This is a genomic window from Yokenella regensburgei, assembly GCF_003634235.1.
GTDB lineage: Bacteria > Pseudomonadota > Gammaproteobacteria > Enterobacterales > Enterobacteriaceae > Yokenella > Yokenella regensburgei.
Genome location: NZ_RBIZ01000005.1, coordinates 286,100 through 343,770 on the forward strand (window position 1 = coordinate 286,100; position 57,671 = coordinate 343,770).

The following is a 57,671-nucleotide window of genomic DNA, read 5'->3' on the forward strand; positions in this document are numbered from 1 at the left end:
AGCAGATAATAACGATGAAATAAAACCTCGCCGTCGTTTTTTAAAAGGGGCAGGGGCGTTAGCGGCCGCTGCGGTGCTGGTGCCACAGGCGAGGGCGGAGAGTGGAAAAGTGCTAAAAGTTAATCTGAATATGCCGAATGCCATGCTGGAAGGAAGCGCGCAGGGCTTTCCTGCGCAGGGGCTGGAACCCACTCATCAGCAATCGGTTGATTTCCTGCGCGCGGCTAACAACGTGGGCAAACGCTCGATGGCGCTGGGGCATCACCCGTTCGGCGCGGTGCTGGTAGGGCCGGATCAGCACACCATTTTACTTACCCAGGGAAATCAGGGGTCGGTGCTTCACGCTGAAGCCACGCTTGCGCGGATGGCTGCCGGAAACTATACGCCGGAGTTTCTCTGGGGCTGCACCTTATATACCTCGGTGGAGCCATGCTGTATGTGCGCCGGAACAATTTACTGGGCCAATATTGGCCGGGTAGTGTATGGCATGACGGAAGAACAGCTGCTGGAATTAACCGGTGATAATAAAGAGAACCCGACCATGAGTATTCCTTCCCGATATGTTTTTGCCCACGGGCAAAAGGCGGTAAAAGTGCTTGGTCCGGTTCCTGAAATCATGACGGAAATAGTCGATCTACAGCGTCAGTTCTGGAACAGAAACTAACTCAATAACCTGTTCTTATTCCGGGAAGGGTCTGGAGATGACCGGGGCCTTCTCGCTCACCAGGATTGAAGTGCCGGGAGACGGATCGTCTGGCGATCGACGTGCGAAGTAGATCTATTTTTTAACAAAAATGTGACAAACATTCTATACATATAACATATTATCTTTTATAAATTTCTCTGTTTCACCTGCGAAGCAACCACAACAGAGAAAGACATATGGAACAGACATCTGGCAAGAAAAACGATGTAATTCATAACGATAATAAACCGCAGTTCAATCGCTCCATCGGCCTCATCTCTAACTTTGCGTTGGGGTTCACCTACCTTTCGCCGCTCACTGCGGTGTACTCCCTGTTTGCGCTGGCGGTCACGCTGGCGGGCCCACCGGCGGTATGGTGGATCCTGATCGTCGCCTGCGGGCAGCTCCTCGTGGCGCTGGTGTTTGGCGAAGTGGCCTCGCAGTACCCGATAACCGGTGGTCTGTACCCGTGGGCGCGCCGTCTGTGGGGCAAAAAATACGCGTGGATCGCCGCGTGGATCTACCTGTGGGCGCTGGTCGTCACCGTTACTTCCATTGCCGAATACACCTCCACGTTTGTCGCCTCGCTGTTCCACTTTGCTACTTCGCCGGGCAACATGCTGATGACCTCGGTCGTGCTGCTGCTGGTGATGATGGCGGTGAACATGTCGGGCACCAAAAACCTCGCCCGGGTGGCGAAAATCGGCTTCTGGTGCGAAATCGTCAGCGTCATCGCGTTGGGTATCTATCTGCTGATCTTCCACCGCTCGCAGCCGTTCTCGGTGGTGTTTGATTCCATGGGCGTGCTGGCAAAAGACGGCAGCTACCAGACAGCGTTTATGTCCGCCGCGCTGATGGGTCTGTTCATGTTCTTCGGCTTCGAGGCCTGCGGCAACGTGGCGGAAGAGGTGAAAAATCCCGGCAAGAAGATCCCGGTGGCGATGATCCTGAGCATCGTGTTTGGCGCGATCTCGGCGATCATCTCGGTGCTGGGCTATCTGCTCTCTTCGCCGAATCTGGTGAATATCGTCAACGGCAAAACCGCCGATCCTATCCCGGTTATCCTTAACGAAGCGCTGGGGCCGACCGGGGCAACGGTGTTTATCGTCGTGGCGATCGTCGCCATGCTGTCGTGCATCCTGTCGCTGCAGGCGGCGCTGAGCCGTTTGATCTTCTCCTTCTCGCGCGACCAGATGTTACCGGGCAGCAAGTGGATGTCGACGCTGTCGAAAAACAGCGTGCCGGATAACGCGATGATCGTCAGTTGCCTGCTGCCGGTGCTTATCTGCGTGTGGGTCTACTTCCAGCCGGATAATCTGTCGCGCATCACCGCCTTCGCGGTTATCGGGATCTATATCTCCTTCCAGATGGTGGTGCTGGCGGCGTTGCGTCAGCGTCTGAAGGGCTGGAAACCGGCCGGAGAGTGGACCGTGGGTGCGTGGGGCATGCTGGTGAACGTGCTGGCGCTGGCCTATGGCGTCTGCGGGATCTGGCTGCTGGCGCAGCCGGCGGAGAGCAGCAGCTTTATCGACCGCTGGACGGTGCTGGTAGGGCTTGCGATCGTCGTGCTGACAGGGCTGCTGTATATGGCGCTGGCCCGCCCGTTTGGGCGTTCGAATGCGCCGGAAAATGATGCGATTGCCTATGCGAAGCAGCTCAACGCAGAAGTGTAGTTTTAGTTTTGCCTGATGCGCTGCGCTTATCAGTCCTACGTGAATGTAGGTCGGATAAGCGTAGCGCGCCCGACAACTCCACTTCTAGAGCTGATACAAACGAAAATAATCGCTCTGATAGCACTGCTGCAACTCGCCGGTATCCAACAAATCCCCCACCCGGTAACGGGGCCAGGTTGAGAAGAAAATCCGCTTATCGAGGTTGGTCAGCACGACCCGCTGCTGGCGGGCGTAGGGGAGCAGTTCGTCTTCAATGCGGCTCACCAGCATGTCGATGGCGGCAACGCCCATAAACTGCCCTTTGCTGTACACCGGCACCGCCGAGGTGAGGGTGTAGGAGGTGTTGCAGATATAGTCGACGTACGGCCCGTGAATATAGGCCTGGCCGTCCGGCGGCGAGTGGCGAAACCACTCGAAGGTGCGGAAATCAAGGCGCTGTTGGGTGGCCTGGTCAAGCTCCAGGTTAACCTGCTCCACGCCGTCGGCGCGTTTGTACCACCACTCCAGTACCCAGAACTCCTGGCTGGCGGGTGTGCTGGCGATATGGCTGGCGAACCCGGCGCCAGAGCAGTAGGGCGTCTGGCTGAGCGAGGTTTTGATGTGCTGCTGGAGAACGGTTTTCACCGACGGCAGCAAAAACATGTCCGTAGAGCTGCCGGGCTGTTCGGCGACGGAGTGCTGGATCTCCCGCGCCAGAGCGACGGTGGCCTCCACGGTGGAACGGGTAATGTCCTCAATCTTGTCGGTCATCGCCCTGAGGGCGTCGGGTAAGCGCATCGTCATTCCTGCCTTCGCTCATTGCTCTTCAGTTTTCGTTATATTTAATTTTGTTTTCAATAAGATGGAACGTAAAAGTGTCAATCAGCTGGGTGGCCGCCTGCACGGAACCGGCTTCGTCGTGGCGAGAGAGCGCCGCGCTCAGCGATTCATACAAACTGACCACCTGCTGGTGGATCTCGTCGGAGCGGTACAGCACCGCCACCAGAGAGGCCCACTCGGCCTGTAGCTGCAGCTCCTGGCTTGCCAGCCGCGCGGAGTGCGAGTTGGCGGCAATCGTCAGCAGGCAGCGCATGTCGGCCTGGGTTTTCAGCTCCGGCGTGTTCGCCGCTTTCAGTACCCCGACAAACTCCTGCAGCCGCGCCATGTCGGTTTCCGTCATCCGTCGCGACGCCAGGCGGGCGCTGTGGCTGATAACCGCGCAGTGCATCTCGCCAAGGTCGGAGAGATAGTCGGTGCTGATGGTGCGAAACGGGTGCAGGTCGCCGTTCGCGGCGGCGCGCTTCTCACACACAAAGCTGCCGCCGTTGCGGCCACGCACCGTGTGGATGAGGTTGTTCGCCCTCAGCGTATTCAGCGCTTCCCGGATGGTGATGTGGGAAACGCCCATCATTTTTGCCAGATCGGCCTCGTTGGGCAGCTGTTCATGCGGCTCAAGCAGGCCGGTAATAATGGCGTTAGACAGTCGCTGGACTATCTGATCGGAACGGCTGACCTGTCCGATTGGCGCAAAGATGACGGCATGAGTAATCATAATTTTTTTGTGAATATCTCCCTGAAACAGCCCCATTCTTAACATATGCCCGCTATGCAGGCGAGGGGAGAATGGCGGCGCGATCCTCGTCCCGGGAAGGTGCGTTCCCGTTAATGATATGTGAAAATTAAGTTAAAAATGCGATGTGCTTCATGTTGTCAATGTTACATGATTGAAAGCCAATTATTCTAAATATATTAACTAAGATACTTTATGATTTAACGACTGGAGACAGTGATGAGAACCCTGAAGCATTTCATTAACGGGCAGTATGTAGAAGGTCGGCAGGACAATCTGTTTGCGCTGGTAAGCCCGGTGGATGGCGAAACCTATGCGCTGTCTCCGGACGGCGGCGAGCAGGAGGTGGAGCAGGCCTATGCGGCGGCGAAGTCGGCGTTTGCGGTCTGGAAAACCTCAACCCCCTCAGAGCGGCAGAAAGCGCTGCTGAAGCTTGCCGATGAAATCGAGCGCAACGTCGAGCGTCTGGCGCTGGCCCAGAGCCAGGAAACCGGGCAGCTGCGTCATTTTATTGAAAAAGAAGAGATTGCGGCCTCCTGCGATGCCATTCGCTTTTTCGCCGGTGCCGCCCGCTGCCTGGAGGGGAAAGCCTCCGGGGAGTACGCCCACGGTTTTACCTCAACCATTCGCCGCGAGCCGCTGGGGATCGTCGGCCAGGTCACGCCGTGGAACTATCCGTTCATGATGGCGGTGTGGAAAATTGCCCCGGCGCTGGCGGCAGGGAACACCGTGGTGCTGAAGCCGAGTGACACCACGCCCATCAGCACACTGATGCTGGCTGAGCTGGCGGCGCCGCTGTTCCCGCAGGGGGCGTTCAACGTGGTGCTGGGCAAGGCCGGAACCGGCTCGCTGATAGTCTCAAGCCCGAAGGCGTCGTTGGTTTCCATCACCGGTTCGGTGCGCGCGGGTCTGCAGGTGGCGGCCTCTGCGGCAGCTAACCTGACCAAAGCGCATTTAGAGCTGGGGGGGAAAGCGCCGGTGGTGGTTTTTGCTGATGCGGATTTGGAGCGCGCGGTGGAGTTCATCACTACCGCCGGGTTCTTCAACGCCGGTCAGGACTGCACCGCGGCCACACGCCTGCTGGTGGAGGAGTCTGCATATCCGGCATTCCTCGAAAAGCTGGTGCAAAAAACCAAAACCATCACCTTCGGCACACCGGACAACCGCGATGCGCTGTACGGCGCGCTGAACAGTCGCAATCAGCTGGAGCAGGTTAAAGGCTTTATCGATCGCCTGCCGGCGCACGCCCGTATTGAAACCGGCGGTCGTCCGGGGTCAGGCCCGGGCTTCTATTTTGAGCCGACGATTATCTCCGGCCTGCAGCAGCACGACGAGGCGATTCAGCATGAGGTGTTTGGCCCGGTGATGACCATTCAGGCGTTCACCACCGAGGAGGAGGCGTTGCACAAAGCCAACGACGTGGAGTATGGCCTTGCCGCCAGCGTCTGGACCAGCAACCATGGCCGCGCCCAGCGTTTCAGCATCGGGCTCGATTTCGGCACCGTGTGGATCAACAACCATATCCCGCTGTGCGCCGAGATGCCGCACGGGGGCTTCAAGAAGTCCGGTTATGGCAAAGATCTCTCATCTTATTCACTTGATGAGTATACTCGAGTGAAACATATCATGTGTGATATCAACGAATAACAAGGACACTCATGGCGATTACCAGACGCGACTTCCTTAACGGTGTGGCCATTACCATCGCGGCGGGGTTAACCCCGCTCGATCTGGTTCGGGCGGCAGGCAAAGCGGGCGCGGTGATTCATGGCGAATATTATCCGCCCGCGTTGACCGGCCTGCGTGGCAACCACCCCGGCTCCTTTGAAATGGCGCATGCGCTGGGTCGGGAGCATGAAAACTTTGCTCTTGATGGTCTGCCCATCGAGGAAGAGTACGATCTGGTTATCGTCGGCGGCGGCATCAGCGGCCTCGCCGCCGCCTGCTTCTGGCAGCAGCTGGCAGGAAAAGAGAGCAAAATCCTGGTGCTGGATAACCACGACGATTTTGGTGGTCACGCCAAGCGCAACGAATTCACCGTTGAGGGTAAAACCCTTATCGGCTACGGAGGCAGCGAGGCGTTTCAGTCGCCAGCCAATAATTTCAGCCCGGTGGTGAACAAGCTGATGGCGGATCTCGGCATCAGCGTCAGCCGCATGAAAGCCGGTTTTGACGTCAATTTCTATCCGGACCATCAGCTCAGCCGCGGCGTGTTTTTTGATAAGAAGCACTTCGGCGAGACGAAAATTGTCAGCGGTGACCCGGGGCGCGCGGTGTCGGACGATATCCCGCACGACCGCCTGAACGGTCGCCCCATCGAGGCATTCATCAACGACTTCCCGCTGAGTGAGGAAGATCGCAAGGCGCTGATTACGCTGCACGTGAATCCCTCCGACTACCTGCCGGGGATGACGGTCGAAGAGAAAAGCGCCTGGCTCGATGGCCACAGTTATCACGAGTTCCTCAGTGAGAAAGTGGGTTTAAGCAAGATGGCGCTGCTCTATTTCCAGCAGCGTTCGAATGACTTTTTCGCTATCGGCATCGAGGGGATCTCCTGCGCTGACGCCCGCGCCTGCGCCCTGCCGGGGATGGAGGGCATGGGCCTGCCACCGCTCGACGGTGAAGCGCTGGCCGATCTCGAAGAGCCCTACGTGTACCACTTCCCGGACGGTAACGCCGGGCTGACGCGCCTGATGATCCGCCATCTGATCCCGCAGGCGCTGCCTGGAAGCACGATGGAAGACTCCATCACTTCGCGCCTCGACTACTCGACCCTCGACAAGCCGCAAAACCCGGCGCGTATTCGCCTGAATAGCGTGGTGGTTAACGCCGCCAATACCGACGACGGCGTGGTCGTCACCTACCTGAACGACGGCAAGCCGCACCGCGTGCGCGGACGTAACGCGGTGATGGCGGGCTACAACATGATGGTGCCATACCTGGTGCCGGAAACCCCGGAAGAGCAGAAAGACGATCTGCGTCTCAACGTGAAAGCGCCGCTGGTGTACACCAACGTGGTGGTGAAAAACTGGCAGCCGTTTATGAAGCTGGGGATCCACGAATTTTATTCTCCTGCGGCCCCGTACAGCCGCGTGAAGCTGGACTATCCGGTAAGCCTCGGGAGCTATCAGCATCCGCAGTCGCCGGACGAACCGATGGTGCTGCATATGGTGTACGTGCCGACCTACCCCGGCAGCAACATGAGCGCCCGCGAGCAGTTCCGCAAAGGGCGTGCGTTCCTGCTGGGAACCTCTTTTGATGCTCACGAAAAGATGATCCGCGATCAGCTGCAGGAGATGCTCGGCAGCGCCGGATTTGACCACGAGCGTGATATCGCCGCCATTACCGTCAACCGCTGGGCGCACGGCTATGCTTATTACGCCAACGCGCTGTTTGACGATATGGACAAACAGGCCGAAATCGTCGAACGGGCGCGAAAACCCGTCGGGCGTATCGCCATCGCCAACTCGGATTCCGACTGGAGCGCCTATGCCCACGCGGCAATCGATCAGGCCTGGCGCGCGGTTAACGAACTTAAGGCTATGGGGTGACATCATGCGTACTGGACTGATTCTTGCCGGCCTGCTGTTCTCGGCGGCAAGCCACGCCGCACTTCCACAAGGGGAGTACGTTGCCCGCGTTGCCGACTGTATGGCCTGCCACACCGCCGAGGGCGGGGATGCCAACGCCGGTGGCAAAAGGTTTCCCACGCCGGTAGGGGACATTTTCTCCACTAACATTACGCCGGACAAAACCCATGGTATCGGTAACTACAGCTATGAAGATTTCGAAAAAGCCGTTCGTCAGGGGATAGCGAAAGACGGGCACCCGCTGTACCCGGCGATGCCGTATCCGTCGTACGCCAGAATGTCGGATAAAGACGTGAAGGCGCTGTATGACTATTTCATGCATGACGTACCGCCTTCCGCCACCGCTAACCGTGAAAGCGAGATCCCGTGGCCGCTCTCCGCCCGCTGGCCGCTGCATATCTGGAATGCACTGTATGCCGACTCGCCCGCCGACGTGAAGGCGGCTGACGACGACGGCGATCTGGTGAAACGTGGGGCGTACCTTGTACAGGGCGCCGGGCACTGCGGGGCCTGCCATACTCCGCGCGGCGCGGCAATGAACGAAGAAGCCTACGGCGACAGCGATCCGGCGTACCTCAGCGGGGCGATGATTGACGGCTGGTATGCGCCGTCGCTGCGCACCATTAACATGCCGCCGGAAGAGCTGAAGGCGTTGCTGCTTACCGGGCGCAGTAAACATGCGGCGATTTCTGGCTCGATGGTCGAAGTGGTTGAGCAGAGTACTCAGTACCTGACCGACAACGACGCCAACGCCATCGTCCACTACCTGCTGAGCCTCAACCGCAGCAGCTCAGCACCGTCGCCGATGCCGCCGCTGGCGGATGTACCCTCGAATCTGGACGGTAAAACGCTTTATATGCGCTACTGTTCTACCTGTCACGGCCCGTCAGGGCAGGGTACCGATGATAACGTGCCGGCGCTCAGCGGTAACCCGATGCTGCAGGTGGCGGACCCTACGCCGCTCATCCGGGTGATAGCGCAGGGGGCTGAAACCCCGAACACCAAAGGCAGCGTCTCGTTCCGTATGCCTGCCTATGGCGACGTGATGAGCGACGACGATATTCGCGACGTCACCAACTACCTCAGAGAGAGCTGGGGCAACGGCGCGCCGGAGGTGAACAGCAACGACGTTAACAAGGTGATAAAACAAACGTCACCTTAGGTGCCGAAAGGTTGACCGCTGACAAGGCAAATGCGGCCTGAGCTTTTTTATAATCAGGCCCGTTTGTCCTCTCACTGGTGTGACCTATGGCGTATCAACTGAATCTGAACTGGCCGGAATTTTTAGAGAAATACTGGCAAAAAAAACCTGTTGTTCTGAAAAATGCTTTTCCGAACTTCGTTGACCCCATCACGCCAGACGAACTGGCGGGGCTGGCAATGGAGCCGGAAGTCGACAGCCGCCTGGTCAGCCATTTCAACGGTAAATGGCAGGCCAGCAACGGCCCCTTCGAAGATTTCGATGGCTTAGGCGAAACCGGCTGGTCGCTGCTGGCGCAGGCGGTGAACCACTGGCATGCGCCTGCCGCTGAGCTGGTGCGTCCGTTCCGCGTTCTGCCGGACTGGCGGTTAGACGACCTGATGATCTCCTTCTCGGTGCCGGGCGGTGGCGTTGGCCCGCACATCGATCAGTATGATGTGTTCATCATCCAGGGCATGGGAAGCCGCCGCTGGCGCGTGGGCGACAAGCTGCCGATGCGTCAGTTCTGCCCGCACCCGGCGCTGCTGCACGTCGATCCGTTTGAGCCGATCATCGATGAAGATCTCGAGCCGGGCGATATTCTTTATATTCCGCCGGGATTCCCGCATGACGGCTTCACCCATGAAACCGCGCTGAACTACTCCGTGGGTTTCCGTGGGCCGAACGGTCGCGACCTCATCAGCAGCTTTGCCGACTACGCGCTGGAAAACGATCTTGGCGGTGAACACTACAGCGATCCGGATTTCACCTGCCGCGAGCACCCGGGCCGGGTGGAAGAGTATGAGATGGCGCGTCTTCGCCAGATGATGTTCGACATGATAAGCAAGCCGGAAGACTTCACTCAGTGGTTCGGCAGCTTTGTCACTACGCCGCGCCACGAGCTGGACATTGCCCCGGCAGAGCCGCCGTACACGCCGGATGAGCTGCAGGATGCGCTGCTCGGTGGCGAAGTGCTGTCTCGCCTGAGCGGGCTGCGGGTGCTGAACGTGGGCGGTAGCTGCTTCGTGAACAGCGAGCCGTTAGACGTGAGCGATGCGACCGCCGCCGATGCGCTGTGCCGTTACACCCTGCTCGGGCAGGAAGAGCTGGGCGACGCGTTGCAGAACCCGACCTTCATTGCCGAACTGACGGCGCTGGTGAACCAGGGTTACTGGTACTTCGACGAGTAAATCCCGCAAGTCAAAAACCCCGCCATATGGCGGGGTTTTCTTTAGTGCTTGTCCAGCGGCGAACGCATGTGGTTCGGGCTGGTCGGTGTGTTACATCATCAGCATTAAATAATGAAAACGGCTTTCAATGGCAATGGCAACACAATCTGACACCACTGGGATCGAGATTAGCATGAGCAGCAGCGTCCCCAGCAGACAGCGCAGCGCAAAAGCCATTTTGTCACTCATCGTCTTGACTCTTCTTCACTTTTCGCATTAACAACCACATGCGCACGGTACGTGGTGACCGCTTCGGCGCGTTAGGATCTTCCTCTGCAAGCCCGGTATTGTGCTTGTAACCGTTGAAGAACAGATTCAGGGTTACCGCCGCAATGGTGGCAAGCATGATCCCGCTGTGCAGCAGCGGCTGCAGATCGGCAGGAAATTTAGAGAAAAAGTTCTGCGATAAGGTGGGCGTCATGCCGACCCCCAGGCTGATGGCGACGATGTACAGGTTGTAGCGATTCGTCTTGTAGTTGCAGCGCGCCAGGATGCGGATCCCGGTTGCTAGCACCATTCCGAACATCACCAGCCCCGCACCGCCCAGGACAAACTGCGGAATTGAGGCAACCAGTATTCCCATTTTCGGCACCATACCGAAAATCAGCAGAATGGCACCGGAGGCGATACACACCCAACGGCTGTATACCCCGGTAACGCTCACCAGCCCGATGTTCTGGGAGAATGAGGTGTGCGGGAAGCTGTTGAAGATGCCGCCAAACAGGGTGCCGACGCCATCAACGCGCAGGCCGCGAATGATATCCTGCGAGGTGAGCTTACGACCGACTATCTCGCCCAGGGCGAGGAACATCCCCATCGACTCGATAAAGACAATGATCATCACGGCGGTCATGGTCAGAATCGAGATTGGGTCGAACACCGGGGTGCCTAACGCCATCGGGGTGACGATGGCGAACCATTTCGCTTCCCCCAGTCCGGCGAGGTTAACTTCATTCATCATTAGCGACAGCACAAAGCCGAAGACTATCCCCAGCAGTACCGCCACGTTCGACAAAAAGCCTTTGGCAAAACGGGTAATCAACAAAATAAACAGCAGAACGGCAAACGAAATCCCCAGATAGATAGGGCTACCGTACTCCGGGTTGCCTTTGCCGCCGGCGGCCCAGTCAATGCCCACCTGAATAATGCTTAGGCCGATGGAGGTGATGACAATCCCGGTGACCAACGGCGGGAACAGCGGCATCAGGCGGCCAATCAGGGGCGCGAGCAGCGTCGTGATGATCCCGGCACCGATAGTGGCGCCGAAGATCCCCATCAGCCCAATATCAGGGTTAAGACCGATTGCCAGCATTGGTGTCACGGCCGCAAAGGTGACGGACATAATCACCGGTAGACGTATCCCCATGAATCGCCCGATCCCAATACACTGCAGCAGCGTGACGATACCGCAGCAGAAGAGATCTGAACTGATTAACAGAGCGATGGTTTCTTTACTAAGGCCCAGCCTGTCGCCCACCATAAGGGGCACGGCGACAGCGCCAGCGTACATAACCAAAACGTGTTGCAAGCCCAAAATGATAAGCTTTCCTGGGGATAGTATCCGATCCACCTCATCAATTTCGTGGGGGCTGCCAGAGACCGATGGTGGCTGAGAATCTATGGCGCTCATAACTTTTTCTCCTTGTTTACCCGTCTTTCCGGCGCTCCTGGCCCGGCTGTGGGAGAGTACAGAATGATGAAAAGTAACACCGCTGAGTACATGCTTATCGAGTGCCAGTTTTTCGTTCGAAAGGAGGAAAGTATTTGAAATGCGGCGACAATCACAGAAAGGCCGTCTGGTGCGGTCTGGAGAGGAGAAAAGTGAAAGAATAGCGCGACGTTCTTTTCTCAAATTGAGAGAAAATTAATCATTCTGAATCGCAAGATGATTCTGGCTGAGAGAGATCCGCAGCGTGATTATTTTTCGCTGGTCGCATTCGCGGCTTTTTTTGAAGTGCCTCGCAAAAACGGATTAAGACTGACCCTGCGAAGAAAATAAGCCCGGTTTTTGCATCGCGACCTTCTGTTGAAGTTAAAACAATAAAAGGGTAGCGCATGAATAAATTTATTGTCGCCGATGCGTCTGAGTGCATTGGTTGCCATGCCTGTGAAGTAGCCTGCGTCACGGCACACCATCAGGATGGCTGGCCACAGCATCGCAGCGAGTTTTTGCCCCGGATCCACGTTTTTGCCAAAGAAACCTCAAGCAGCACGACAACCTGCCGCCACTGTAACGATGCCCCCTGTGTCACCTCTTGTCCAACGGATGCCCTGCGGGTAGAAAACCGTAGCGTTCAGCTCGATCAATCCCGCTGTATCGGCTGCAAAAATTGTGTGATCGCCTGCCCGTTTGGCGCGATCGACATGGTTGCGGCTAACGAAGAGGCGCCGCTGCTGGCGCACAAATGCGATCTTTGCCAGCAGCATCCTTCGGGTAAGCCAGCCTGTGTGGCGAACTGCCCGACGCAGGCGCTGCGGCTGATGGATGAAGACGGGCTGAACCAGCTGCGCAACAGCCGCCGGGTGCGCGCCGCGCAGGGTCAGTCGGCGCAGGCGAAAACGCCTTCCCGTAAGGAAATCCTGCTCGACAAGACCGATCGTAAAGGTGCGAGCAAGGTTCCGGCGCAGGAGCGAAAAACCCATTTCAAAGAGATTTATCAAGGGCTTGATGCCCGTGAAGCGGAGTATGAAAGCACCCGTTGCCTCTACTGTGCGCAGAAGGCGTGGTGTAACTGGACCTGCCCGCTGCACAACCACATTCCTGATTTTATCCGTCTGGTCAATGAGGGCGACATCATCGGGGCCGCCGAGCTGTGCCATGACAGCAGTACCCTGCCGGAAATCTGCGGCCGCGTGTGTCCGCAGGACCGCCTGTGTGAAGGCGCCTGTACGCTGAAGAGCCGCAACGGTGCGGTGGCCATTGGTAACCTCGAGCGCTACATCACCGATACCGCGCTGGCGATGGGCTGGCGGCCAGATCTTAGCGCCGTGCAGCCACGCGCCGAACGCGTTGCCATTATCGGCGCGGGTCCGGCTGGGTTGGGCTGCGCCGATATTCTCGCGCGCGCTGGCGTGAAGGTCGACGTCTTTGACAGGCACCCGGAAATCGGCGGTCTGCTGACCTTCGGGATCCCGCCGTTCAAGCTTGATAAAACCGTGCTCAGCATGCGTCGTGAGATCTTCAGCAACATGGGGATCCAGTTCCACCTCAATCAGGAGGTGGGTCGCGACGTCGAGTTCGACAGCCTGATGAACGATTACGATGCGGTATTCCTCGGCGTTGGCACCTACGGGCTGATGGCGGCGGGGCTGGAAGGGGAAGATGCACCGGGGGTTATCCAGGCGCTGCCGTTCCTGATTGCCAGCACCCGCGAAGTGATGTCGCTTGAAGAGAGCAGCGAGTATCCGTTAACCGAAATCCAGGGGAAAAACGTGGTGGTGCTGGGCGGGGGGGATACCGCCATGGACTGCCTGCGAACCTCGATTCGTCGCGGTGCCGCCAGCGTGACCTGCGCCTACCGACGCGATGAGCTGAGCATGCCGGGCTCGAAAAAAGAAGTGGTTAATGCCCGGGAAGAGGGCGTGGAGTTTCTGTTTAACGTTCAGCCGCAGTACATCTCGCGGGGGCGTAAAGGTCAGGTGACCGCCATCGGCCTTATCCGTACCGAGATGGGCGAGCCGGGGCCGGATGGTCGTCGCCGTCCGCGCCCGATCCCCGGTTCGGAATTCGAGTTAGCCGCCGACGTGCTGATCATGGCCTTTGGATTCCAGGCCCACGAGATGCCGTGGCTGCGCGGGCAGGGCGTGGCGCTTGACCGCTGGGGGCAAATTCGCACCGGCGGGAAAGGTTGCGGTACCACGCAAACCAGTAACCGGAAGATTTTTGCGGGCGGTGACGCCGTGCACGGCGCCGATCTGGTGGTGACGGCGATGGTCGCCGGTCGACAGGCAGCCCGCGAAATGCTGACCATGTTTGACGAGGAGGCTACATGACCAGTTTTATCGTTGCCAGTCCTGAAGCATGCATTGGTTGTAGAACCTGTGAGGTGGCCTGCGCGCTGGAGCACGTTTCGCCGTCAGCGCCTTTTGCCCCACGGCTCAAGGTGCTGCGCCTTGACCATCTCAGCGTGCCGGTGATGTGCCATCAGTGTGAAAACGCTCCCTGTGTTGCCGCTTGTCCGGTGGCGGCACTGCGGATGGGTAAAGAGGCGGTAGAAGCGGATCCTTCGCGCTGTATCGGCTGCCAGAGCTGCGCTGTGGCCTGTCCGTTTGGCGCAATTACCATTGAAGTGGCAGCGAAGCAGCCGCCAGCGATTGTGAAGTGCGATCTCTGTGGTCACCGTGAGCAGGGGCCCGCCTGCGTCGAGGTTTGTCCGACGTTTGCTCTGAGCGTCATGACCGATGAAATGCTGGTGGCGTTGCAAAGACAGAGAGTGGTTGCCAGCGCGGGTCTCTACTCCTGTTAACCACATCCGTTAACCGCAGTGCGTAAAAAAGCCGGGTAGCATCATGCTAACCCGGCTTTTTAGTTTAGATAGCCCAGCCTCCCGCGTAGAACACCACCAGAATGAGGGCAATCGCCACGGTACCGACGTTCAGCTTGCGCCACTCGCCGGAAAAGACCCTGCCGACCACCAGGGTGACAAAGCCCAGCATGATGCCGGTTACGATGTTACAGGTCAGAACGATAAATACCGCGCAAACCAGCCCCGACATGGCGTCGATAAAGTCGTTGAAGTCGAGTTTGGTGACGTTACTCAGCATCAACAGGCCCACATACATCAGCGCCGGTGCCGTGGCATAGCCGGGGATAAGGTACGCCAGCGGTGACAGGAACAGCACCAGCAGGAACAGCAGGCCAACCACCACGGCGGTAAGGCCCGTTTTCCCACCTGCAGCCGTTCCGGCGGCGGACTCGATATACACCGCAGCCGGAGCCGCACCCACCAGGCCCGAGAAGATAGAGCTCACCGAGTCGCTGGTTAATGCCTTTCCGCCGTTGATTATCTGATTGTTTTCATCGAGTAAATTCCCCTGGCCGGCCACCGCGCGGATGGTGCCGGTGGCATCAAACACCGCAGTCATCACCAGCGCCAGCACGCTCGGCAGCACGTACGGCTGCAGGGCACCCATGATGTCGAGGGTGAACATCAGCGAATTTCCCGCCTCATCCTGCATCTTCGGCATCGCGACCAGGCCGTGGTACTTCACCGCCGGGTCGAATATCAGCCCGATAATAGAGATTGCGATGATAACCAGCAGGATCCCACCGGGCACTTTGCTCTTCTCCAGACCAAAGATAGCGGCAAGGCCGAGCAGCGCCATGGCGACCGGGAACGAGGTGAACGCCCCCAGCGCCACCGGCATCCCGTCGAGCGGGTTCTTAATCACCAGACCGACGCCGTTTGCGGCGATTAGCAGCAGAAACAGCCCAATGCCGATCCCGGTGCCGTGCGCTATCCCCATCGGCAGATTGCGCAGGATCCAGGTTCGCACCCCGGTTACCGAGATGGCGGTGAAGATAACCCCCATCAGGAACACCGCTCCCAGCGCGACGGGGATGGGAATATGCTGCCCCAGCACCAGGCTGAAGGCGGTAAAGGCGGTGAGTGAAATCGCACAGCCGATAGCCATCGGCAGGTTAGCCCACAGCCCCATTAACAGCGAGCCGAACCCGGCCACCAGGCAGGTGGCAACGAAAACGGCACCCGGTGAAAACCCGGCCTTGCCCAGCATGCCCGGCACCACAATGACCGAGTACACCATCGCCAGAAAGGTGGTTAAACCGGCGAGTATCTCCTGGCGGGTTGAGCTGCCGCGTTCGGTGATTTTAAAGTAGTTGTCGAGGGCGCTGCGCGGTTGCGCGGTACCCGGTGTGTTAAGCGAATCGTCTGCCATTGTCATTCCCCTGCTTGATAGTGGAAATAGCGTCAGGTACGTTCATAAACCAGACGGCCATCAACATAAGTACGATAAATGGAACGGTCATCGCCCAGAGTCATCATGACGAACAGCTTGTCGATGAGTGACACCGAGTTGTCGTAGCGCAGCTGCTGAAGCGGGGTGGCGGTAGGTTCCAGCACCACAAAGTCAGCCTCTTTGCCAATATTGAAGTTGCCAATACAGTGGTCGAGATCCAGCGAGTGCGCGCCACCAAGCGTCGCGAGGTAAAAGGCCTCGAAAGCCGAGAGTCTGGCCCCCTGCAGCTGCATCACCTTGTAGGCCTCGTTCAGGGTTTGCAGCATGTTGAAGGTGGTTCCGGCGCCAATGTCGGTCCCCATCCCGACCGCCACCTTTTTGTGCCAGGCCTTTTGCAGGTTGAATAACCCGCTGCCGAGATACAGGTTGGAGGTCGGGCAGAAGGCGATAGAGGAACGGGTGTCGCGCAGGCAATCCCACTCTTTTTCTTCCAGATGTACGCAGTGGGCGAAGACCGATTTTCTGCCGGTCAGCCCAAACTGGTGATAGACGTCGAGGTAGCCGTCGTGCTCCGGAAACAACGCCTTAACCCAGGCGATTTCATCCACGTTTTCACACAGATGCGTATGTACCCAGGTATCGGGATACTCTTCGCGCAAACGGTGGGCGACGGCCAGCTGCTCCGGCGTGGAGGTCGGCGCAAAGCGCGGCGTAATGGCATACTGCAGGCGGCCATGGTTGTGCCAGCGCTCAATGAGCGCTTTGCTTTGCTGATAACTGCTCTCCACCGTATCGAGGAGATAGTCCGGGGCGTTCCTGTCCATCATCACCTTACCGGCGATCATCCGCATATTGATGTGGCTTGCGGCCTCGAACAGCGCGTCTACGGATTCCGGATGTACGGTGCCAAACACCAGCGCGGTGGTGGTGCCGTTGCGCAGCAGCTGTTTTAAAAAGAACGACGACATCTCACGGGCATATTCGAGATCGGCGTAGCGACGTTCAGTCGGGAACGTATGTTTGTTCAGCCACTCCAGCAGCTGTTCGCCGTAGGCACCGACCATTTCGCTCTGCGGGTAGTGGATATGCGTATCGACAAAGCCGGGAACCACCAGCTTGCCGCGATAGTCGCGCACGCGAACGCAGGGCGGGACCATCTCTTTACCCGTTTCCCATTCGCCAATCCACTCGACTTTCCCTTCGCGGATAAGCATCAGACCGTCTTCGGTAAAGCGCAGCGCCGATTCAATTTCTTCCGGATGCTCAACGGTACGAGTGACGTCAAGGAAGCTGCCACGTACGGCTTTTAAGTTGTGTTCTCCTGACATACTGATTTCCTTTTTATTCCAGTTCGTTAACGGTAGCGTCGGTGGCGATAACCGGTTCTTCGCGGCGTAGAGGAATGAGCAAGTTAAGGATGATGGCGGTTAAGCCCCCGGCGCAGATAGGGTTTTCGACCAGCACGTAGATAGACGCGGGCAGCGCCTGGAACAGAGCTGGATCGTAAGAGACGCCAAGGCCGAGCCCGAGGGACGTGGCCACAATCAGCGTTTCACGGCGCTTCAGGCCGTTGGTGATGATGATGCGGATCCCGGCAATGGCGATCATCGAGAACATCAGCGTCATCGCACCGCCGAGCACCGGAGCCGGAAAAGTGGTAAAGAAGCGGCCGATAACCGGGAACAGGCCGAGGATAACCAGCAGCACGGCGATGATTTTGCCGACATAGCGCGACGCCACGCCGGTCATCTGGATAACGCCATTATTCTGCGCAAAGGTAGTGAGCGGCAGCGAACCGAGCGCCGAGGCAATCACCGACACCAGGCCGTCTGCCAGCACGCCGCCCTTCAGCCGCTGCTGGTATTCATCTCCCTCGACCGGCTGCTGAGATACAATGGCGGTGGCGGTGATGGAGCCGACTGCTTCCAGCACGCTCAGCAGGTAGATGATGCCGACGACCAGAAACTGATGAAAATCGAAGGAGAAGCCGTACTTGAACGGCTGCGGGATGGTGATGAGCGGCAGGTTACGCATCACGCTAAAATCAACCATGCCGAGGCACAGCGCGACGAGATACCCCACCATCAGCCCGACGGCTATCCCACACATGCGCATTAACGGGCTGCGCATGCAGTTGAAACCGATAACCACCAGCAGCACCAGAAGGCCGAGACCGATATTCTGATAATCCCCGAAAGTGCCGCTGTTTTTGGCGGCCAGACCGCCGCCAAAATCGATAATACCGACCTTAATCAGGCTCAGACCAATCATCAGTACCACAACGCCGCTGACGGTTGGGGTAATGACACGCCGCAGATAAGGGAGCACGAAAGAGGAGCCAACGACCAGAAAGGCGCCGACAAACGACACGCCCAGCAGGGAAGACATAATCAGCTCTTCGTGAATGCCGTCGCTGCGCATACTGGTCCCGATGGCGATCATTGCGGTCACGAACGAGAAGTTAACGGACTGAATGGAGAGCAGGCCAGAGCCGACTCGTCCGTAGCGGTTAACCTGTAACCAGGTGCCTACGCCGGAGGCGATCATCGCCATAGAGACCAGATAGGCGGTGGTTTCGGTGGAGAGCTTTAGTGAGGCACCGACGATCAGTGCGGGGGTGACCATCGGAACAAAAATGGCGAGCAGATGAGTAATGGCGCCAAGCAGGCCCTGTCTCATCGGTGGTTTATCTTCCAGCTTATAAATAAGATCGGATTCGGACTGGGTAATATCAGACATCCCTTCACTCCTTCAAAGTAAATTTGATCATCTGAAACGACTGCTTACCATCCGCTTAATCGTCAAACTGGAACGTCAGGTACAGCTATCCCTGAGAATGTCTCTCATATAGTGATGATCAGCAGATGCGGTAAAACCTGTGTGGGGCTGCGGGGCAGCCCCGTTCAATGACGATGCTTACAGTTTGCCTAGTGCGGTGAGTATTTTCTCCGGTGTGAAGTGCCATTCACGTAGCCACACACCACAGGCATCGTGAATCGCGGTGGCAATAGACGGGGCCGCGCCGTTAACGCCGATCTCAGAGATCGACTTCGCGCCAAACGGACCCACTTTGTCGTCGCTTGGCACCAGTACCGCACGGAAGTCGCGCGGTATGTCGCCAATTTTTGGTGCGCCATAGCTGCGCAGATCGCGGTTGATCGGGTGACCTTCACGATCGTAGATAATCTCTTCCATCAGGCTGTGGCCGATAGCACGCAGGGAAGCCCCGTAGATTTGCCCCAGCGCCAGGTCCGGGTTCACCGGGGTGCCGCAGTCAAGCAGGGCATAGAACTTCTCAAGCCGTATCTCACCGCTGCGCACGTTCACCGCCACTTCCGCGAAGTTAGCCCCATACGGGAAGGCGAAGTCCGGAGAGGTATAGCAGGCTGTCGCAACCAGCACGCCAAAGCCGGTGCCGGTCTCGGCCTCGTGGGCGATTTTGGCATAGCTTATCTCGCCCTTCTTACCGCGCACGACGCCCGGTGCCACCAGCTCGACGTCTTCCTCCGGTTCACCCAGAAGTGCAGCACCGTGGAAGCGGATTTTCGCCAGCAGGTTCTCCGCCGCCATACGCGCCGCGTTGCCGGAGAAGCAGGTGCCGGAAGAGGCGTAGGCGCCTTTATCAAACAGCGCGTGGTCGGTGTCGCCGGAAATCACGTGCACATCCTCAAGCGGGCAGTGCAGCACCTCGGCGGTCAGCTTGGCGACCACGGTATCAAGACCGGTCCCGATATCCGCACCGCCGGAATGCACAATGAACGTGCCGTCCGACTCCAGCTTAACCATACAGTTGGCCTGGTCGATATCCGGGATCCCGGATTTTTGCATGATGATCGCCACACCACGCCCGGTGCGCCAGTCGCCGTTCTGCGGTTTCGGAGAATCCCACTGGATCATTTCACGACCCTGGCGCAGGATCTCTTCCAGCGCGCAGCTGGCGGCGGTTGGCACCGACGTCGGCGCTTTCCCTTCGCCAATAGCGCCAAGGATCTTCAGCTCCTGGCCTTCGTGAACGCGGTTGCGTTCAATGATGTCGAGCTGATCGATCTTCAGCTGTTCTGCCAGCTCTGCCAGCGCCATGGTGAGGGCGAAGTTGCCTTTTGGCGCGCCGTAGCCCTGGTAGGCTCCGGCCGGACAGATGTTGCTGTAGTAGGTGGTGACGGTGAAATTCACGTTGTCGCACGGGTACAGCGGCAGCGAGAGCGCCGGGCCGTTAGACGGCACCGTCAGCGCGTGGTTGCCGTAAGGGCCGGTATTGGCACGGAAATCCATGTCGATAGCCGTCAGGCGACCATCTTTTTTCGCCCCGAGTTTCACGGTGACTTTCGCCACGTGGCGGCTGGTATTCGCGATAAACTCTTCTTCACGGGTGTAGCGGAAATAGACCGGACGCCCGGTCACGCAGGTCGCCCAGGCGCAAACCTCCTCCAGCAGGATGTCCTGCTTAGAACCGAAGCCGCCGCCCACGCGCTCTTTCACGACGTGAACCTTGTTTTGCTTCATGCCGACGATACGCGCAACCTGGCGGCGCACGTGCCACGGTACCTGGGTAGAGGCGTGGATCACCAGGCGATCGCCGTCCATACGGGTAAAGCAGATGTGTGTTTCCGTCGGGCACTGCTGCGCCTGAGTGGAACGGTAGGTACGCTCGATGATGACATCCGCATCGGCAAAACCGCGCGCTACGTCACCGATATGGCCGTGAACGCCAGCGGCGATGTTTTTACGCGGACGGGCGCCGATTGGGAAGTTAACGATCATATGCTCGCCGCGATCGACAGCGTGATGGTTATCTTCTTCCAGCGTATCCGGCGCGCCGACACCATACACGACCGGTTCGTCGTGGATAACCGGAGCATCTTCCGCCATCGCCTCGTCGATAGACATCACCGGTTTGAGGACCTCGTACTCCACCTCAATCAGCGCCATTGCCGCCATGGCAATCTCTTCGCTCTCTGCAACAATGGCGGCAACGCGATCGCCAACGTGACGCAGTTTTTTGCCAAACATACGGCGGTCGAGCGGCGAGGGCTCTGGGGCGCTCTGGCCACCCGGCGTGTAGTAAATATCCGGGCAGTTCAGGTGGGTGATCACGTGGACAACCCCGGGCAGCGCTTCTGCTTTGCTGACGTCGAGGTGGGTGATGAGCGCATGCGGATGCGGGCTGCGCAGCATCTTAACGACGCAGGCATCTGCGGTGATGCGGTCCTCCACGTAGCATGGTTTGGCCTGCACCATTTTCGCGGCGTCTGATTTCGGGTGGATCTTGCCGATAACCGCGAGATCGTCGCGGAAGGTGGGGGCGTATTCAGAGGCCAGCTGCGGATTGGTTTTGCGGGCAATCGCCAGCTCGATAACCTGGTAGAACTGCTGATACCCGGCATCGCGACTGAAAATGCCGGACAGGGCATCGTCAATCTCGTCGCGAGTTGGCTCGGCAATACGGTCCAGCAGATCGCTGATGATGAGTGCGGTGGCCGGATCGCTGTAACCCGACTGCACCACGCCAACGTCGACCATGGCCTGCTGCACAAGGCTCAGCTGATTCCAGCTCCCCAGAGATTCAGCGGTACGCACGATGGCTTTATCGAGCTGTGCGGCAATCAGTAACGAGGCGTTGACGATGCGACCGTTGAACAGAATGGCATCAGTACCGGCGAAGCCGAAGCCGTCGTCGCTGTTACGTACGGAGTGCATCCCTAAGTTAAACAGTAGCCGTTGAACGTTTTCGCCAGGTGCGACTTTCAGCTCGCGCACGCTGTCATTCAGATTGAAATGGATGATCATGCTAATTCCTCTCCCATTTGCTGGCAGTCAGCGAACAGGTCCGCTACCGCCACTCCTGCGATATAACGTTTATAATCGGCACTGCCGCGAATATCCGCACGCGGGAAGACGGCCTCACGCACGGCGTGCTCAAGTGCTTCACCTTCCAGCTGCTGTGCTTCGACGTCACGCAGACGAACAGGAATGTCTGCAACACCGTCAATGGCGATGCGCGTTTCTCCTTTGTTGGTGACGGCAACGGCGGCAGTCACCACCGAGAGCCCTGCATGGGAACGGCTGATGCGCCGGGTTGCGCAGGCACGGAAGGGATCATGGATAACAATTTCGGTTAACAGCTGATCGTCTCGGGAGGCGAGCCAGGCTTCGAGCGGCAGCGTGTCACCGTTGGCAAATACCAGCAGCGCATCCAGTGCCAGTAGTACCGGAATGAGCACCGACTCTTCCTGACAGGCGGCAATTTCACCACCGAGAGTCGACTGATTACGCAGGTGACGAGAATCAATGAACCCCAGCGCGTCATACAGGGCGTCGGGGATGAAGTTGAGTTCCCGGAGCGTCTGCAGTCTGGACATCAACCCGATGCGCAGGCAGCCGTTATCCCAGTCGGCCCAGTCCAGGGACAGGTCTTCCAGCGAGATGGCGATACGCTTATCGGTGCGTCCGGGCATGGCATTGAGCTTACTGCCGCCTGCAAACCAGACGGCTTGCTCCTTGTAGTGGCTTTTTAACTCCAGCGCTTGTTCGATGGAGTCTGGTCTGAAAAATTGCTCAATCATGAATTCATCCTCATCGGCACCTCCCCGCAGCGGCGGGGAGGTCACGGGTTTAGTTCAGTGCATCCATGCGCTGCCATAGTTTCGCAGCAGCTTTTCTCGCTTCGGCGAAGATAGGCTCATAGTCGAAGGCAAATTCGCGATCTTCGTAAATCATCGCGCCATTCACCATCACGCTGTTCACGTTATTCGCGCTAATGCCAAACGCTAGATGACCGGCGATGTTCTCGGCAATAAGCGGCGTCGGCGAGGCATAATCGCAAATGGTCAGATCGGCTTTGTATCCGGCTTCCAGACGCCCAAATTTGGCGTTGAAGTTGCGGCTTAACAGCGTGTTGCCGTTAGTCAGCGCGCGGGCAAAGCTGTCTGGCCACAGCGGGCCACCGGCATCGCGATGTTTGAAGAAGGCAAACTTCAGCTCCTCGAACATGTCGGAGCCGATACCGTCGGTGCCGAGTGCCAGGTTGCGGTACTCGGTCAGGCGATGGTTATAGCCCACCTGGTTGTTCATGTTTGAACGCGAGTTATGCACCAGGAAACCGTCATTTTCATTCAGCAAACGAATATCGTTGTCGGAAAGATACAGGCCATGCGCGATCAGCGTTTTGCTGTTAATCAGGTCATACTCCGCCAGTCTTTCCAGCAGGTCTTTACCGTAGTGATGATGGCTGTGAGAAACGTCGTATTTATCCTCAGCCGCGTGGATGTGCAGACCGCGACCGGTAGCGATAGTGGCTTCGCGCAGCATCGACAGCCCCTCGTCGGAGAGGGTAAACGGCGCGTGGGCGCCGATGTGCGCTTCCACCAGGTAAGGTTCCTGGCCTTTGGTACGGGCGGCGTCAATTTCGCGAGCGAAGCGGATATTCTCTTCCACGCTGTCCTGCTGCTCTTTCTGCCCGCCGTTACGGTTGGTGGTTTCGAAGCAGGTCATGCCACGCAGACCCACTTTCAGGAAGGCGTTTCGCAGCTGGCTCAGGGAGCCAGCAATGTAGTTTGGCGACGCGTGGTGGTCGATAACCGAAGTACAGCCGCTGCGGATAGCCTCCATCGAGCAGATAAGGCCGCTGTAATAGAGAGACTCTTCGTCGAGCGCGCGGTCGAGCCTCCACCACAGGTTTTTCAGCGTAGAGATGAAATCCGGGCACGGGGCGATGTTGGCCTGAACCCCACGTGACAAGCCAGAGTAGAAGTGGTTGTGCGAGCAGACGATCCCCGGCATCACAATCTTGCCGTGCATCTCTTTAACGCGCGCATCGGGGTAGCGCTGGCTCAGCGCACTCCCTACTTCGCGGATCACATCCCCTTCAATCGCGATATCGACGTTTTCCTGCACGCTCGCCGGATAAAGCTGCACGGCGGTGGCATTTTTCAGGATTAACATACTCATACTTCGACGCCTCCCAACAGGTAGTGGTGATGTTGATGTACCTGGCTGATGATGCGGCACATGTCTTCCAGCTGTGGCGGGATCTGTTCAAACTCGCCACCCTCATCGATATTCAGAACCCAGGTTTCGCTGCCCTGGCGCACGTGTACCCGGTCGTCTTCCACAAAGAAGCCAGGGTTAGTGCTGTTGGTGAAATCCTGCGGCAGGCTGAACACGGTGAGCTTGTCTTTGTACGGTTTACCCTGCCATGGGCAGAACTGGGCGCAGTTACCGCACTCGTTGCAGTAGGCATCAAGGTGCAGCGTCTGGAAGCGGTTCTGGAAGCCTGGTACGGCAATGGAGACGTTGGCGCGATTCGGGCAGACGTCGACGCATTTACTGCAGACGTAGTTACATTCGAGGCAGCGTGAGGCTTCCTGTGCCACGAAGGCGTCGCGATCGTCTTTGCCAACGTTTTCGATAACAATCGCCCCTTTACGGCGATAGATCTCCGCCGGGTCGACGTTGTTCCAGTGCTTGTCACTGTGGTGTGAACGGATGTTTTCTCGCGCAAGGATGGCGTCGGACGCGCGGCGAGCGTTACCAATCGCCGAGACAATGGAAGACGGTCCACGCTGGACGTCGCCAATCAGGAATACGCCATTTTTCCGTGTTTCGCCCTCAGCGTTAACTTCCGGCCAGCCGCTGGCATCCATCGGAATGCCCATTGCTTCCAGCGCGTCGCAGTCCTGCTGCTCGCCAATCGAGGTGATCACCGTGGTCACGTGCATGGTGCGGGTTTCGTCTGTTTCAACCGGGCGGCGACGGCCTTTTTCATCCGGCTCGCCTAAACGCATGACGCGTACGGTCAGGGTGCCGTCGGCATCGAACTGTTCCGGGTTGCTGAGGAACATGAATTCAACGCCATCATGTACCGCTTCTTCGTACTCTTCACGCCAGGCTGGCATTTCCTGCAGCGAGCGGCGGTAAACGATGGTGGCTTTCTCAACCCCTGGCATCCGCAGCGCAGTCCGCGCGCAGTCCATCGCGGTGTTACCGGCACCGATAACCACCACGTGTTTACCCAGATGCATTTCCACGCCACGATTGTATTCACGCAGGAACGGCAGTGACTTCAGCACGTTAGCGTTATCGCCGCGCAGTTTGATACCGCTGTTTTTGTCGGTGCCGACACCGACCAGCACGTATTTGAAGCCGTCTTCCTGCAGTTTTTCGACCGTCAGATCCGGCTCGCAGCCGTAGACGATGTTAACGCCGTGGGCGACGACAAAATCGATATCCTGCTGGATGAGCTCACCCGGGATACGGAACTGGGGAATGACGTTTCTGACCACGCCACCAGCGTTGGCTTCGCGCTCAAACAGTGTGACCGGGTGGCCAGCGCGGGCAAGGAAGTAACCCGCTGCCAGACCCGCCGGGCCTGCGCCGATCACCGCTACCGGGTTCAGTGAGCCAGAGCCAGCCGGCTTGTGCCAGCGTTCCTGGTAGCCTTCCCAGCCTTTTTCCAGCGCGATTTTCTTAAGCTCGCGGATGTTGAGGGAGCTGTCGTAATCCAGACGAGTACAGTTGTACTGGCACTGGTGATCGCAGATATGGCCGGTGATTGCCGGCAGGGCGTTGCGCTGATAGATGAGCTCCAGCGCTTCAACGTAGCGCTGCTCACCCATCAGGCGAATGTACTCAGGAATATCCTGTTTGATGGCGCAGGCGGTGACGCACGGTGCCACGTAGCAATCGGTGAGCGGCAGTTTTTCCGAGACTTCAATACGGTCTTCTGGCTTCCAGTGTTTCTGGGTGTACTCCATGCTGACCGCGCGCTCTGCCAGCGCATCCAGACGAGCGACGTCGATGGTGGTCATATCCCAGCCATCGGCCTGCTCCAGCTCGCGCATACACTCGCTCAGGCGCAGATAACCGCCCGGTTTCAACAGATCGGTTGCCATGGTTATCGGGCGAATACCGGTTTCAAAGATATCGCGTACGGTCAGCTGGCTGGCGCCGCCGGAGTAGGAGATAGGCAGCTTGCCGTTGAAGGCGCGGGACAGCATGGCGGCTACGTTGATAGACAACGGGAACAGCGCACGCCCGGACATGTACATCTCTTCACCCGGCAGCGCCCCTTTGTGGTTGATGGTGCCCAGGGTGTTGGTGAGCTTAACGCCGAAGCCGAGGTGCTTGTCTTTGGCAAGCGACATCAGGCGTTCCAGCATTTCGAGCGCCTGGCCGATTTTCAGGTCGTGATCGAAGGATTCTTCTTTCAGGCCAACGTAGTCGAAGCCGCAGGTATCGAGGATTTCGCGCACACGGGCGTAGCCGAGCAGCGTCGGGTTCAGCTTCACAAAGGTATTGAGTGATTTTTCTTCGAGCATGTAGCGACAGATGGCTTCAATTTCATCTGGCGGGCAGCCGTGCATGGTAGAGAGCGTTACGCCATGGACCATGGATGCCGGAATACGCTCGCAAAGGGTGCTTAACTGCGGGCGAATGTCGTTGAGCTGGTGGCGGTCAAGGAAGGCTTCATTGTTCAGCCAGCGCTGCAACGTGTCGCGGTACATGGCGAACTTCGGATGCGCCGAGGCATCCATCATGTTGTCGATGAACTGCTGCATCGGCGGTTGCTTGATGCCGTCGAGGTTGTAGCCCACGCTCATGTTGAAAATAAAGGATTTTCCGGATGATGACGGCGTCAGCGGGAACACTTCTTCCAGCAGGTGCAGCACAAACCAGGCCTTCAGATATTCGTCCCAGGCTTTCAGCAGGGTGAACTCCGTGGACCACTCGGTGTTGAAGCACTCATCTTCGGCATCAATACACGGTTTTTCCAGCTCCAGGCGGTCGAGGATCTGGACGGTTTTTAGCTCAATAAAGCGCCCACCGGTCAGCCAGGAGGTGATGATGTTCTGTGCGAGTTGGGTGTGTGGACCGGCGGCCGGGCCGATTGGCGTGGCGCAGCTTTCACCAAAAACCCGGGTATCATGTTGTTTGGCTGGTGAATAGAATTGCTGCTCAGGAATACCGAAAATTGAGCGGTGATCGTGGTACTCATCAAAAATGCGCGTCAAAAGTTCCTCAAATGGGACGGGACGCATGATATCACCCATAACCCTCTCCTTTTTTTTCATACACAGTGGTGTATCAGGTGGAATCAACATTCGGCATCACGGGAATACCGATAGATTGAGGGTTAATGGAGCAACAATCGCACCAGTTATTCTGTTGCGAAGTTGGATATGTTTAAATTTGTGAACTACTTCGAAAGTTAATCCTTTTTTGTGAAATGTCTCACGTGGGGTAAATGAGAATTAAACTCACTCATTACTGTCGTGGTTTATTATTTCTCAAAATCTATTTTACCCTATCAGAATGATAATAAAGCCTGCGAAGAGTTTATTTCCGCCCGCGCAAACGATTGACTTTTTAATTCAGTCGCGATAAATCGTTTGCAGGTTGATAAAATCGTTCGGGGTATCAATATCAAAAATGATACCGCGATCGCCGACGTCAATTCGCCGATGCGGTGACGCGAGGAGTGCTTTACGCATTGAGCTATACGACGTTTGGCTGACGGTGTGCTGGAGCCGTTCGCGGCTTAGCAAAATAGGGTGCCCTGGCGTGCCGCCGTGCTCCGGCAGCAGCGCTTCTGCGCCACGCAGCGACCACAGGGTATGGAAGACGGATTGCGGCAGACAGGGGACATCACCCAGGGTGATGAAACAGTAATCCGTATTGACGATTGTGGCCCCGGCTTTGACTGAGGAAAAAAGCCCGGTCGCATAATCGGCGTTATACACCAGACTAATATTCCCTCGCCCGGCATATTTTTCGTGAAGTTCATCACTACGATGTCCCGTCACTAATATAATTCGTGAGCAGAATTGCAGCGCATTTTTAATACTTGCATCAAGAATTGTCCCATCTCGCCAGGGTAACATCATTTTCCATTGCCCCATTCGTGACGAAAGTCCCGCGGCGGTAATAATACAATCGACCTGTTGCATAACACTCTCTGTATAAATTGGCGAATGAAAAATATACCGCAGACCGACGATCTCTTTTTTGATTTAAACGCTTCTTCGCGACCACTGGTTATCTCTGCGGTGGGCGCCGGGGGGAAAACCAGCCTGCTTTTCTGGCTGGCGACGCTTTTGCAGCAGGCGGGAAGACGGGTGCTGCTGACCACTACCACGCATATGTTTGTCCCCGATGCCTGCCCGGTACTGCTGTGCCGCGATCCTTCCACACTTCCTGCCCCGGCTTTCCAGCAGCCGCTGCTGGGCTGCTTCTCTACCTGGCTTCCTGCCGTGGGCAAGGTACGTGGGTTTTCTCCTGAGCAGATTGATGTGCTGGCGGCACGCGCCGATGTCGACGTGATTCTGGTAGAAGCTGACGGCGCTCACGGTTTTGCACTTAAGGCGCCAAATGAGCATGAACCTTGCATCCCACAGTGTAGCTGCTGTGTGATTGCCGTGACCGGGGGAAAAATGCTCGGACAAAAAGTGGGACCGTCCAACGTGCATCGTTGGCCTGGTTTTAGCCGCTTAACCGGTGTTGAAGCTGGCGAGACGCTGGATGTGGCTGCGCTGATCCGCCTAGTTCAGCACCCGCTGGGCGCGTTTAAAAACGTACCGGAGGGCTGCCGCCGCATCTGGCTGATTAATCAATATTCTCAAAATGAGAATATTGCCGGAGACATGTTAACGCCGCTACTGGAATGCAGCGATGTGGAGGCCATCTGGATCGGGGCCGTGCAGGAAATCCCGGCAATAACACGCAGATTTGTGAGATAGCAGGTCCGGGCGACCGGATCATCAGAAAGGATATCCATTGAGGTTTTTATGAATATTTTCTCAGAAGCTGCAAAACTTGAAGAACAAAACCGTCCATTTGCGCTGGCACAGATTGTTGATAGCCGGGGATCAACGCCGCGCCATTCCGCCCAAATGTTGATTCGCGAAGACGGAACGATAGTCGGCACCATCGGTGGCGGCATGGTCGAGCGCAAGGTGATTGATGAAGCGCTGGACGCACTGCGCTGCAAAGAACCACGCCTGTTTCATGGCCGGATGGCGCGCAACGGTAGCGACGCCGTCGGTTCGGACTGCGGTGGGGCAATGTCGGTTTATATCAGCGTACACGGGCTTCGGCCTCGCCTGGTGCTGATTGGTGCCGGGCACGTCAATCGGGCTATTGCCCAGGGAGCCGCGCTGCTGGGGTTCGAAATCTCGGTCGCCGACATTTATCTTGAAAGCCTCAACCCGCAGCATTTTCCCCCTTCAGCACAGCTGATCCACGCCGAGTCGTTTTCTGAGGCGGTCGACAAACTGGCGATAACGCCAGACAACTTCGTGCTGATTGCCACCAATAACAAAGATCGGGAAGCGCTGGATAAGCTTATTGCACAGCCTGCCGCGTGGCTTGGGCTGCTGGCCAGCCGTCGCAAGGTGCAGGTCTTTTTACGTCAGATGCGCGAGAGCGGCGTAGACGAGGCGTTGATTCAGCGTCTGCATGCACCGGTGGGCTACAACATTGGTGCAGAAACACCGAATGAAATCGCCATCAGCGTGCTGGCGGAAATCCTGCAGATAAAAAATCAGGCTCCAGGTGGGCTGATGATGGCGGCGACACATCCGTCACAGCACCAGCGCGTGGTTATCCGCGGCGCCGGGGATATTGCCACCGGCGTGGCGCTGCGTCTGTATCATGCGGGCTTTAAAGTCATCATGCTGGAGGTGGATAAACCCACGGTTATCCGCCGCAGCGTGGCGTTTGCACAGGCGATTTTCCAGGAAGAAATGCAGGTTGAGGGCGTCACGGCGCGCAAGGTGAATTCTGCCGAAGAGGCCATTCGGGTGGCTGAAAGTGGCGTTATTCCGATCCTTATCGATCCGCTGTGCGAATCGCTGCATCTGCTCAAACCAGGATGCGTGGTTGATGCAATTCTGGCGAAAGAGAATATGGGTACCCACTGCGGGCTGGCACCGATAACCATCGCCCTTGGCCCAGGCTTCTGCGCCGGGAAGGACTGCAATGCCGTGATCGAAACGAATCGCGGTCACTGGCTGGGACAGGTGATTTATCAGGGCAGCGCTCAGGAAAACACCGGGATCCCGGGTAATATTCAGGGGCACACCTCGCGCCGGGTGATCCGCGCACCGATGGCGGGAATTATGTGCGCCAGGGTGCAGCTGGGCGACATCGTGAATGAAGGCGATGTGATTGCCAGCATCGGGGAAACCGAAATTCTGGCGCCCCTTTCCGGTATGGTTCGCGGCTTGCTCAGCGATGGGCTGGTGGTGAACAGTGGCTTCAAAATCGGTGATATCGATCCTCGCGGCGAGGGAGCTGACTATACCAGCGTTTCTGACAAGGCCCGGGCGATTGGTGGCGGCGTTCTGGAAGCGCTGATGATGCTGATGCACAAGGGCGTAAAGTCTACCCAGCAGGTGCTGACGGTCGCCTGATTTAACGTTATAAAAAACCGGAGCACGTTGCTCCGGTTTTTTGTTGCCCCGAATATCCCCTTACTGACAGATAACGGTGCCGGTTTTCCCTTCGATCCCTTCTTTGGCTTTGCTCAGCACGGTGATCAGCGCCTCGCGGCCCGGGCGGGAGCGGGCAAACGATGCCGCAGCTTCCACTTTCGGCAGCATTGAGCCTTTAGCAAAGTGACCTTCTTCGATGAAACGTTCTGCGTCACTCAACGACAGGCGGTCGAGCCACTGTTCGTTCGGCTTGCCGAAGTTGATCGCCACTTTCTCCACGGCGGTAAGGATAATCAGCATGTCCGCGTCGATCATTGCCGCAAGCGTTGCGCTGGCCCAGTCTTTATCAATAACCGCGCTGGCGCCGCGCAGGTGGTTACCTTCACGCGTTACCGGGATACCGCCGCCACCGACGGTGATCACGACCTGGCCCGCTTCCATCATCGCTTTCACGCTTTCTTTTTCTATGATGTCGACCGGCTTCGGCGAAGCCACTACGCGGCGGTAGCCACGACCGGCGTCTTCTACCATGGTGTAGCCCTGGAGGGAGAGCTGGTCGGCTTCTTCTTTGTTGAAGAACGAGCCGATAGGCTTGGTCGGGTTTTTGAACGCTGGATCGCCCGCATCAACTTCAACCTGCGTAATCAACGTTGCTACCGGCACCTGCATGTTGCGGGAAAGCAGCTCTTCGCGCAGCGCGTTTTGCAGATCGTAACCGATGTAGCCCTGGCTCAGCGCCACGCAGACCGACATCGGCAGCATTGGTGTGTGGGCTTCGGTTTTTGCCGCTGCTTCAAAGGCCAGGTTGATCATGCCTACCTGTGGACCGTTACCGTGGGTAACCACAACCTGGTGACCCTGGGCAATCAGATCGACGATCGCCTGCGCGGTCAGTTTTACCGCCTGCATCTGCCCGGCAAGGTCATCACCTAAGGCATTCCCGCCGAGGGCGAGAACAATTTTCTTACTCATCTATTCCTCACTTCGTTGTTATTGACCCTGCGGGAGAGTCCCCGCTGCGGTAGTCATGGCTACTCGTCATTCTTCGAATTACATGTGCGTTGGCTGCGCTTACTCGCCCCAGTCACATAGCTGTCTATGCTCCTGGAATTCGCGAGCTTGCCGCCTTCCTGGAACTCGAATTATTTAGAGTAGAAAAGGGTTTACGGCGCAGGAAGCGCCCCTGCCCGGCGATGCCTGAGAAGACGCCGTCGCTAAAGATGACCCGGCCATGCGATAGCGTGTGCCGGATGGCACCCTGGCAGACAAAGCCTTCCCAGGGGGAGTAGTCGGCGTTGTCGTGCAGGTCGGCATGACGAATGGTGGTGGTGGCGCGCGGGTCGATAACGACCACGTCGCCGTCGGCGCCCGGGGCCAGCAGGCCTTTCTGCGGCCACAGGCCGAAAAGCTTCGCCGGATTAGCGCTGGTGAGCGCCACAAAACGCTCCGGGGTGATACGTCCACCGAGAACGCCTTCGGAGAACAGCAGCAGCAGACGATTTTCCACCCCGGGCAGTCCGCCCGGGCAACGGCTGAAATTACCGCCGGAAAGCTGCTGACGCTGGGCCATAGAGAAGGCGCAGTGGTCGGTGGCGACGACGTCGATGGCGCCATCGCTGATGCCGCACCACAGCGCGTCTTTGTTGTGCGCGTTACGCAGCGGTGGGCTCATGATGTACTTCAGCCCGTCCTCCTGCTCGTAGCAGCGGTCATCCAGCAGCAGATACTGCGGGCAGGTTTCTATCCATACCGGCTGCTGGCGTGATTTTGCCAGCCGCAGAAAATCCAGCCCCAGTTCGTTGGACAGGTGGACGATATACAGCGGAGCGTTACCCGACAGTGCTGCCAGATTAATCATCCGCGAAACCGCTTCCGCTTCGCATTCTGCCGGCCGGCTTAAGGCGTGATATTTCGGGGCCGTTTTGCCCGCGGCGAGAAACTCGATGCGCTTTCTGGCAATCGCCGCATCGTTTTCCGGGTGAACGGTGGTGAGCGCCCCGGCACGATGCAGGTGCTGCAGCGCCTGCAGTACTTCGTCATCGTTCAGTTTGTACTGGTAGGTGAGATAGAGCTTGAAGCTGCTGATCCCGGCATCAACCATCATCGGAATTTCATCGAGGATAGCGTGGTTGATGTGCTGAATCACGCCGTGGAAGCTGTAGTCGATAACCGCTTTGTGGGCGGCGTAGCCGTGGTACACCTCAAGCTGGTGATGCAGTTTGCAGCCTGCCGGGCCGAAACCCATATGGTCGATAATGGTTGTTGTACCGCCACACGCAGCGGCGCGGGTACCGGTAAAAAAATCATCACAGCTGCGCGCCATTCCGGTGTCGATATTGAAATGAGTATGAACGTCGACGCCGCCTGGCATGACGTAGCAGCCTTCCGCATCAATTATTTCGCAGGGCAGTTCCGGGGTGATATGGTCGGCAATTTCGCGAATGATACCGCTCTGAATGAGCAGATCCTGTTTCGCCATACCATCGGCATTGACGACGGTGCCGTTTTTAATCAGTACGCGCATTTTGGTCTCCAGCCCCCGCCAGCACGGTGGCGGGGGAATGACAGGGGATGATTACTCTGTTGCTAACCAGCTCAGCGGGATAGCGGCATACATGGCGGCACAGGTCACCAGATGCGCTTTCCAGGTTTTCTCGTTCGGCGCGTGAGCTTCTGGCTCTTTGCCCGGGCCAAAACCGATTACCGGAATGCCGTGACGACCCATGATGGATACGCCGTTGGTAGAGAAGGTCCACTTGTCGACGACCGGTGCTTTACCGAACAGGCCTTCATAGGCGTTGCTCAGGGCTTTCACGGTGAAGTGGTTTTCTTCTACTTTCCAGGTCGGGAAGTAGCACTCGGTCGGGTACACCAGGCCGGTCCAGGACGGACGGTCGTAGTTGTACATAGAGACTACGGCGTTTGCTTTCTGTACCGCTGGCAGGGCGCGGATTTCGTCCAGTGCACCTTCCCAGGTTTCGCCCCAGGTCAGACGACGGTCAATAGAGACCGCGCAGCTGTCTGCAACGGCGCAGCGGCTCGGAGAGGTGAAGAAGACTTCAGAAACGGTGAGCGTACCTTTGCCAAGGAATTCATCGTTGCCGAGACGGCCGGACAGTTCCTGCAGTTCGCCCAGGATCGGGCCCATTTTGAAGATGGCGTTATCGCCACGCTCTGGCGCTGAGCCGTGGCAGCTCACGCCCTGCACGTCGATACGAATTTCCATGCGTCCGCGCTGGCCGCGATAGATCTGGCAGTCGGTCGGTTCAGTACTCACCACGAACTCCGGACGAATACCGGACTGCTCGATGATGTACTGCCAGCACAGGCCGTCGCAGTCTTCTTCCTGAACGGTACCGGTGACCAGCAGGGTGTACTCATCTTCCAGACCAAGATCTTTGATTATCTTACCGGCGTAAACCATAGAAGCCATGCCGCCTTCCTGGTCAGACGCGCCGCGCCCGCCGATCAGCTCATCGGTTTCCATGCCTTCATACGGATCGAAGTTCCAGTTTTTGATGTTGCCGATGCCCACGGTGTCGATATGCGCATCCATCGCCACCAGGCGAGGGCCGTGGCCAACGTAGCCCAGCACGTTACCCATCGGATCGATTTCGACTTTATCGAAGCCGACTTTTTCCATCTCTTCTTTGATGCGATGTACCACGCGTTTTTCGTCGCAGCTTTCGCTCGGGATGGCAATCATGTCGCGTAAGAAACGGGTCATGTCTGCCTGATAGTGATTTGCTTTTTCCAGAATCAGTTTGAATGGGATGTGCTTAGCCATCGTAATTTCTCCAGTTCTTGTCTTGTTCCCCGCTCATCGCGGGAAACTAAATTTAAAATTTGGTTACTGTGCTACCGGGTGTTTGCCTTCCCAAACCACTTCCCGGTAATGTTTCACGTCGGTGTCGCCTTCGGTGCTGATGACCAGTACGACGGAGTCTTTGTCGAGGCCCAGTTTCTGCATCAGGGCTTCGCGCTGCGGGTGGTAGTGAACGGCGGCAAGAATGCCCAGGCCAACGGCGCCGGATTCACCGGAAATGACGCGTGGGTCGTTACCGAGCGGGTTGCCCAGCACGCGCATGCCGAGTGCCGCGACGGCGTCCTGGCATGAAATGAACTGGGTGGCGCAGTTGCGCAGTACTTCCCAGCCCAGCGGGTTCGGTTCGCCGCAGGCGAGGCCAGCCATGATGGTCGCCATATCGCCACCGACGTTGACAATCTGACCTTTCACGCCGGAGCGGTACACGCAGTCCGCAAGCTCGGGTTCAACGATGACGGAGTGCAGCTGTTTCGGGCCATAAACATCAGCCAGATAACCCAGCACGCCGCCAGCCATTGCGCCGACGCCTGCCTGTAAGAAAACGTGAGTCGGGCGAGCAATGCCCATTGCAGCAATCTGTTCTACTGCTTCGTCAGCGAGCGTGGCGTAGCCCTGCATTATCCAGGTTGGAATTTTGGTGTAGCCTTCCCAGGCGGTGTCCTGCACCACTTCCCAGCCGTTTTCCTGCGCTTTTTTCATGGTCAGGCGCACGGTGTCGTCGTAGTTCATGTCGGTGACGATGCACTCAGCGCCGAGACGTAAAATCGCATCTACACGCTCCCTGGCGGAGCCTTTCGGCATGTACACCACCGCGTTCTGTCCAAGCTGTTTTGCCGCCCACGCCACGCCGCGGCCATGGTTGCCGTCGGTGGTAGTGGCAAAGGTCATTTTTTCCTTGATGCTCGACTTGATGGTGTCGAAGGAAAACGCGTTGATATCTAAATGGTATTTTTCACATAACAGCTGCGCGATAGCATAGGCGCCGCCCAGCATCTTGAATGCGTTGAGGCCAAAACGTTGTGACTCGTCTTTCACGAGGATTTTGTTTACGCCGAACAGGCCAGCCAGCTGGTTCAGGGAATGCAGCGGTGTCGGTTGGTAGCCGGTAATTTTCTGGTGGAAGTGACGCGCTTGCTGCGCCTGCTGGCGCGAAAATAGCGGTGAGGTTTCACCATTAAAAAAACGGTTGTCGGCAATATCCATCTTCAGTGAGAAAGCAGACATATTCTGTCCTTATCCTTCATTACAGAGGTGTTGAAGCCGACCCGACGGGGCCGGCCAGGGGTATTATTTGACGCGTGGTTTTGCTTCTTTGAGCAGCTGTTCCAGCAGAAGACCTGGTTTTGCATATTTGCGGGACAGGATCATCGCGGCGATGATGTACGGCTTCCAGCTTGCTTCTTTGTAGGTTGCGATACGGTATTTTTCGAAGACGCCGTCGGTGACTTCACCTTCTTTACAGGACACACCGGTGATGTCCGCTGGCAGGCAGTGCATATACAGCGCTTCGCCTTTTTTGGTCAGCTTCATCATCTCTTCGGTGCAGTGCCAGTCTTTGTGATTGGCGTTCTGTTCCAGACAGGCTTTTTCCAGCGCTTTCAGGCCGTCGTGGTCGTCGGCACGCAGCAGCTCGGTACGTTTTTCCATGACTTTGTAAGGCGCCCAGGACTTCGGATACACGATGTCGGCATCTTTGAACGCTTCTTCCATGTCGGTCACCTGACGGAAGCTACCACCAGAGGCTTTGGCGTTGTTTTTTGCCACTTCGATGACGTCTGGGATCAGGTCATACCCTTCCGGGTGCGCCAGGGTGACGTCCATACCAAAACGAGTCATCAGGCCGATGATGCCCTGCGGCACTGACAGCGGCTTGCCGTAGCTCGGGGAGTAAGCCCAGGTCATGGCAATTTTCTTACCTTTCAGATTTTCCAGAGAGCCGAAATGCTCGCGCAGCCAGGCGAGGTCAGCCATGGACTGAGTCGGGTGGTCGATGTCGCACTGCAGGTTGATAAGCGCCGGACGCTGCGGCAGTACGCCCTGTTTGTGGCCGTCGTCGAGTGCGGCACCCACTTCACGCATATAGGCGTTGCCCGCGCCGAGGTACATGTCATCACGGATACCGATAGCGTCGGCGCAGAAGGAGATCATGTTGGCGGTTTCACGAACGGTTTCGCCGTGCGCAATCTGAGATTTACCTTCGTCCAGATCCTGTTGCGCCAGTCCCAGCAGGTTCAGCGCTGAAGCATAAGAGAAACGGGTACGAGTGGAATTATCACGGAAGACGGAGATGCCAAGGCCATTGTTGAAGACGTTAGTGGCAACGTTCTCGGCCCGCAGCGCTTTCAGTGCCGCCGCAACATCCAGTACCTGCTTCAGTTCGTCGGGTGACTGTTCCCACGTCAGCAGAAAATCTTTCTCATGCAGATGGGAGTTCAGCGTATTGATGTCCTTAATCAGCTCGTTAACAGTTTTCATTTTTGAGTCCTGGTAGTGAATGACTGGCGTTTATGACGAATGTGCTGTCGTGTCGGCTGTGACTGACAGCGATATTCATGACTTAACAATAAGTGTGCCAGTTCGTTTGAAAGGGCCGTTTTGGCGTAAAAATGGCAGGGATTATGTGATTCAAGTCACGAAAAAAGTCAGTTGAGAGGCTTATTTTAAAAAACGAAAACGTTTGGCTTTTAAGGATGAATTTGTCAATTTTTGTACGGCAGGGGAAATAACGTGAGAGGAACTTAGAAAATCCGCCAATTTGATAAAACCACCCTAAGGATTCTCATATTGATATGAAAATGTGATGCTTCTTCCATATTTTTATCAAGTAATGATAAAGAAAGCGTATCTTTATCAATATTGGTGGGCGCTAAGTTAGTATCATGGCTCTATAACAATAAGAATTCTTACACCTCTATAGATATCAGCCAGTTATGATATTCAAAGGTTACGTTATGATACCCTCAAACACATTATCAGTTTTGATGCAAATACAGCCTACTATTCAGCGCTTTGCACGCATGCTCTCAAGCGTGCTGCAGCTGGATGTTGAAATTGTTGATGAAGAGCTTTGTCGTGTTGCAGGTACGGGTGCCTACGGCCGCTCTCTTGGTCGCAAGCTGAATGCGGATTCCAGATTGCTTCGCTATGTTCTTGAAACAAAGCAAGAAAAAGTGGTTACTCACTCACGATTCGACCCCCTCTGTGAAGGATGTACCAGTAAAGACAACTGTAAAGAAAAAGCCTTTCTCGGCACCCCGGTTATCTACCAGGATCGGTGCGTCGGCGTTATCAGCCTGATTGCCGTAACCCACGAGCAGCAGGAACACATAAATGATAATCTGCATGAATTTTCAGATTATGTCCGTCATGTTTCCTCTATATTTGTTGCCAAATTGCTGGACGATCAGAATGGTGCCGATAATATCCAGAAGATATTTTCAACCATGATTGAAAATATGGATCAGGGTGTGCTGGTGGTGAGCGGTGATAATCGCGTGAAGTTTGCTAACCAGACGGCGTTAAAAGTGCTCGGGGCGACGCAGGGAAATATGATTGGCCAGAGTATTCATTTTCGCCCGCTCACCTTTGAACGTAATTTTACCAGCGGCCATATGCAGCATGTGGTGTCGTTTGATGATAAAAGCGAACTGATAATAGGTCAGTTACATACCATCCAGGATCAGCAGCTCTTTTTAATGGCGTTTCATCAGTCACACTCTTCGTCTGCGACGGCACCTTCCCAGGATGAGCCACAGATTGAACATCTGGTGGGTGAATGTCGGCCGATGCGTCAGCTGAAAAAACTGATTAGTCGTATTGCCCCAAGCCCGTCCAGCGTGCTTATCGTTGGTGAAAGCGGTACTGGTAAAGAAGTGGTTGCCCGGGCTATCCACAAGCTGAGCGATCGCAAAGCAAAACCATTTATCGCTATCAACTGCGCGGCCATTCCGGAACAGTTGCTGGAGAGCGAACTGTTTGGCTACGTCAAAGGGGCGTTTACCGGCGCTTCCGCTAACGGTAAAACCGGGCTGATTCAGGCAGCCAACCACGGGACGCTGTTCCTGGATGAAATCGGTGATATGCCGCTGACGCTGCAGGCAAAACTGCTGCGAGCTATTGAGTCACGCGAGATCCAGCCCGTCGGCGCCAGCAATCCGGTGTCGGTCAATATCCGTATTATCTCCGCCACCAACCAGAATCTCGATCAGTTTATCGCTGACGGTAAATTCCGTGAGGATCTCTACTACCGGCTGAACGTCATTCCGCTGCGTCTGCCGCCGCTGCGCGAGCGTCAGGATGATATTGAGCTACTTATTCACTATTTCCTGCATCTGCATACCCGACGCCTCTCCCTGGTTTACCCGGGCGTCGCTCCGGATGTGATCGCCCTGCTGAAACAGTATCGTTGGCCGGGCAACCTGCGTGAACTGAGCAACCTGATTGAGTACCTGGTCAACGTGGTGCCTTCCGGCGAAGTGGTCGATAGTTCGCTGTTGCCGCCAAACCTTATCCACAGCGGCAAACAGCCGGAGCGGGAGCCAGCCAGCACCTCGGTGATGCACACTGCAATTGAGGAAGAGGGCGTGACCGGCCTCGAAGAGATGGAGCGGCAGATGATCCGTGAAGCGCTGTCGCGTTACAGCAACAAGAAACAAGCCGCCGATGAGTTGGGGATTGGCATCGCCACGCTGTATCGCAAAATAAAGAAGTACGAACTGATGTCCGCCTGACGGAAATCACTGTCTTCGTTCAGGCTGCAGCATAACGGCAGCCTGAACGATGAGCGACTTTACTCCTGTTCGCAGGCGCGAACCGTATCGACAATCATCTGATATCCCGTACAGCGGCACAGATTTCCGGCGAGACCACGGCGGATCTCCTGCACCGTAAAGGGTTTCTGATGCGGTTTTGCCAGTAGCGCTTTGGTCGCCATGACCAGTCCAGGCGTACAGAACCCGCACTGCACCGATCCTGATTTCGCGTAGGCCTGCTGGATCTTTGAGATCTCGCCCCCGACCGATTCTCCTTCCAGCGTGCTGATGCTTTTGCCATCTACCCAGCTGGCAAGATACAGGCAGCTGTCTATCGCCACGCCGTCAATCAGCACGGTGCAGGCCCCACATTCGCCCACGCTGCAACCCTGCTTGATGCTGAGCAACCCGTGAGAACGTAGTAGGGTGGAGAGCGGCGTTGCCGGTGACAGCGTAAACTGCTGCGCGGAGCCGTTAATCGTACAGGCGACGGTTACCCAGGATTCGTGATTCATAGTGTGCCTCCGGCATGGGCGACAGCTTCGCGGATCACGCGCTGCGCCATGGTCTGAATCAGGTGTAAACGAAAATCTTTTTCTGCCCGCCAGGACGATCGCGGAGAGACGTCCTGCAACAGCGCTTCGCAGATGGCGGTAAGCGTTTGTTCACTCACTGGCGCACCTTGTGCTGTCTGTTCTGCATGAACGCAGCGGATGGGGGTGGGGGCGGCAACGCCAAAAGCTAACCGCAGCTCACGGAAGTGGCCGTTCTCAAGACGGCACCAGGCGGCACTGCCGATGGTGGCGATATCCATGGCATCGCGCATCGCATACTTGAAGTGCGCGCTGCCGGTATTCGCCTGCGCCTGCGGCGGGAAATGGAACGCGACAGCGATTTCACCCGGCTGCAGCGCGACCTTTCCGGGACCGGTGTGGAAACCGAGTACCGGAATAACCCGAGTCCCCTCTGCAGAGGCAATCTCAAGCCTGGCTTCGTAGATGAGCGAAGGTGTGGCGGAGTCGGCGCTGGTGGCCCCGTTGCAGATGTTGCCGCCATAGGTGGCAACGTTACGGATTTGCGGTCCGGCAATTGAGGCCGCAGCCGCCGCCAGCGCAGGCAGATGTTGCTGTACAACCGGGCTCTCGATGATTTCAGTGAAGGTCGTTCCGGAGCCAATCCGGATGTTACCCTGAGCGTCAATGCTGATGCCGCGCAGTTCCGCAAGCCCATGAATATCGACGATATGCCGATAGTTAGCATTGAGATGATGAAGCTGGATCAGCACGTCGGTGCCGCCCGCGATAAGCCGCGCTTCAGGATGCGCCGCCGCAAGAGAGAGGGCTTCATTCAGGCTGCAGGCACGATGATAAGTTTCAATATCAAACATGGCGATTATCCTTTAATCAGTCCGGCCCGACGGAATTCAATGAACAGGCGCTTTGGCGTTAGCGGCAGCGTGTTAATCCCCACACCGGTGGCCATACGGACGGCATTACGAATGGCGGGTGCTATCGGGATTAACGGCGGTTCGCCAAGCGACTTGTGGCCGTAGGCTGACTGCGGCTCGCGGCTTTCGACAAAGGCGCACTCCAGATCCGGAAGATCCATCATGGTTGGCATTTTGTAATCCAGCAGGTTCGGGTTACGGATAAGCCCGCTGGTTTCATCGATGATCATCTCCTCGAAAATGGCGCTGCCGATCCCCATCCCCATTCCGCCGTGCATCTGGCCTGCTGCCAGCTGTGGATTGAGGATCCGCCCGGAATCCTGCACGTTGAGGATCCGGTTGATGGTGATTTTGCACAATGCGATATCGACGGTGAGATCGACAAATGAACAGCCAAAGGTGGGTGGGTTGGTGCGGGTTTTCACCGAGGCCTCTGCTGAAAGCTGGTTACCGCGATCCGGATGATAGAAGGCATCCATTGCCACATCGGCGACGGATACCATTGTCAGTCCCGGACGGGTGGTCATTTCCACCATCCCGTGGCGGATAGTGAGATTCATCGCCGACTGATGCAGCATTTCAGCGGCGTGCAGAATGATTTTCTCGCGAAGCTGTTGTGCTGCCTCTCTTAGCGCCGGGGCGGCGACATAGCTCTGGCGCGAGCCAAAAGCACCGGGATCGAACGGCGTTACGTCGGTATCCTGGGTTGAAATCACGTGTACCATGTTGACCGGCATACCGATGGTTTCGGCCACCATCTGGGTAAATACCGTATCAGCACCCTGGCCGATTTCTGTGGCACCGCACTGCACGTGAATACAGCCATCCTGATTGAGCAACGCTCTGGCACCGGAAATCTCCACGCCCACCGGCCAGGTGTTAGAGCCGTAGCTGAAGCAGGCCACCCCAACACCGCGCCGAAGGTTGCCCTGGTCACTGGCGTATTCGGCGCGACGTTTGTCCCACTCAAACAGCTCCCGACCTTTGCGCAGGCACTCCGGTAAACCGGCGCTGTAAATCGTTTTATGGTTCACCGGGTTTACGTCACCTTCCTGGGCGACGTTGCGCAGACGTACGTCCACCGGGTCAAGATTAAGCGCCGCGGCGGCATCGTCCATGAGTGATTCGAGTGGGAATATCACCTGCGGCGCCCCGTAGCCGCGCATCGCTCCGGCGGATGGGAAGTTGGTGTAGCAGGTGCGGGCGTGGTAGCCAAAGGCGCTGCGCGGGTAGAGATAACTGATTTTGTTACCGCCTGCCGCAGCAATCGAATGACCATGCGAGGCATAAGCACCGGTATTAGACAGCACATCTAGATGATAGCCCTTCAGGGTGCCGTCCTTATCCATCCCCAGCTGTGCGTCAATGGTGAACGCGTGGCGGGTGCGGCTTGCCATAAAGCACTCTTCCCGGCTGAGGGACACCTTTACCGGAATACCGCCGAGCCGCGAGGTTAAAAACGCCGCCATTGGCTCCTCGAGGACGTCCTGTTTATTGCCAAAGCCGCCGCCAATGTAAGGTTTGATGACGCGAATTGAAGACCATGACATTCCCAGCGCCTGGGCGGTGATCCGGCGGACAATGTGCGGGATCTGGGTACTGGAAACGATAGTGATGCGCTTATCTTCTTCCATCCATGCGAAGCTGGTGACACCTTCCATATGGCAATGCTGAACCACTGCGGTCTGAAAGTGGCTACTGAACTGGTGATCCGCGCCAGAGATGGCTCCCAGCGGATCGTTCGCCATGATTTCACTGCTTTTGAGCAGGTTACCGTCTTCGTGCAGCGCAATGGCGTCTTCAGCCAGCGCGGCTTCGGGAGAGGTGATGACGGGAAGCGATTGCCACTCGACGTGAACCAGGTGCGCGGCCTTCTCGGCCGTCAGTTCGTCGCGGGCGACCACAATCGCCACCGCGTCGCCGTGATGGCGAACATGACGGTGAAGCAGAAGGCGATCGGCGAGATCACGTTTATTGGGATCTAACGACCAGGCGTGGCCGGCGGTGGCAAAAGGTGTGTCCGGGACATCTTCCCAGGTGAACACGGCAAGCACCCCGGGTAACGCCCGTGCTGCGGTGCTGTCGATAGTCTGTGCATAGCCGTGGGCTATTGGGCTGCGAACATATTTCGCGTAGCACATCCCTGCCATGACGTAGTCGTCGGTGTAGCGCGCGCGGCCGGTGACTTTTGCGATGGCGTCAACGCGCATGCAAGATTCCCCAGTGACTGCCGCTTCCAGCTCATCCATATCTTCCCCCTGATAGTTAGACCGTAGTGAGCGTGTAAACCAGTAATAAGGCAAGATTTACGCCAGAAGCGGAAAAGTGGTCAGGGGTACAGTAGAAGTGTGATGCCGTTAAAAATTATCGACTATTTTGGCGGAAAAACAGGGAGATAAGCGGTGATGATGCGTATCAAATTGAGCTAAAAACAATCATTGTGATACGGCGGCGCGAGAGAGCATGGCCCGTATCAACGGGCCACTCGTGATAATGGCAACCGTCAGACCACCGCCTTCACGATGTCCATCAATTTCACCACATCTTCCGGACGGGTAAGGCCAGTTTGCGGGTCGATGATGGAGCTGTAAACGTGTGGCATCACCTGCTGCACACCCGCTTCCAGACAGCTTTGCAGGATCATGCCGAAGTTATCGAGGTCAATCCCGCCGGTCGGTTCAATCAACGTCATGCCGTTCTGCGCGGCGGCGAGAGCCAGCGCACGAAGCTCTTCCAGCGAGGCGGTGCCGCCCATCGGGAAAAATTTGGCGGCATGGGCGCCCATATCACACATCATCCGTACGGCGGCATCTACGGAAATCCGTGCGGCTGTCCCCTTGGCGCTGAGAACGCCGGTAGAAATCAGCACTTCTCCCGGCACGCCGGTGGGGCTGACCAGGGCGTTGATACGTGTCGATATCCCGCCGGTGGCAGCCAGTGCCCCGGCGGCAAAGCCGCTGCCGGTAAAGGTCTGGTTAACGTGCGCCGGGTGAACGCGCGCGGCAATCATCGCCGCTTTGTAAAACTGCGCCGGATCACCGGCGCCTAAACCGACGGAAATCGACGGCACTGCCGCTATCCAGCGTTCAACTTCGGCAACGCCTTCATCAACGCTTGCGAATTGTGCGGAAAGCACGCCGATTGCCGCGTGGCCTTCGGCTGCATCGTAAATCTCCCGGGCGTTGGCGATATCTTTTGCCAGCACGTTAATGGCCACCCGCTGACGGTAAAAATTAATCTGCTGCATGTTGTGTAATTTCCTTAAGTCGCGCGACGATGAGCGCCATGTCACCTTCGCCCAGCGTGCGCGGGTCGAGGCTGAAAACGCCTTCGTGCAGAAAATAGCGACGGGCGTAGATGGCGATGTCGCCTTCGCGCAGCTGGGCTTCCACCTCCCGGGCATCAAGGCCAAGCGCATCGGCGTCGACGTGGACGCGAATTCGCCAGATAGCGCGCCCGGCTTCGTCCTGCTCAATGTCGGCATGCAGGCCACGTAGCGCAGAGATGGCGGCCACTGCCGGACGTAAGGCATCGGCATCAGGTGCTTGCCGGGCATCTTCGTAGCGGTCGAGAGACACGATCAGCCCAACCATGTTTTCTTTGCCAATTTTCATCGCCCGCGCAATACCGTAGTGCTGTGCTTTACAGGCGGCGAGCCAGCTGCGTTTACCGGTGATTAACCCGGAGGTTGGCGCGTTGAACGCTTTGGCACCGCTGTAGACCACCATATCTGCGCCCTGAGCTACCCACTGGCGCAGATCCTCTTCGGCGGCGGCATCAACGATGAGCGGCAGGCTGTGCGCCCGCGCTACCTGCACAAAATCAGCAATGCTCAGCATGCCTTTTTGTACACAGTGATGTGATTTCACATACAGCAGCGCGGCGGTGCGCTCGCTGACGGCACGTTCCAGCTGCCAGCGGGCGGCCAGGTTGCTGGAGCCTACTTCCACCACTTTGCCGCCGCCAAGACGAATAGCGCTGGTAATCGGCGCACCGTAGTCGATGTTGTGCCCACGCAGCATCAGCACTTCGTTGGCAAGCCCGCTGCTGTCCGGCATCATCGCGACCTGCTCCGGCCTGCCGCGCGTGATGGCGGCGGCCACGGCAATGGCGATCCCGGCAGAAGCGCAGGAGGTGATATAACTGTCTTCACCGCCGGTGTGGCGGGAGACCAGTTCCCCCGCCCGATCCACCAGTTTGTCGATTTCGACGAAGGCGCTCGCCGCCTCGGTGGTCGCTTGCATCACCTCGGGAGCTACGCTTGAAACGCCCAGAATGGTCATCTTGCCGCAGGCGTTAATGACCCGCTTAAGCCCCAGGCGCTGATAGATATTCTGTTCCATGACTTACAGCACTCCCAGCAGCGAACACACCACGCTGATTGCCACAATCGACAGCAAAATGGTGGTGTAGCGCGGCCCTTTTTTCACCAGATAGAAGTAGATAGCGAACACCGCCGCCAGCGGCAGCAGGCCCGGCGCGATAGAGTCGAGGATCTGCTGTACCACCACTTCCGAACCTTTCAGGGCGCTGATCTTGAGCGGGGTGGTGATCTTGACGTAGCTTGCTGACAGCGCGCCCATCATGATGAGGCCGAGCACGTTCGCGCCGTAGATAAGCTCTTTTATCCTCCCACCCTGCAGCAGCCCTACGATGGAGTCACGCCCCAGGGTGTAACCTTTGTGGACCAGCCCATAGCTGATGACCATGGTGATAGCCGGGTAGAGGATCAGCGGGGCAATGCCGCCGAACGCGCTGCCGCTGGCGGCGAACGGGATGAAGATAGCGATAAGTAGCGGCATGACCGCCGCCCAGATGATGGAGTCGCCCATGCCTGCAAGCGGCCCCATCAGGCCGGTTTTGATCCCGGTTATCGAGGCGTCGCCGATAGGTTCACCGCGCGTCTTTTGTTCTTCCATGGCGATAGCGATCCCCTGGATCACCGCGCCAAACGTCTGCTCGGAGTTAAAGAAGTTCAGGTGACGCTTGAGGGCTTCAGCCTGTTCCTCTTTCTGCGGGTACAGCTTTTTGATAATCGGCGTCATGGAGGCACAGAAAATCAGGCTTTGCAGACGCTCGTAGGAGCTGGATACTTCCGCCCCCAGCCAGTAAATGAACCAGGCTTTGGTGATATCGGCTTTGCTGAGCGTACGGCTTTCGCGCGCCCGTTCCACCAGTTCGTTTTGCATAACATCGCTACTCATGATGCTGCTCCTTCATTTTTCGCCAGCCCTTTAATCAGGAAGGCCACGCAGGTGCCGAAGATGGCCATCGCCATGATGTCGACTTTCAGGTACAGCACCGCAAAGAATCCGCCGATAAACCACGGCAGCAGGCTCTTTTTACCGATAACCATGATGGTGATGGCAAAGCCCAGCGCCGGCAGGATCCCGCCCATAATTTCGAACGAGTGCGTCAGCCAGTGCGGCATCAGCTTGAGGAAGGTTTCCACCACGCCCTGGCCGAAGTAGTTGGCGGCAAACACCACCGGGAAACGCAGCGCCAGCCCGAGCAGCGCCGGGTAGATAAAGGCGCAGCGCATGATCCCGGCCATATTGGCGGTTTCCGCATGCTTATCGGCCATGTGTACCCACGCGGCATTCAGCGTACGGCGCAGCTGATCGAGGAACACCCCGATAACGCCGAACGGAATGGCGAGGGCGATAGCGAGGCTTGGCTCCATCCCGGCTTTCACCGCAATTGGAATGGCGATACAGGCGGCCAGCGCCGGGTCGGACGGCACGTTACCGCCGGGGGTGGAGGTTACGCCGAGGTACACCAGCTGCATCCCGGCACCGATGATCATCGCTGTTTGCATGTTGCCAAGCAGCAGGCCAACGAAGACGGCGATCACCACTGGCTGTAACAGCATGGCGGAGAAGGTGTAGCCCAGGCGTAAGCGCGCGAACCAGTAATACAACCCCATCAGGCTCGCAAAAAGTAAGGTATCCATGTTTTATTCCTTGTTCTCAGAGAGTTAGAATTTTTTCAGGATATCGTCCAGAGACTGCGGTTTGTCTTCCGGGATGGTCTGGAAAAATACCTGAATACCACGGTCTTTCAGTGCGTTAAGAATGCCCACGTCTTTGTCATCAAGGGTGATGTTCTGGAACACCGCTTTGCGGTTTGGACCGCCACCGAGTCCGCCAACCTGGATGTTGTTAATCTCAAAACCAAGCTCAACGGCCTGCTGAATGGCGGCGAGGGAGGGGAACAGCACCAGCACTTTGCCATCGCCGAGCTGATTTTCCTTCCACGCTGCGGCGAAGCTTTCGTTGCCGTAGCAGTCCACTTTGATGCTCGGCGGCGCGGCCATCAGATAGATGTTTTTCATGAACGGATCGGCGTCCAGTTCATCGCTGACCACCACAATGCGGTTTGCCTGCGACTGGCCTACCCACTTAGTAACGACCTGACCGTGAATGAGGCGGCTGTCGATGCGGCATAAGACGATGTTTGCCATGATATTTATTCCTTATTGTGGTTGTTGTAATTGACGAACGTGGGCGACAACGTCGCGGCAGCTGCTGCGTCCGGCTTCCACCAGTTCGCTAACGCAGTCGGTCAAAAGACCCTGCTCACGCTTGTCGAGCGCTTCCAGCAGCAGCGAGGCGTTAAGGCCTGAAATCACCGCCACCGGGTAATCTGCGCTCAGTCGGGCGGCGACGTTAGACGTTGTGCCGCCAATAAAATCCGTCAGGATGAGCGATCCTTCCGGCAGGGTTTTCACCACCGCTTCAACGCGCTGGTAAAACTCCCCGAGGGTATCAACCGGCATCAGCGCAATTTCCTGCACGTCGTCGATTTCACCCATCACCATGCGCAGGCTGTTGCAAAGATGCTCGCCCCAGCCGCCATGGGTCAGCAGCAGAATGCAGGGTTGCGTTGAAGTGGATACAGTCGATGTCAAAATGGCCTCCTGGCACGGTTCTGGTTACGCGTTAGATAGAGCAAGCGCTGTGCCAGAATTAGTGTCACGCCAGGTGGGACGCGGGGGTGAGGCCGGGTAGCGAAGGCGCAACCCGGCGGCCAGACAGGGGTTTAACCGTACAGGAGTTCGTAAATATAAATGTATTCGGCATCGGAAAGACGGATGGCATAAGCCTCTTCCACCGGTCCAAACGCCGATTTGATGACACTAAAGGCGCGGGAGTCCATTTCTGGCTTCATCTCCAGCGCCATCTGTAACGGTTTACGGTTGATAACGATACGCTCAACCATGCAGCAGCAGTGGATAAGAAAGCGTAGTGTCACCTGACGGCTGGGAGAGAGACCAAGCGTGGTGCGAAGATGGCCCAGCACGCCCTCCATTTCGGTAAGAATGCGCTGCGGGTTGAGCACCGAAATATGGTTGATGATGCTTTCCATGGTCAGCGCGCTGATAAAGCGCGAGGCGCTGCGCTCCATCTCCAGCCGCCGTTCTGCGCTTGAGAGGTCCGGCGTCAGCAGGCTCAGCACCAGCTCGGGACCTTGCTCAGAGAAAAGCTCTTCCAGCGAGATAAACGGAATATCCGGCAGGCCTGGCTGGAAGGTTCCGACGATTCCCACCACACGCTCATGCGGATTCAGCGCCTGTTGCACGCGCTCCGGGCTGCGCACGTCGTTGTAGTCGAGAATAAGCATGCGGGTGTCGTTAGCCATCAGTTCGCCAAAGCTCTCTTCCAGCACCTTTTTGATTTTCTCGGCGGTGCCCATTCCGGTGATGCAGGAGACGACCAGCACTTTTCCGGCACTATCCTGCTGCGGCGTACACAGCTGGCAGGGGATCCCCTTGGTCTGCATCAGCTCGGCAAGCGCGGGTAAATCGCTGGTTTCATAATTCAAATCCAGCCCCGTCTCCAGCAGACTGGTGAGGTTGATGTTGGGCATGAGCAGAACGTCTATCTGGAACAGCTTGCTGATAGTGCTGCCGAAATGCACCAACGAGCCGATATCGACCATCAGGATAAGCCGCTGCCAGCCGTGGCTTTCAATGGTCTGCGTGAGCCGCTCCAGCGTGTCGTGCACCGACTGCTCGAAGGGCATGTCGATGGCATGAAAAATATCGCGCTCCAGTACCCGGTTAACGTACTGCGCCATGCTGGTGGCGGTCGTGGCGCCGTGGGCAATCAGGATCGCGCCACAGTCCGGGCTGGTGGTAATACGCTGTCGGTAATGGCGGCACTCTTTGAGGAACAGGCACAGCCACACCACTTCCGTTGCCGGGCACTGAATGTGCAGCAGCTCGTTGATTTTGCGGCACAGCAGGGTGGCGTTCTCGTACTCGTCTTTACAGCGATCGAGGATCAGGCTTGAGGAGTAAAGCTGGGGGATAAGCCCGCGCTGGACGTAGCCGATGAGCGCCAGGAAGTGCTTACGCAGCGGGTTGACCAGGTTTTCCGGCAGCGGGAAGCCCAGCACCTGCTCAACGCTTGCCATCAGTAGCGTCACGCGTTCTTCAAGCTGAGAGGCGTAGCGCGGCGGATGGCCGCTGTTGTCGCGGCTGTAGAGGCCATACTCAAAAATCGAGCTGAGCTTGTTTTTGAGGATGGCGAGCGTCTCGGCCGGAGGCACGTTACTGTTACGCAGGTTGACGTATTCGCGGGTCAGGAAGCTGTAAAACAGGTCGCTCTCCTGTGGATCAACGTCGGCGGCAAGCGAGGTCTTCAACTGCGGCAGGGTGCGGGCGTCAACGTCGAGCTGGGTCTGGCCATTAAACAGGGCATCGACCCGCAGGCGCTGCTCGGGCGTGGCATGGAAGGGGGCTTCGACCAGCTTTTTGTCGAGCCACAGGGAATCGCTGTGGCTGGTCATTCCCGAAGCCCACGCCTGGGCGCAAAGGAACTGAATATCGCTTTTGAGCTGACCGATGTTGCCTTCCAGCGGCTTGTTCAGCAGCCACAGCAGCAGGGTTTTATCGATGCTGACGGTGCGCTCAATCTTGCGGCTTTCACGCTGCAGAAAACCGACGATCAGCTCGATCTGCTCCTCGATGGAGCGACTGCGGATCCCCGGAAGATCGATACTGACCTGGATCCGGCGCTGGAAGGTGCGCAGCAGCGCCGATCCCGGTGATTCGGTCGTGGCGCAGATGAGCCGTACGGCGATCCGCCGCGCGCTGGCGCTGGATCCGAGCGGGCGGTATTCCCCCTTATCGAGCAGAGAAAAGAGCTTCTCCTGACCTTCATAAGGCAGACGATGCACTTCATCAAGCAGTAAGAAACCGCCGTCGGCCTGCTCGACCAGACCGGTTTTGTCGCTGGTGGCGCCGGTAAACGCCCCCTGACGGTGACCGAAAAGATGCGAAGAGAGCAGTTCGGGGTTATTGGCGTATTCGGCACAGTTGAAGTACACCAGCGGCGGGTTCTGGGCCGCGGCGTGCTTGCAGGCATAGCGGTGCATCAGCTCGGCAAAAAAGGTTTTCCCGACGCCGGAAGGGCCGGTCAGCAGTACGTGCAGGCCATGGGGGTAGAGCACCGCCGCTTTGCCTTTCTCTACCGCATCACGCAGGCTGCGGTCGTGACCGATGAGTGCCGTGAAGGGATCGCCCTGGGTTTCCACCTGCGGAGGCAGCAGATCGGCGAGCGACTGGACTTCCCGTTCGTGCTCGGGCAGGCGACGGCCAATCAGCGCTTCTATTGCCTCACGGTGGACGAAAAAGACCGGTCGTCCGCGGCTTTTGATGGCTAATCCGTCGGAGCACAGCTGGTTAAGGTCTTTGCTGACCGAATTACGCGCCAGACCGAGGTTGAATCCCATGCTCTCGGCGGTGAAAGGCAGAGCCTTACGTAAATCCTCCTGGCTCAGCGTTCGGGTCAGCCGCTCCAGTTCGCGAAGTACTACTTCTATACGTCTCATCGCTCTACCACTTGTCATTCTCATTAAGGCAGAACATACACTATATATCCGCCGGAGAACGCGACCCGGTGCGTAGTTGTGAGACGAAGCGCCCGTTACGCGCTATTCCATCGCTATCTGGATGGCTTCACCAAGCTGTTTTACCACCTCCTGGTGATGCTCCGTCGGCGGCAGCGCGCAGTTCAGCCGCACGCAGTTGCGGTATTTACCCGAGGCAGAGAACAGCGAGCCGGGGGCAATTTGAATTTTCAGCCGACACAGCTGGTTTGCGACGCAGACCATATCAACGTGCTCCGGCAGCTCAATCCACAGCAAAAACCCGCCCTGCGGACGCGTCACGCAGATCCCGCAGGGAAAATACTGCCGCACCCAACAGGTGTAGGTTTCCATGTTGCTCTGATAAATCTGCCGCATCCGCCGCACGTGGCGATGATAGTGCCCTTCGCGGATAAACGAGGCGACCGCCAGCTGCGTGGTAGGGACGTTGGTACCGCTGGTGGCGTACTTCATGTGCAGTACCCGGTCGAGATAGCGTCCGGGGGCAATCCAGCCCACCCGCAGGCCAGGGGCAAGGGTTTTGGTAAACGAACTACACAGCAGCACGCGGCCGTCGATGTCCCAGGATTTGATGGTGCGCGGGCGCGGGTAGTCGTTCGCCAGCTCGCCGTAGATATCGTCTTCGAAGATGGCAATGTCATGGCGTTGGGCGAGGGAGAGAATGGCGCGCTTACGCTCATCCGGCATGATAAAACCGAGCGGATTATTGCAGTTGGGGACCAGGATAACGCCCTTAATCGGCCACTGCTCAAGCGCCAGCTCCAGCGCTTCAATGCTGATCCCGGTTTGTGGATCGGTCGGAATTTCAATCGCTTTGATGTTGAAACCGCGCAGCAGTTGCATGGTGCCGTAGAACGACGGTGATTCCACCGCAACGATATCGCCGGGCTTACATACTGAGAACAGCGCGATAGAGAGCGCCGCGTGGCAGCCGTGCGTCACCACAATGTCGTCAGCGGTCACAACGGTGCCGCCGTCCAGCGCCAGCCGGGCAATCTGCTCGCGCAGTTCACGCCGGCCGGGGAGTTCGTCGTAGCTGAGAATATCGCTGGGGTTGTGCTGCACGATGCGGCTCATCTCCCGCCACAGCGGCTTAAGGCTGGGCTGGGTGACGTCCGGAGAGCCGCCGCCGAAGGCGGTCACCTGCTTATCGTTGCGGGTATCCAGAAGCGTTAAAACCTGTTCCCACTGGGTCACTTCGACCGGGCGCTGCACCGGGCGCGACATTGCCGGGACCGGCGGCTGTGCTTTACGTGGGGCAACAAAGTAGCCGGAGCGCGGCTGGGGTGTAATGAGTTGCAGTGTCTCCAGCGTCTGATAGGCCTGCTGGACGGTACTGATGCTAACGCCGTGCTCCTGGCTTAGCGCGCGTACCGAAGGCAGCTTTTCTCCATGGCGATACAGCCCTTGCTCAATGCGCTCGGCGAGCAGATTCGCCAGATGTTGGTAACGGGTCATGCTGTATCCTTATTTTTGCCATACAGATAAGTAAACCAGTACAGATTGCGGAGGAAATCACCGTTCAGATATTGTTTTAGACGATCTGTATGTTAAAGAAAAGTAGATTCTGAATCTGTATTGTTTACCCCGATTTCCGTGATGATAAAACCTCACTCACAGAGCAGAGGTGCAGCATGGAATTTCACGAAAACCGGGCCCGGGCGCCGTGGATGGGCTTTACGTTGCTGGGCAGAGCCATCGCCCGCTGGTGGCGAGTGGGGAGAACCCGCCGGGCGCTCAGCCGTCTTAGCGACGAGCAGTTAAAAGACATCGGCATTTCACGGCATGATGTTTGTTAAGGACTGCGCCCGGCGGCGCTCAGGCTGCCGGGCGGCAACGCTTTTCCCCGCCATTTTCCTTTTCGCATTTCCTGCGGTTCTCCTTTTTGTTTCTTGATACTTACCCTGATAACTATTATCGTGATCGGGTATTGAAGAGAGGGGAATCATGAGCGAAGACGCGCTGTTTACCCGCAGACCGATGGGCATGCGGCTGGCAATGGTCGTGCGCCTGTGGCGTGCGGTTATCGATCAGGCCATTACCGACACCGGCCTGACGCAGTCCAGCTGGACGGTGCTGATGCAGCTTCATCAGCTCGGCCATCATGTCTCTGTGAGCGAACTGGCAGAAGTGCACGGTATTGAATTACCGCCGCTGATGCGCACGCTATCGCAGCTGGAGAAACAGGGATACCTGCTGCGCGTTACCTCACCGTACGACAAGCGTATTCGCCTGCTGACGCTGACCCCGGAAGGCCAGGCGGTGCTGGAGAAGCTCACCTGCGTGATAGAAACTTATCAGCAGCGGGTTTCACAGGACATTCCTGCCGACCAGATGGCGCAGTTCAGCGACACCCTCAATCAAATCGCCTGCAACCTGCGGACTATCCGCGAAGAAGAAAATAAGATCTAAAAAAATCATGATGACGCCAGAACAAAAATTTGCCCGCTGGGTAAGGGTGAGTATTGCCTCTTTCCTGCTGATGTTTGTCTACTTTATCTTTGCCGATATCTGGATCCCGCTTACACCGGACTCCACGGTGATGCGCGTGGTGACGCCTGTGTCATCGCGGGTGTCGGGCTACGTGGCACAGGTCTATGTGCACAACAACAGCCAGGTGAAGCAGGGAGATGTGCTGTACGAACTGGATCCGACGCCGTTTCGCAATAAAGTGGAAGCCGCGCACATCGCGCTGGCGCAGGCCAGGCTTGGCAACCAGCAGCTTGATGCGCAAATTGCTGCGACCCAGGCGAACCTGAAAACCGCCCAGCTCACCGCCCGCAACGATAAGGTCACCTTCGATCGCTATCAGCGTCTGAGTGCGCTGCAGAACGTTTCACAGCAGGATCTCGATAAAGTGCGTACCGCATGGCAGACCAGCGAGCAGTCGGTCAGCGCGCTCAATGCCAGTATTCACAACCTGCAAATTCAGCGCGGCGACCGCAATGAGCGCGGCAACGTGACGCTGCAGAAGTACCAGAATGCGCTGGAACAGGCCGAGCTGGAGCTGGGCTGGACCACCGTACGCGCCGAAGCGAGCGGCACGGTAAGTAATCTTCAGCTGTCGCCAGGGCTGTATGCCACGGCGGGTTCGGCGGTGCTGGCGCTGGTCAGTCACAATACCGACATCGTGGCAGACTTCCGTGAGAAAAGCCTGCGCCACACCCGCGAAGGCACCGATGCGGCGGTGGTGTTTGATGCCCTGCCGGGGAAAGTGTTCAGCGCCCACGTTACCAGCAGCGATGCCGGGATCCTCGCCGGGCAGCAGGCGGTAAACGGTCAGCTGTCGCAACCGGAGCAGTCTAACCGCTGGGTGCGTGACGCACAGCGGATGCGTATTCACGTCGCCCTCGACGAGCCGCTGGAAAATCAGCTGCCAACCGGCGCTCGCGCCACCGTGCAGTTGTATAACAGCGACGGTCCGTTCGCCCGCTTCTTCTCGGGGCTGCAAATCCACCTCGTCAGCCTGCTGCATTATGTCTATTAACACTCTGGCGCGGGTATTCACGCCCCACGACAACATCGTTTATACCGGGAATGACTTTCGCCAGACGTTGCGCATCGTGATTGCCGGCATGCTGGCGCTGAGTATTTCGACGTTCTACAACGTGCAGTACGGCGTTTTCTATGTGGTCTACCCGATCATGCTGCTCTCGCTGGTGCCGGTGTTTAACCGTCACGTGGCAAAGCAGTTTGTGTTCAGTGCGGCACTGAACTGCGTCGAAATGGTGATTATCGTCGGTTTTCTGGCGCAGTGGCCGGCCATCATGACGCTGGTCGTTTTTGGCCTGTACGTGATGCGTTTTCGCTTTATGAGCAAAGGGCCGTTGTTTTTGTTCGGTTCGATGGGCGTGGTATGCCAGAGCGTGATGCTCAACTTTATGAGCTATCCGAGCACTAACTGGCACACGCTGCTGTTCTCCAATATGGAGGCGAGCGTACTGGCGGTGGCGCTGAGCGCGCTGATGAACCATCTCATCCCGGATGTTGAACCGCGAAAACCGCCGCCGCTGATTGAGAAAAACGCCGCCCGGGTTCGCCATGAATCGCTGCTTTCCGGTACCGTCGCGACGATAATCTTCGTCGTCTTTCAGATAAGTGACCTCAGCGATTCGCTGTCGGCGCTAATGGCGGGGATCCTGATCCTGTTTCCGATGCACTATCGCGGCGCGGTGCTGAGCTCGCTGTGGCGCGTGGTCGGCGTGGTGCTGGCGTGTCTGTATATTCTGCTTATCCAGCTGCTGCTCTACGATCACAGCAGCCATATGCTTCTGATGATGCCGCTGATAGCCCTGGGACTTGCCTTTAGCGCACGGCTGCATGTAATGGAAAAGGTTGGGGCTGGAGTCGGTTTTGCCAGCATTACCACCATTGGCATCATGTTCGGGCAAAATATGCGTCCGAGTCAGGATCTGGTATTCAGTGATTTGTACCGCATTACCTCGGTCACGGTCTCGCTGTTGGTCACCCTGACGCTTATTTTTCTGCTGCACCGCATCCTCAACTGCTTTGCCGCCACCCGTTTTGTGGTGAATAACCCGAATGCCTGAAAGAGCCCGGCGTGCCGGGCTCCCTGGGGTTCAGGCGATGGCTTCGAGCTCCATCATCACCGGATGAAAACGGCGTTTGAAGTAGATAAGACCGTGGCCGTCCTGGCTCAGGATGATGTTTTTAATCTCGACCAGATAGACCAGATGCGTGCCGATGGTCTGCACCTGGCTGATTTCCCCTTCGAGACTGGCAAGCGAACCTTTGAGTACCGGCTGCCCCAGCACACCTTTCTGCCAGCAGGAGAGGGTGAAGCGCTCTTCCATCGCCATGCCGGTCATCCCGGCAAAGTGGCGGGCCATCAGCTCATGCTCGTGATTCAGCACGTTCACACATAGCCGACCATTGCCCTGAAAGACCGGATTCATCGCGCTGTTGGCGTTGATGCACACCATCAGCGACGGTGGGGTGTCGGTTACCGAACAGACGGCGGTTGCGGTAATACCACAGCGTCCGGCTTCACCTTCGGTAGTGATGATATTCACCGCCGCCGACAGGCTGGCCATAGCATCGCGAAAGCGCAGGCGTTGTTCATCAGGTTGCATGTTGTTTCTCCCGCTGCTGTTACTTCAGCAGCTTATCCAGCATGTTGATATCGGTGTTGTTGTGCAGATGCGGCACCGTCCAGCCGTTCTGGTCGTATTCAGACAGGCAGCGGTCAACCATGGCCATCATTTTGTCCATATTGCCGGAGCTTTGCGCCTGGCGCAGACACTGCAGGCGAATCTCATCCTGGCTGCCTGAGTAGTTGATTTCGTACAGCTCATGGCGGCCGCCGAACTCGCTACCGATGGCGTCCCACATCAGCTTCAGGATCTTGATGCGTTCCACGTGATCCATGCCGTTTGAGCCGCGCACGTATTTCGCCAGATACTGGTCAATCTGCGGATTGTTCAGGTCGCGCGCGCTGGACGGCAGGTAGATTAGCCCGGACGTCACGTTGCGCTCGATGATGTTTTTGATTTTCGCGTAAGCCATCGGTGCCATCACGCGGTAGGTTTGCAGCGCGGCGTGATCCGGCAGCCAGGCACCGTTAACCCACGGAGTGGCTTCGGCACACATCGAATCGCTCAGCGCCCAGAACATATTGCGCCATGCCACCACTTCGCCGAGATCTGCCTGCACGCCGCGGAATTCGAGGGTGCCGGTACACTCCAGTGATTTTTTCAGCAGCGCGGTGATGAAATCGAGCTTCACCGCCAGGCGCACGCAGGCCTGCAGCGGATACATGCGGGCGAAACCGCCTTCCATTGTCCAGCGGCGGCAGCGGTCAAAATCGCGATAAATCAGCACGTTTTCCCACGGGATCAGCACGTTATCCATCACCAGAATGGCGTCGTTTTCATCGAAGCGGCTGCTGAGCGGGTAGTCGTACGGTGAACCGGTCGCCCCGGCGACCATCTCGTAAGACGCGCGGGAGATAAGCTTCACGCCGTCGGCATCCATCGGCGCGACGAACATCAGCGCAAAGTCCGGGTTTTCGCCCATCACCTGAGCCGAGCCAAAGCCAATCATGTTGTAGTGGGTCAGCGCTGAGTTGGTGGCCACCACCTTCGCGCCGCTGACGATAATCCCGGCGTCGGTCTCTTTCTCAAGCTTGATGTAAACGTCTTTCACTTCGTCCGCCGGTTTGTGGCGGTCGATAGGTGGGTTGACGATGGCGTGGTTGAAGTACAGGCCGGTTTCCTGAATGCGGGTGTACCAGTTGCGGGCGTTCTGCTCGAACTGGCCGTAGAACGCCGGGTTAGCGCCGAGCGCGCAGCCGAAGGCGGCTTTGTAATCCGGGGTGCGCCCCATCCAGCCGTAGCTCAGGCGTGACCACTCGGCGATGGCATCGCGCTGCTGGCGCAGGTCGTCGGCACTTTTCGCCACTCGGAAGAATTTGTGGGTATAGCCGCCGCTGCCGGTGTCGGTGTTCCAGCACAGAGTGTCCTGAAGCTCTGGTTTGTGCAGTGCATCGTACAGCTGAGCAACGGATGCCGCAGCGTTACGGAATGCCGGATGCGTGGTGACATCTTTCACGCGCTCGCCGTAAATGTAGATTTCACGCCCGTCCTGCAGGCTCTTCAGGTACTCTTCGCCGGTTAACGGACGCTTTGCGTCAGCGCGGAATGCTTCAGGTTTCATGTTCACCTCTTCACTCGTATTCGGAATTGTGTTGTTAAATTTATGTTTTGTTTTTGTTGTTTAATTGAAGCGTTAAGTGCGGCGAAGGTGAAGGGACGTTTGGGACAACAGCAGGTACTTTTCGGACAGGCGATAAAGTTTATGACACCGGTACTTTCCTGGCGCGATACGCGCTCGGAGAACAGCCCACTAAGCGGTTAAAAAAGCGGGCGAAATAGGCGGGATCTTTAAACCCGAGCTGCCAGGCAATCTCATTCACCGCGCTGTCAGAAAACAGCAGCAGGCGTTTGGCTTCACGCATTTGCCGATCGAAAATCAAGCGCTTCGGCGAGCGGTTGGCAAAGCGGCGGCAGATGTCGGTCAGGCGTGACTCGGTGAGATGCAGTTCGTTGGCGTATTCCGGCACCGTCCAGTGCAGATGGTAGTGGCTGTCGATAAGTTGGGTGAAGCGCTGGAACAGGCGAAGCTCGCCGCGTATACCGCTGGCAGCATGATCGTCGAGCTTCGCATTTCGCAGTAGCAGGGTAAACACCGCCTGCGCCAGCAGCACCAGCGTATGCTCGCGCCCGGGTAGCCCGGCGATGGACTCCCGCTTAATCAATTGCCAGTAATGCGTCAGCGCCGCAAGCTCCTCCGGCTTGTCGGCAAGCGACAGGCAGATGCCCGGCAGGCCGAAGGTCTCCCGCGTGCCGGGGTAGAGCACCTCCAGCAGCGGCCAGACCAGATCCTCGCGGACCGTCAGCACGTGGCCGTCGCTGTCGGACTCGGTGATAAACGCGTGCGGCACCGAGGGCGGCGTCAGGACGAACAGCGGTGCCTGCACC

46 protein-coding genes (2 of these 46 running past the window's edge) are annotated in these 57,671 nt (G+C 57.3%); 15 read left to right on the plus strand and 31 right to left on the minus strand.

All coding sequences use genetic code 11. The features are described 5' to 3' along the window. Together C7387_RS16470 and C7387_RS16475 are read left to right on the plus strand one after the other, a co-directional pair. A protein-coding gene (locus C7387_RS16470) for a nucleoside deaminase (protein ID WP_120817105.1) crosses the window boundary here: on the plus strand, positions 1 to 664 show its 3' portion. Its footprint begins 11 nt before the window's first position; 664 of the gene's 675 nt are visible here — the last part of the coding sequence; the start codon falls outside the window, past its left edge; it ends in the stop codon at positions 662 to 664. Between the two features lie 218 nt (positions 665 to 882). Then, positions 883 to 2,358, plus strand: coding sequence for an APC family permease (locus C7387_RS16475; RefSeq protein WP_006816919.1), 1,476 nt, complete (start codon positions 883 to 885; stop codon positions 2,356 to 2,358). An 84-nt stretch (positions 2,359 to 2,442) separates the two neighbouring features. Here the strand turns inward: C7387_RS16475 and C7387_RS16480 are convergent, their stop codons facing one another. Next, positions 2,443 to 3,135: a cache domain-containing protein gene (locus C7387_RS16480; RefSeq protein WP_166791159.1), complete on the minus strand. Its 693-nt coding sequence runs from the start codon at positions 3,133 to 3,135 to the stop codon at positions 2,443 to 2,445. Positions 3,136 to 3,163: 28 nt separating this feature from the next. Then, entirely contained in the window at positions 3,164 to 3,889 is a 726-nt protein-coding gene (locus tag C7387_RS16485) for a FadR/GntR family transcriptional regulator (protein WP_038252590.1), read from the minus strand. A 237-nt stretch (positions 3,890 to 4,126) separates the two neighbouring features. Between C7387_RS16485 and C7387_RS16490 the strand changes: the two genes are divergently transcribed. From C7387_RS16490 to C7387_RS16505, 4 genes are all read left to right on the plus strand, one after another. After that, positions 4,127 to 5,554 (plus strand): gamma-aminobutyraldehyde dehydrogenase, encoded by a 1,428-nt coding sequence (locus C7387_RS16490; protein ID WP_120817107.1) that lies wholly within the window; start codon positions 4,127 to 4,129, stop codon positions 5,552 to 5,554. Positions 5,555 to 5,565: 11 nt separating this feature from the next. Then, on the plus strand, positions 5,566 to 7,458 hold the full coding sequence (locus C7387_RS16495; protein WP_120817108.1) for an NAD(P)/FAD-dependent oxidoreductase: 1,893 nt from the start codon (positions 5,566 to 5,568) through the stop codon (positions 7,456 to 7,458). Positions 7,459 to 7,462: 4 nt separating this feature from the next. After that, positions 7,463 to 8,659: a cytochrome c gene (locus C7387_RS16500; RefSeq protein ID WP_120817109.1), complete on the plus strand. Its 1,197-nt coding sequence runs from the start codon at positions 7,463 to 7,465 to the stop codon at positions 8,657 to 8,659. Between the two features lie 86 nt (positions 8,660 to 8,745). Further along, positions 8,746 to 9,867 carry a ribosomal protein uL16 3-hydroxylase gene (locus tag C7387_RS16505; protein WP_120817110.1) on the plus strand — a complete coding sequence of 374 codons (1,122 nt, stop codon included), beginning with the start codon at positions 8,746 to 8,748 and terminating at the stop codon, positions 9,865 to 9,867. A gap of 90 nt (positions 9,868 to 9,957) precedes the next feature. On the opposite strand, the gene C7387_RS22970 is transcribed toward C7387_RS16505, so the two are convergent. Both C7387_RS22970 and C7387_RS16510 read right to left on the minus strand, forming a co-directional pair. Continuing rightward, positions 9,958 to 10,083 (minus strand): hypothetical protein, encoded by a 126-nt coding sequence (locus C7387_RS22970; protein ID WP_237723238.1) that lies wholly within the window; start codon positions 10,081 to 10,083, stop codon positions 9,958 to 9,960. A gap of 4 nt (positions 10,084 to 10,087) precedes the next feature. Further along, positions 10,088 to 11,536, minus strand: coding sequence for a nucleobase:cation symporter-2 family protein (locus C7387_RS16510; protein WP_006816927.1), 1,449 nt, complete (start codon positions 11,534 to 11,536; stop codon positions 10,088 to 10,090). A 425-nt stretch (positions 11,537 to 11,961) separates the two neighbouring features. Here C7387_RS16510 and ygfT point away from each other — a divergent pair, with 425 nt between their 5' ends. Both ygfT and C7387_RS16520 read left to right on the plus strand, forming a co-directional pair. Continuing rightward, positions 11,962 to 13,899 carry a formate-dependent uric acid utilization protein YgfT gene (ygfT, locus tag C7387_RS16515; protein WP_120817111.1) on the plus strand — a complete coding sequence of 646 codons (1,938 nt, stop codon included), beginning with the start codon at positions 11,962 to 11,964 and terminating at the stop codon, positions 13,897 to 13,899. Next, positions 13,896 to 14,372: a 4Fe-4S dicluster domain-containing protein gene (locus tag C7387_RS16520; protein ID WP_038252443.1), complete on the plus strand. Its 477-nt coding sequence runs from the start codon at positions 13,896 to 13,898 to the stop codon at positions 14,370 to 14,372. Before ygfT ends, C7387_RS16520 begins: the two co-directional genes overlap by 4 nt. Positions 14,373 to 14,436: 64 nt before the next feature. On the opposite strand, the gene C7387_RS16525 is transcribed toward C7387_RS16520, so the two are convergent. The 8 genes from C7387_RS16525 to C7387_RS16560 all read right to left on the minus strand — a co-directional run bounded on the left by C7387_RS16525 (position 14,437) and on the right by C7387_RS16560 (position 27,770). Next, positions 14,437 to 15,804 (minus strand): NCS2 family permease, encoded by a 1,368-nt coding sequence (locus C7387_RS16525; protein ID WP_120817112.1) that lies wholly within the window; start codon positions 15,802 to 15,804, stop codon positions 14,437 to 14,439. A 32-nt stretch (positions 15,805 to 15,836) separates the two neighbouring features. Further along, on the minus strand, positions 15,837 to 17,153 hold the full coding sequence (gene guaD, locus C7387_RS16530) for a guanine deaminase (protein ID WP_120817113.1): 1,317 nt from the start codon (positions 17,151 to 17,153) through the stop codon (positions 15,837 to 15,839). A gap of 13 nt (positions 17,154 to 17,166) precedes the next feature. Next, entirely contained in the window at positions 17,167 to 18,564 is a 1,398-nt protein-coding gene (locus C7387_RS16535) for a nucleobase:cation symporter-2 family protein (RefSeq protein WP_006816933.1), read from the minus strand. A gap of 177 nt (positions 18,565 to 18,741) precedes the next feature. Further along, positions 18,742 to 21,612, minus strand: coding sequence for a molybdopterin-dependent oxidoreductase Mo/Fe-S-binding subunit (locus C7387_RS16540; protein WP_120817114.1), 2,871 nt, complete (start codon positions 21,610 to 21,612; stop codon positions 18,742 to 18,744). Further along, the gene (ygfM, locus tag C7387_RS16545) at positions 21,609 to 22,388 is read right to left on the minus strand and encodes a molybdopterin-dependent oxidoreductase FAD-binding subunit (RefSeq protein WP_006816935.1); all 780 of its coding nucleotides are present in this window, start codon (positions 22,386 to 22,388) and stop codon (positions 21,609 to 21,611) included. Before ygfM ends, C7387_RS16540 begins: the two co-directional genes overlap by 4 nt. A 49-nt stretch (positions 22,389 to 22,437) precedes the next feature. Then, on the minus strand, positions 22,438 to 23,772 hold the full coding sequence (gene ssnA / locus C7387_RS16550) for a putative aminohydrolase SsnA (RefSeq protein ID WP_120817115.1): 1,335 nt from the start codon (positions 23,770 to 23,772) through the stop codon (positions 22,438 to 22,440). Beyond that, the gene (gene ygfK, locus C7387_RS16555) at positions 23,769 to 26,873 is read right to left on the minus strand and encodes a putative selenate reductase subunit YgfK (RefSeq protein WP_038252429.1); all 3,105 of its coding nucleotides are present in this window, start codon (positions 26,871 to 26,873) and stop codon (positions 23,769 to 23,771) included. Before ygfK ends, ssnA begins: the two co-directional genes overlap by 4 nt. A 321-nt stretch (positions 26,874 to 27,194) precedes the next feature. After that, positions 27,195 to 27,770 (minus strand): NTP transferase domain-containing protein, encoded by a 576-nt coding sequence (locus C7387_RS16560; protein WP_120817116.1) that lies wholly within the window; start codon positions 27,768 to 27,770, stop codon positions 27,195 to 27,197. A gap of 24 nt (positions 27,771 to 27,794) precedes the next feature. Between C7387_RS16560 and yqeC the strand changes: the two genes are divergently transcribed. Together yqeC and yqeB are read left to right on the plus strand one after the other, a co-directional pair. Further along, on the plus strand, positions 27,795 to 28,559 hold the full coding sequence (yqeC, locus tag C7387_RS16565) for a selenium cofactor biosynthesis protein YqeC (RefSeq protein ID WP_006816939.1): 765 nt from the start codon (positions 27,795 to 27,797) through the stop codon (positions 28,557 to 28,559). A gap of 48 nt (positions 28,560 to 28,607) precedes the next feature. Further along, positions 28,608 to 30,233, plus strand: coding sequence for a selenium-dependent molybdenum cofactor biosynthesis protein YqeB (gene yqeB / locus C7387_RS16570; protein WP_120817117.1), 1,626 nt, complete (start codon positions 28,608 to 28,610; stop codon positions 30,231 to 30,233). A gap of 60 nt (positions 30,234 to 30,293) precedes the next feature. Here yqeB and arcC read toward each other — a convergent pair whose 3' ends face one another. The 5 genes from arcC to ygeW form a co-directional block, all read right to left on the minus strand. Beyond that, positions 30,294 to 31,226 carry a carbamate kinase gene (gene arcC, locus C7387_RS16575; protein WP_120817118.1) on the minus strand — a complete coding sequence of 311 codons (933 nt, stop codon included), beginning with the start codon at positions 31,224 to 31,226 and terminating at the stop codon, positions 30,294 to 30,296. Positions 31,227 to 31,350: 124 nt separating this feature from the next. Then, on the minus strand, positions 31,351 to 32,778 hold the full coding sequence (hydA, locus tag C7387_RS16580) for a dihydropyrimidinase (RefSeq protein ID WP_120817119.1): 1,428 nt from the start codon (positions 32,776 to 32,778) through the stop codon (positions 31,351 to 31,353). Positions 32,779 to 32,829: 51 nt separating this feature from the next. Further along, entirely contained in the window at positions 32,830 to 34,041 is a 1,212-nt protein-coding gene (locus tag C7387_RS16585; RefSeq protein ID WP_006816943.1) for a YgeY family selenium metabolism-linked hydrolase, read from the minus strand. Between the two features lie 63 nt (positions 34,042 to 34,104). Further along, entirely contained in the window at positions 34,105 to 35,304 is a 1,200-nt protein-coding gene (gene dpaL / locus C7387_RS16590; RefSeq protein WP_006816944.1) for a diaminopropionate ammonia-lyase, read from the minus strand. Between the two features lie 63 nt (positions 35,305 to 35,367). After that, entirely contained in the window at positions 35,368 to 36,555 is a 1,188-nt protein-coding gene (gene ygeW, locus C7387_RS16595) for a knotted carbamoyltransferase YgeW (RefSeq protein WP_006816945.1), read from the minus strand. Positions 36,556 to 37,031: 476 nt separating this feature from the next. On the opposite strand from ygeW, the gene C7387_RS16600 reads away from it, so the two are divergent. Continuing rightward, positions 37,032 to 38,810, plus strand: a complete 1,779-nt coding sequence (locus tag C7387_RS16600) for a sigma-54 interaction domain-containing protein (RefSeq protein ID WP_038252588.1) — start codon at positions 37,032 to 37,034, stop codon at positions 38,808 to 38,810. Positions 38,811 to 38,869: 59 nt separating this feature from the next. Here the strand turns inward: C7387_RS16600 and xdhC are convergent, their stop codons facing one another. The 11 genes from xdhC to C7387_RS16655 form a co-directional block, all read right to left on the minus strand. Beyond that, positions 38,870 to 39,346: a xanthine dehydrogenase iron sulfur-binding subunit XdhC gene (gene xdhC, locus C7387_RS16605; RefSeq protein WP_038252416.1), complete on the minus strand. Its 477-nt coding sequence runs from the start codon at positions 39,344 to 39,346 to the stop codon at positions 38,870 to 38,872. Further along, positions 39,343 to 40,218: a xanthine dehydrogenase FAD-binding subunit XdhB gene (gene xdhB, locus C7387_RS16610; RefSeq protein ID WP_120817120.1), complete on the minus strand. Its 876-nt coding sequence runs from the start codon at positions 40,216 to 40,218 to the stop codon at positions 39,343 to 39,345. The genes xdhC and xdhB overlap by 4 nt, the downstream gene beginning before the upstream one ends. 5 nt (positions 40,219 to 40,223) lie before the next feature. Next, positions 40,224 to 42,527, minus strand: a complete 2,304-nt coding sequence (gene xdhA / locus C7387_RS16615) for a xanthine dehydrogenase molybdenum-binding subunit XdhA (protein ID WP_120817121.1) — start codon at positions 42,525 to 42,527, stop codon at positions 40,224 to 40,226. Between the two features lie 254 nt (positions 42,528 to 42,781). Beyond that, positions 42,782 to 43,525 carry a 2-dehydro-3-deoxy-phosphogluconate aldolase gene (gene dagF / locus C7387_RS16620; RefSeq protein ID WP_120817122.1) on the minus strand — a complete coding sequence of 248 codons (744 nt, stop codon included), beginning with the start codon at positions 43,523 to 43,525 and terminating at the stop codon, positions 42,782 to 42,784. Further along, on the minus strand, positions 43,512 to 44,621 hold the full coding sequence (gene dgaE / locus C7387_RS16625; protein WP_120817123.1) for a D-glucosaminate-6-phosphate ammonia lyase: 1,110 nt from the start codon (positions 44,619 to 44,621) through the stop codon (positions 43,512 to 43,514). Before dgaE ends, dagF begins: the two co-directional genes overlap by 14 nt. Positions 44,622 to 44,624: 3 nt before the next feature. Then, entirely contained in the window at positions 44,625 to 45,485 is an 861-nt protein-coding gene (locus tag C7387_RS16630; RefSeq protein ID WP_161616068.1) for a PTS system mannose/fructose/sorbose family transporter subunit IID, read from the minus strand. Continuing rightward, positions 45,479 to 46,231 carry a PTS mannose/fructose/sorbose/N-acetylgalactosamine transporter subunit IIC gene (locus C7387_RS16635; protein ID WP_006816954.1) on the minus strand — a complete coding sequence of 251 codons (753 nt, stop codon included), beginning with the start codon at positions 46,229 to 46,231 and terminating at the stop codon, positions 45,479 to 45,481. Before C7387_RS16635 ends, C7387_RS16630 begins: the two co-directional genes overlap by 7 nt. A 24-nt stretch (positions 46,232 to 46,255) precedes the next feature. Next, complete coding sequence (locus C7387_RS16640) at positions 46,256 to 46,741, minus strand: PTS sugar transporter subunit IIB (RefSeq protein WP_006816955.1); 486 nt, start codon at positions 46,739 to 46,741, stop codon at positions 46,256 to 46,258. 12 nt (positions 46,742 to 46,753) lie between these two features. Continuing rightward, positions 46,754 to 47,188 carry a PTS sugar transporter subunit IIA gene (locus C7387_RS16645; RefSeq protein ID WP_038252407.1) on the minus strand — a complete coding sequence of 145 codons (435 nt, stop codon included), beginning with the start codon at positions 47,186 to 47,188 and terminating at the stop codon, positions 46,754 to 46,756. Positions 47,189 to 47,319: 131 nt separating this feature from the next. Next, positions 47,320 to 50,115, minus strand: a complete 2,796-nt coding sequence (gene dagR, locus C7387_RS16650) for a transcriptional regulator DagR (protein WP_120817124.1) — start codon at positions 50,113 to 50,115, stop codon at positions 47,320 to 47,322. A gap of 102 nt (positions 50,116 to 50,217) precedes the next feature. Further along, on the minus strand, positions 50,218 to 51,630 hold the full coding sequence (locus C7387_RS16655; protein WP_120817125.1) for an aminotransferase-like domain-containing protein: 1,413 nt from the start codon (positions 51,628 to 51,630) through the stop codon (positions 50,218 to 50,220). Positions 51,631 to 51,806: 176 nt separating this feature from the next. Here C7387_RS16655 and C7387_RS16660 point away from each other — a divergent pair, with 176 nt between their 5' ends. The 4 genes from C7387_RS16660 to C7387_RS16675 all read left to right on the plus strand — a co-directional run bounded on the left by C7387_RS16660 (position 51,807) and on the right by C7387_RS16675 (position 54,722). Continuing rightward, on the plus strand, positions 51,807 to 51,971 hold the full coding sequence (locus tag C7387_RS16660) for a DUF1127 domain-containing protein (RefSeq protein WP_006816959.1): 165 nt from the start codon (positions 51,807 to 51,809) through the stop codon (positions 51,969 to 51,971). 148 nt (positions 51,972 to 52,119) lie between these two features. Then, positions 52,120 to 52,584, plus strand: a complete 465-nt coding sequence (locus C7387_RS16665; RefSeq protein WP_006816960.1) for a MarR family winged helix-turn-helix transcriptional regulator — start codon at positions 52,120 to 52,122, stop codon at positions 52,582 to 52,584. Positions 52,585 to 52,591: 7 nt separating this feature from the next. Further along, positions 52,592 to 53,659, plus strand: a complete 1,068-nt coding sequence (locus C7387_RS16670) for an HlyD family secretion protein (protein ID WP_038252399.1) — start codon at positions 52,592 to 52,594, stop codon at positions 53,657 to 53,659. Further along, on the plus strand, positions 53,649 to 54,722 hold the full coding sequence (locus C7387_RS16675) for a DUF2955 domain-containing protein (protein ID WP_038252397.1): 1,074 nt from the start codon (positions 53,649 to 53,651) through the stop codon (positions 54,720 to 54,722). Before C7387_RS16670 ends, C7387_RS16675 begins: the two co-directional genes overlap by 11 nt. Before the next feature lie 30 nt (positions 54,723 to 54,752). On the opposite strand, the gene C7387_RS16680 is transcribed toward C7387_RS16675, so the two are convergent. The 3 genes from C7387_RS16680 to hpaA form a co-directional block, all read right to left on the minus strand. Then, on the minus strand, positions 54,753 to 55,265 hold the full coding sequence (locus C7387_RS16680; RefSeq protein ID WP_006816963.1) for a 4-hydroxyphenylacetate 3-monooxygenase reductase subunit: 513 nt from the start codon (positions 55,263 to 55,265) through the stop codon (positions 54,753 to 54,755). A gap of 19 nt (positions 55,266 to 55,284) precedes the next feature. Continuing rightward, on the minus strand, positions 55,285 to 56,847 hold the full coding sequence (gene hpaB, locus C7387_RS16685; protein WP_006816964.1) for a 4-hydroxyphenylacetate 3-monooxygenase, oxygenase component: 1,563 nt from the start codon (positions 56,845 to 56,847) through the stop codon (positions 55,285 to 55,287). Positions 56,848 to 56,986: 139 nt separating this feature from the next. Next, positions 56,987 to 57,671: the 3' portion of a 4-hydroxyphenylacetate catabolism regulatory protein HpaA gene (hpaA, locus tag C7387_RS16690; protein ID WP_120817126.1), read on the minus strand. 206 nt of this gene lie beyond the right edge of the window; only the last 685 of its 891 coding nucleotides appear in the window; its start codon lies beyond the right edge, outside the window — the gene reads right to left on this strand; its stop codon occupies positions 56,987 to 56,989.

Coding starts and splice junctions, on each gene's coding strand:
- C7387_RS16475 (WP_006816919.1), top strand. CDS start 883: ATGGAACAGACATCTGGCAAGAAAAACGATGTAATTCATAACGATAAT.
- C7387_RS16480 (WP_166791159.1), bottom strand. CDS start 3,135: ATGCGCTTACCCGACGCCCTCAGGGCGATGACCGACAAGATTGAGGAC.
- C7387_RS16485 (WP_038252590.1), bottom strand. CDS start 3,889: ATGATTACTCATGCCGTCATCTTTGCGCCAATCGGACAGGTCAGCCGT.
- C7387_RS16490 (WP_120817107.1), top strand. CDS start 4,127: ATGAGAACCCTGAAGCATTTCATTAACGGGCAGTATGTAGAAGGTCGG.
- C7387_RS16495 (WP_120817108.1), top strand. CDS start 5,566: ATGGCGATTACCAGACGCGACTTCCTTAACGGTGTGGCCATTACCATC.
- C7387_RS16500 (WP_120817109.1), top strand. CDS start 7,463: ATGCGTACTGGACTGATTCTTGCCGGCCTGCTGTTCTCGGCGGCAAGC.
- C7387_RS16505 (WP_120817110.1), top strand. CDS start 8,746: ATGGCGTATCAACTGAATCTGAACTGGCCGGAATTTTTAGAGAAATAC.
- C7387_RS22970 (WP_237723238.1), bottom strand. CDS start 10,083: ATGGCTTTTGCGCTGCGCTGTCTGCTGGGGACGCTGCTGCTCATGCTA.
- C7387_RS16510 (WP_006816927.1), bottom strand. CDS start 11,536: ATGAGCGCCATAGATTCTCAGCCACCATCGGTCTCTGGCAGCCCCCAC.
- ygfT (WP_120817111.1), top strand. CDS start 11,962: ATGAATAAATTTATTGTCGCCGATGCGTCTGAGTGCATTGGTTGCCAT.
- C7387_RS16520 (WP_038252443.1), top strand. CDS start 13,896: ATGACCAGTTTTATCGTTGCCAGTCCTGAAGCATGCATTGGTTGTAGA.
- C7387_RS16525 (WP_120817112.1), bottom strand. CDS start 15,804: ATGGCAGACGATTCGCTTAACACACCGGGTACCGCGCAACCGCGCAGC.
- guaD (WP_120817113.1), bottom strand. CDS start 17,153: ATGTCAGGAGAACACAACTTAAAAGCCGTACGTGGCAGCTTCCTTGAC.
- C7387_RS16535 (WP_006816933.1), bottom strand. CDS start 18,564: ATGTCTGATATTACCCAGTCCGAATCCGATCTTATTTATAAGCTGGAA.
- C7387_RS16540 (WP_120817114.1), bottom strand. CDS start 21,612: ATGATCATCCATTTCAATCTGAATGACAGCGTGCGCGAGCTGAAAGTC.
- ygfM (WP_006816935.1), bottom strand. CDS start 22,388: ATGATTGAGCAATTTTTCAGACCAGACTCCATCGAACAAGCGCTGGAG.
- ssnA (WP_120817115.1), bottom strand. CDS start 23,772: ATGAGTATGTTAATCCTGAAAAATGCCACCGCCGTGCAGCTTTATCCG.
- ygfK (WP_038252429.1), bottom strand. CDS start 26,873: ATGGGTGATATCATGCGTCCCGTCCCATTTGAGGAACTTTTGACGCGC.
- C7387_RS16560 (WP_120817116.1), bottom strand. CDS start 27,770: ATGCAACAGGTCGATTGTATTATTACCGCCGCGGGACTTTCGTCACGA.
- yqeC (WP_006816939.1), top strand. CDS start 27,795: ATGAAAAATATACCGCAGACCGACGATCTCTTTTTTGATTTAAACGCT.
- yqeB (WP_120817117.1), top strand. CDS start 28,608: ATGAATATTTTCTCAGAAGCTGCAAAACTTGAAGAACAAAACCGTCCA.
- arcC (WP_120817118.1), bottom strand. CDS start 31,226: ATGAGTAAGAAAATTGTTCTCGCCCTCGGCGGGAATGCCTTAGGTGAT.
- hydA (WP_120817119.1), bottom strand. CDS start 32,778: ATGCGCGTACTGATTAAAAACGGCACCGTCGTCAATGCCGATGGTATG.
- C7387_RS16585 (WP_006816943.1), bottom strand. CDS start 34,041: ATGGCTAAGCACATCCCATTCAAACTGATTCTGGAAAAAGCAAATCAC.
- dpaL (WP_006816944.1), bottom strand. CDS start 35,304: ATGTCTGCTTTCTCACTGAAGATGGATATTGCCGACAACCGTTTTTTT.
- ygeW (WP_006816945.1), bottom strand. CDS start 36,555: ATGAAAACTGTTAACGAGCTGATTAAGGACATCAATACGCTGAACTCC.
- C7387_RS16600 (WP_038252588.1), top strand. CDS start 37,032: ATGATACCCTCAAACACATTATCAGTTTTGATGCAAATACAGCCTACT.
- xdhC (WP_038252416.1), bottom strand. CDS start 39,346: ATGAATCACGAATCCTGGGTAACCGTCGCCTGTACGATTAACGGCTCC.
- xdhB (WP_120817120.1), bottom strand. CDS start 40,218: ATGTTTGATATTGAAACTTATCATCGTGCCTGCAGCCTGAATGAAGCC.
- xdhA (WP_120817121.1), bottom strand. CDS start 42,527: ATGGATGAGCTGGAAGCGGCAGTCACTGGGGAATCTTGCATGCGCGTT.
- dagF (WP_120817122.1), bottom strand. CDS start 43,525: ATGCAGCAGATTAATTTTTACCGTCAGCGGGTGGCCATTAACGTGCTG.
- dgaE (WP_120817123.1), bottom strand. CDS start 44,621: ATGGAACAGAATATCTATCAGCGCCTGGGGCTTAAGCGGGTCATTAAC.
- C7387_RS16635 (WP_006816954.1), bottom strand. CDS start 46,231: ATGGATACCTTACTTTTTGCGAGCCTGATGGGGTTGTATTACTGGTTC.
- C7387_RS16640 (WP_006816955.1), bottom strand. CDS start 46,741: ATGGCAAACATCGTCTTATGCCGCATCGACAGCCGCCTCATTCACGGT.
- dagR (WP_120817124.1), bottom strand. CDS start 50,115: ATGAGACGTATAGAAGTAGTACTTCGCGAACTGGAGCGGCTGACCCGA.
- C7387_RS16655 (WP_120817125.1), bottom strand. CDS start 51,630: ATGACCCGTTACCAACATCTGGCGAATCTGCTCGCCGAGCGCATTGAG.
- C7387_RS16660 (WP_006816959.1), top strand. CDS start 51,807: ATGGAATTTCACGAAAACCGGGCCCGGGCGCCGTGGATGGGCTTTACG.
- C7387_RS16665 (WP_006816960.1), top strand. CDS start 52,120: ATGAGCGAAGACGCGCTGTTTACCCGCAGACCGATGGGCATGCGGCTG.
- C7387_RS16670 (WP_038252399.1), top strand. CDS start 52,592: ATGATGACGCCAGAACAAAAATTTGCCCGCTGGGTAAGGGTGAGTATT.
- C7387_RS16675 (WP_038252397.1), top strand. CDS start 53,649: ATGTCTATTAACACTCTGGCGCGGGTATTCACGCCCCACGACAACATC.
- C7387_RS16680 (WP_006816963.1), bottom strand. CDS start 55,265: ATGCAACCTGATGAACAACGCCTGCGCTTTCGCGATGCTATGGCCAGC.
- hpaB (WP_006816964.1), bottom strand. CDS start 56,847: ATGAAACCTGAAGCATTCCGCGCTGACGCAAAGCGTCCGTTAACCGGC.